General features: G+C 71.9%; 53 protein-coding genes (2 of these 53 running past the window's edge). 18 read left to right on the plus strand and 35 right to left on the minus strand.

Features of this window, described 5'->3' with window-relative positions:
- The 9 genes in view from iolD to ACWDY5_RS05750 are tightly spaced (at most 20 nt apart) and all read right to left on the minus strand, a layout consistent with a single transcriptional unit that may run on beyond the window.
- Window positions 1-980 carry the 5' portion of a 3D-(3,5/4)-trihydroxycyclohexane-1,2-dione acylhydrolase (decyclizing) gene (gene iolD / locus ACWDY5_RS05710; RefSeq protein WP_449721177.1) on the minus strand. The gene continues 886 nt to the left of window position 1, outside the view, so only the first 980 of its 1,866 coding nucleotides appear in the window; it begins with the start codon at window positions 978-980; its stop codon lies beyond the left edge, outside the window.
- Window positions 981-1,000: 20 nt separating this feature from the next.
- Entirely contained in the window at window positions 1,001-1,891 is an 891-nt protein-coding gene (gene iolB, locus ACWDY5_RS05715) for a 5-deoxy-glucuronate isomerase (protein WP_449721114.1), read from the minus strand.
- Window positions 1,888-2,778 (minus strand): Cgl0159 family (beta/alpha)8-fold protein, encoded by an 891-nt coding sequence (locus tag ACWDY5_RS05720; RefSeq protein ID WP_449721115.1) that lies wholly within the window; start codon window positions 2,776-2,778, stop codon window positions 1,888-1,890. Before ACWDY5_RS05720 ends, iolB begins: the two co-directional genes overlap by 4 nt.
- Window positions 2,775-3,716 (minus strand): 5-dehydro-2-deoxygluconokinase, encoded by a 942-nt coding sequence (gene iolC, locus ACWDY5_RS05725; RefSeq protein WP_449721116.1) that lies wholly within the window; start codon window positions 3,714-3,716, stop codon window positions 2,775-2,777. Before iolC ends, ACWDY5_RS05720 begins: the two co-directional genes overlap by 4 nt.
- Entirely contained in the window at window positions 3,713-4,495 is a 783-nt protein-coding gene (locus tag ACWDY5_RS05730) for an ATP-binding cassette domain-containing protein (RefSeq protein ID WP_449721117.1), read from the minus strand. Before ACWDY5_RS05730 ends, iolC begins: the two co-directional genes overlap by 4 nt.
- Window positions 4,492-5,526, minus strand: coding sequence for an ABC transporter permease (locus tag ACWDY5_RS05735; RefSeq protein WP_449721118.1), 1,035 nt, complete (start codon window positions 5,524-5,526; stop codon window positions 4,492-4,494). The genes ACWDY5_RS05730 and ACWDY5_RS05735 overlap by 4 nt, the downstream gene beginning before the upstream one ends.
- Entirely contained in the window at window positions 5,523-6,512 is a 990-nt protein-coding gene (locus ACWDY5_RS05740) for a sugar ABC transporter substrate-binding protein (RefSeq protein WP_449721119.1), read from the minus strand. Before ACWDY5_RS05740 ends, ACWDY5_RS05735 begins: the two co-directional genes overlap by 4 nt.
- Before the next feature lie 18 nt (window positions 6,513-6,530).
- Complete coding sequence (locus ACWDY5_RS05745) at window positions 6,531-7,412, minus strand: TIM barrel protein (RefSeq protein WP_449721120.1); 882 nt, start codon at window positions 7,410-7,412, stop codon at window positions 6,531-6,533.
- Window positions 7,409-8,419 carry a Gfo/Idh/MocA family protein gene (locus tag ACWDY5_RS05750; protein WP_449721121.1) on the minus strand — a complete coding sequence of 337 codons (1,011 nt, stop codon included), beginning with the start codon at window positions 8,417-8,419 and terminating at the stop codon, window positions 7,409-7,411. Before ACWDY5_RS05750 ends, ACWDY5_RS05745 begins: the two co-directional genes overlap by 4 nt.
- A gap of 120 nt (window positions 8,420-8,539) precedes the next feature.
- On the opposite strand from ACWDY5_RS05750, the gene ACWDY5_RS05755 reads away from it, so the two are divergent.
- On the plus strand, window positions 8,540-9,550 hold the full coding sequence (locus ACWDY5_RS05755) for a LacI family DNA-binding transcriptional regulator (protein ID WP_449721122.1): 1,011 nt from the start codon (window positions 8,540-8,542) through the stop codon (window positions 9,548-9,550).
- Window position 9,551: 1 nt separating this feature from the next.
- Complete coding sequence (locus tag ACWDY5_RS05760; protein WP_449721123.1) at window positions 9,552-11,039, plus strand: CoA-acylating methylmalonate-semialdehyde dehydrogenase; 1,488 nt, start codon at window positions 9,552-9,554, stop codon at window positions 11,037-11,039.
- Window positions 11,040-11,091: 52 nt separating this feature from the next.
- Here ACWDY5_RS05760 and ACWDY5_RS05765 read toward each other — a convergent pair whose 3' ends face one another.
- The 5 genes from ACWDY5_RS05765 to ACWDY5_RS05785 all read right to left on the minus strand — a co-directional run bounded on the left by ACWDY5_RS05765 (window position 11,092) and on the right by ACWDY5_RS05785 (window position 15,215).
- Window positions 11,092-11,598 carry a hypothetical protein gene (locus ACWDY5_RS05765; protein WP_449721124.1) on the minus strand — a complete coding sequence of 169 codons (507 nt, stop codon included), beginning with the start codon at window positions 11,596-11,598 and terminating at the stop codon, window positions 11,092-11,094.
- Window positions 11,595-12,095 carry a SigE family RNA polymerase sigma factor gene (locus tag ACWDY5_RS05770; protein WP_449721125.1) on the minus strand — a complete coding sequence of 167 codons (501 nt, stop codon included), beginning with the start codon at window positions 12,093-12,095 and terminating at the stop codon, window positions 11,595-11,597. Before ACWDY5_RS05770 ends, ACWDY5_RS05765 begins: the two co-directional genes overlap by 4 nt.
- A gap of 78 nt (window positions 12,096-12,173) precedes the next feature.
- Window positions 12,174-13,709, minus strand: coding sequence for a tripartite tricarboxylate transporter permease (locus ACWDY5_RS05775; RefSeq protein WP_449721126.1), 1,536 nt, complete (start codon window positions 13,707-13,709; stop codon window positions 12,174-12,176).
- 1 nt (window position 13,710) lies between these two features.
- Window positions 13,711-14,232 carry a tripartite tricarboxylate transporter TctB family protein gene (locus ACWDY5_RS05780; protein WP_449721127.1) on the minus strand — a complete coding sequence of 174 codons (522 nt, stop codon included), beginning with the start codon at window positions 14,230-14,232 and terminating at the stop codon, window positions 13,711-13,713.
- Window positions 14,229-15,215, minus strand: coding sequence for a Bug family tripartite tricarboxylate transporter substrate binding protein (locus ACWDY5_RS05785; protein ID WP_449721128.1), 987 nt, complete (start codon window positions 15,213-15,215; stop codon window positions 14,229-14,231). Before ACWDY5_RS05785 ends, ACWDY5_RS05780 begins: the two co-directional genes overlap by 4 nt.
- A gap of 132 nt (window positions 15,216-15,347) precedes the next feature.
- On the opposite strand from ACWDY5_RS05785, the gene ACWDY5_RS05790 reads away from it, so the two are divergent.
- Complete coding sequence (locus tag ACWDY5_RS05790) at window positions 15,348-16,955, plus strand: ATP-binding protein (protein ID WP_449721178.1); 1,608 nt, start codon at window positions 15,348-15,350, stop codon at window positions 16,953-16,955.
- Window positions 16,952-17,629 (plus strand): response regulator, encoded by a 678-nt coding sequence (locus tag ACWDY5_RS05795; protein ID WP_283662084.1) that lies wholly within the window; start codon window positions 16,952-16,954, stop codon window positions 17,627-17,629. Before ACWDY5_RS05790 ends, ACWDY5_RS05795 begins: the two co-directional genes overlap by 4 nt.
- Here the strand turns inward: ACWDY5_RS05795 and ACWDY5_RS05800 are convergent.
- From ACWDY5_RS05800 to purF, 3 genes are all read right to left on the minus strand, one after another.
- Complete coding sequence (locus tag ACWDY5_RS05800) at window positions 17,611-18,336, minus strand: hypothetical protein (protein WP_449721129.1); 726 nt, start codon at window positions 18,334-18,336, stop codon at window positions 17,611-17,613. The genes ACWDY5_RS05795 and ACWDY5_RS05800 overlap by 19 nt on opposite strands.
- Before the next feature lie 97 nt (window positions 18,337-18,433).
- Window positions 18,434-19,522: a phosphoribosylformylglycinamidine cyclo-ligase gene (purM, locus tag ACWDY5_RS05805; RefSeq protein WP_449721130.1), complete on the minus strand. Its 1,089-nt coding sequence runs from the start codon at window positions 19,520-19,522 to the stop codon at window positions 18,434-18,436.
- Between the two features lie 40 nt (window positions 19,523-19,562).
- Complete coding sequence (gene purF / locus ACWDY5_RS05810) at window positions 19,563-21,080, minus strand: amidophosphoribosyltransferase (protein WP_449721131.1); 1,518 nt, start codon at window positions 21,078-21,080, stop codon at window positions 19,563-19,565.
- Window positions 21,081-21,248: 168 nt separating this feature from the next.
- Here purF and ACWDY5_RS05815 point away from each other — a divergent pair, with 168 nt between their 5' ends.
- Window positions 21,249-21,848, plus strand: coding sequence for a VanZ family protein (locus tag ACWDY5_RS05815; RefSeq protein ID WP_449721132.1), 600 nt, complete (start codon window positions 21,249-21,251; stop codon window positions 21,846-21,848).
- On the opposite strand, the gene ACWDY5_RS05820 is transcribed toward ACWDY5_RS05815, so the two are convergent.
- The 3 genes from ACWDY5_RS05820 to ACWDY5_RS05830 all read right to left on the minus strand — a co-directional run bounded on the left by ACWDY5_RS05820 (window position 21,815) and on the right by ACWDY5_RS05830 (window position 24,446).
- Window positions 21,815-22,309, minus strand: coding sequence for a hypothetical protein (locus ACWDY5_RS05820; protein ID WP_449721133.1), 495 nt, complete (start codon window positions 22,307-22,309; stop codon window positions 21,815-21,817). The two genes, ACWDY5_RS05815 and ACWDY5_RS05820, sit on opposite strands and share 34 nt — an antisense overlap.
- 71 nt (window positions 22,310-22,380) lie before the next feature.
- Window positions 22,381-23,661 (minus strand): MFS transporter, encoded by a 1,281-nt coding sequence (locus tag ACWDY5_RS05825; RefSeq protein ID WP_449721134.1) that lies wholly within the window; start codon window positions 23,659-23,661, stop codon window positions 22,381-22,383.
- Window positions 23,662-23,705: 44 nt separating this feature from the next.
- Entirely contained in the window at window positions 23,706-24,446 is a 741-nt protein-coding gene (locus ACWDY5_RS05830; protein ID WP_449721135.1) for a maleylpyruvate isomerase N-terminal domain-containing protein, read from the minus strand.
- A 68-nt stretch (window positions 24,447-24,514) separates the two neighbouring features.
- Between ACWDY5_RS05830 and ACWDY5_RS05835 the strand changes: the two genes are divergently transcribed.
- From ACWDY5_RS05835 to ACWDY5_RS05845, 3 genes are read left to right on the plus strand one after another with little or no spacing between them, the layout of a single operon-like run.
- Entirely contained in the window at window positions 24,515-24,826 is a 312-nt protein-coding gene (locus ACWDY5_RS05835) for a hypothetical protein (RefSeq protein ID WP_449721136.1), read from the plus strand.
- Window positions 24,823-25,851, plus strand: a complete 1,029-nt coding sequence (locus ACWDY5_RS05840; RefSeq protein WP_449721137.1) for a hypothetical protein — start codon at window positions 24,823-24,825, stop codon at window positions 25,849-25,851. Before ACWDY5_RS05835 ends, ACWDY5_RS05840 begins: the two co-directional genes overlap by 4 nt.
- Before the next feature lie 13 nt (window positions 25,852-25,864).
- A complete protein-coding gene (locus ACWDY5_RS05845; RefSeq protein WP_449721138.1) occupies window positions 25,865-26,713 on the plus strand; it encodes an alpha/beta hydrolase in 849 nt (282 codons plus the stop codon).
- An 82-nt stretch (window positions 26,714-26,795) separates the two neighbouring features.
- On the opposite strand, the gene ACWDY5_RS05850 is transcribed toward ACWDY5_RS05845, so the two are convergent.
- Complete coding sequence (locus ACWDY5_RS05850) at window positions 26,796-27,176, minus strand: sterol carrier family protein (protein WP_449721139.1); 381 nt, start codon at window positions 27,174-27,176, stop codon at window positions 26,796-26,798.
- Between the two features lie 110 nt (window positions 27,177-27,286).
- On the opposite strand from ACWDY5_RS05850, the gene ACWDY5_RS05855 reads away from it, so the two are divergent.
- Genes ACWDY5_RS05855 through ACWDY5_RS05865 form a run of 3 tightly spaced genes read left to right on the plus strand, consistent with a single transcriptional unit; the run spans window position 27,287 to window position 30,331 of the window.
- The gene (locus tag ACWDY5_RS05855) at window positions 27,287-28,999 is read left to right on the plus strand and encodes an IlvD/Edd family dehydratase (protein ID WP_449721140.1); all 1,713 of its coding nucleotides are present in this window, start codon (window positions 27,287-27,289) and stop codon (window positions 28,997-28,999) included.
- Window positions 29,000-29,012: 13 nt separating this feature from the next.
- On the plus strand, window positions 29,013-29,633 hold the full coding sequence (locus tag ACWDY5_RS05860; protein ID WP_449721141.1) for a bifunctional 4-hydroxy-2-oxoglutarate aldolase/2-dehydro-3-deoxy-phosphogluconate aldolase: 621 nt from the start codon (window positions 29,013-29,015) through the stop codon (window positions 29,631-29,633).
- Entirely contained in the window at window positions 29,630-30,331 is a 702-nt protein-coding gene (locus ACWDY5_RS05865; RefSeq protein ID WP_449721142.1) for a FadR/GntR family transcriptional regulator, read from the plus strand. The genes ACWDY5_RS05860 and ACWDY5_RS05865 overlap by 4 nt, the downstream gene beginning before the upstream one ends.
- Window positions 30,332-30,565: 234 nt before the next feature.
- Here ACWDY5_RS05865 and ACWDY5_RS05870 read toward each other — a convergent pair whose 3' ends face one another.
- Together ACWDY5_RS05870 and ACWDY5_RS05875 are read right to left on the minus strand one after the other, a co-directional pair.
- Window positions 30,566-31,099, minus strand: coding sequence for a hypothetical protein (locus ACWDY5_RS05870; protein ID WP_449721143.1), 534 nt, complete (start codon window positions 31,097-31,099; stop codon window positions 30,566-30,568).
- Between the two features lie 106 nt (window positions 31,100-31,205).
- On the minus strand, window positions 31,206-32,900 hold the full coding sequence (locus ACWDY5_RS05875) for a glycosyl hydrolase family 28-related protein (RefSeq protein WP_449721144.1): 1,695 nt from the start codon (window positions 32,898-32,900) through the stop codon (window positions 31,206-31,208).
- 187 nt (window positions 32,901-33,087) lie between these two features.
- On the opposite strand from ACWDY5_RS05875, the gene ACWDY5_RS05880 reads away from it, so the two are divergent.
- The 4 genes from ACWDY5_RS05880 to ACWDY5_RS05895 all read left to right on the plus strand — a co-directional run bounded on the left by ACWDY5_RS05880 (window position 33,088) and on the right by ACWDY5_RS05895 (window position 41,380).
- The gene (locus ACWDY5_RS05880; protein WP_449721145.1) at window positions 33,088-35,778 is read left to right on the plus strand and encodes a glycoside hydrolase family 2 protein; all 2,691 of its coding nucleotides are present in this window, start codon (window positions 33,088-33,090) and stop codon (window positions 35,776-35,778) included.
- Between the two features lie 86 nt (window positions 35,779-35,864).
- On the plus strand, window positions 35,865-38,411 hold the full coding sequence (locus tag ACWDY5_RS05885) for a glycosyl hydrolase 2 galactose-binding domain-containing protein (RefSeq protein ID WP_449721146.1): 2,547 nt from the start codon (window positions 35,865-35,867) through the stop codon (window positions 38,409-38,411).
- Window positions 38,412-38,459: 48 nt separating this feature from the next.
- Window positions 38,460-40,340: a glycoside hydrolase family 15 protein gene (locus tag ACWDY5_RS05890; RefSeq protein WP_449721147.1), complete on the plus strand. Its 1,881-nt coding sequence runs from the start codon at window positions 38,460-38,462 to the stop codon at window positions 40,338-40,340.
- The gene (locus tag ACWDY5_RS05895) at window positions 40,337-41,380 is read left to right on the plus strand and encodes a glucose 1-dehydrogenase (RefSeq protein WP_449721148.1); all 1,044 of its coding nucleotides are present in this window, start codon (window positions 40,337-40,339) and stop codon (window positions 41,378-41,380) included. Before ACWDY5_RS05890 ends, ACWDY5_RS05895 begins: the two co-directional genes overlap by 4 nt.
- Window positions 41,381-41,383: 3 nt before the next feature.
- On the opposite strand, the gene ACWDY5_RS05900 is transcribed toward ACWDY5_RS05895, so the two are convergent.
- The 4 genes from ACWDY5_RS05900 to ACWDY5_RS05915 form a co-directional block, all read right to left on the minus strand.
- Window positions 41,384-42,118, minus strand: coding sequence for a hypothetical protein (locus tag ACWDY5_RS05900; protein WP_449721149.1), 735 nt, complete (start codon window positions 42,116-42,118; stop codon window positions 41,384-41,386).
- 116 nt (window positions 42,119-42,234) lie between these two features.
- Entirely contained in the window at window positions 42,235-42,939 is a 705-nt protein-coding gene (locus ACWDY5_RS05905; RefSeq protein ID WP_449721150.1) for a S1 family peptidase, read from the minus strand.
- 4 nt (window positions 42,940-42,943) lie between these two features.
- Entirely contained in the window at window positions 42,944-43,627 is a 684-nt protein-coding gene (locus ACWDY5_RS05910; protein ID WP_449721151.1) for a S1 family peptidase, read from the minus strand.
- A 74-nt stretch (window positions 43,628-43,701) separates the two neighbouring features.
- Complete coding sequence (locus ACWDY5_RS05915) at window positions 43,702-46,359, minus strand: AAA family ATPase (RefSeq protein WP_449721152.1); 2,658 nt, start codon at window positions 46,357-46,359, stop codon at window positions 43,702-43,704.
- A gap of 209 nt (window positions 46,360-46,568) precedes the next feature.
- Here ACWDY5_RS05915 and ACWDY5_RS05920 point away from each other — a divergent pair, with 209 nt between their 5' ends.
- Entirely contained in the window at window positions 46,569-47,444 is an 876-nt protein-coding gene (locus ACWDY5_RS05920) for a LysR family transcriptional regulator (RefSeq protein WP_449721153.1), read from the plus strand.
- Here the strand turns inward: ACWDY5_RS05920 and ACWDY5_RS05925 are convergent, their stop codons facing one another.
- From ACWDY5_RS05925 to ACWDY5_RS05955, 7 genes are all read right to left on the minus strand, one after another.
- Window positions 47,445-48,227, minus strand: a complete 783-nt coding sequence (locus ACWDY5_RS05925) for an ESX secretion-associated protein EspG (RefSeq protein ID WP_449721154.1) — start codon at window positions 48,225-48,227, stop codon at window positions 47,445-47,447.
- Entirely contained in the window at window positions 48,224-49,690 is a 1,467-nt protein-coding gene (locus tag ACWDY5_RS05930) for a PPE domain-containing protein (protein WP_449721155.1), read from the minus strand. The genes ACWDY5_RS05925 and ACWDY5_RS05930 overlap by 4 nt, the downstream gene beginning before the upstream one ends.
- 12 nt (window positions 49,691-49,702) lie before the next feature.
- Window positions 49,703-50,269, minus strand: a complete 567-nt coding sequence (locus ACWDY5_RS05935) for a DUF3558 family protein (protein WP_449721156.1) — start codon at window positions 50,267-50,269, stop codon at window positions 49,703-49,705.
- Window positions 50,266-50,655: a hypothetical protein gene (locus ACWDY5_RS05940; protein ID WP_449721157.1), complete on the minus strand. Its 390-nt coding sequence runs from the start codon at window positions 50,653-50,655 to the stop codon at window positions 50,266-50,268. Before ACWDY5_RS05940 ends, ACWDY5_RS05935 begins: the two co-directional genes overlap by 4 nt.
- A gap of 128 nt (window positions 50,656-50,783) precedes the next feature.
- Complete coding sequence (locus tag ACWDY5_RS05945) at window positions 50,784-52,901, minus strand: putative bifunctional diguanylate cyclase/phosphodiesterase (protein ID WP_283662112.1); 2,118 nt, start codon at window positions 52,899-52,901, stop codon at window positions 50,784-50,786.
- 459 nt (window positions 52,902-53,360) lie between these two features.
- Window positions 53,361-54,170 carry an SAM-dependent methyltransferase gene (locus ACWDY5_RS05950; RefSeq protein WP_449721158.1) on the minus strand — a complete coding sequence of 270 codons (810 nt, stop codon included), beginning with the start codon at window positions 54,168-54,170 and terminating at the stop codon, window positions 53,361-53,363.
- Window positions 54,171-54,173: 3 nt separating this feature from the next.
- Window positions 54,174-54,980 carry an SAM-dependent methyltransferase gene (locus ACWDY5_RS05955; protein ID WP_449721159.1) on the minus strand — a complete coding sequence of 269 codons (807 nt, stop codon included), beginning with the start codon at window positions 54,978-54,980 and terminating at the stop codon, window positions 54,174-54,176.
- Window positions 54,981-55,059: 79 nt separating this feature from the next.
- Here ACWDY5_RS05955 and ACWDY5_RS05960 point away from each other — a divergent pair, with 79 nt between their 5' ends.
- Window positions 55,060-55,935 carry a pentapeptide repeat-containing protein gene (locus ACWDY5_RS05960; protein WP_449721160.1) on the plus strand — a complete coding sequence of 292 codons (876 nt, stop codon included), beginning with the start codon at window positions 55,060-55,062 and terminating at the stop codon, window positions 55,933-55,935.
- 78 nt (window positions 55,936-56,013) lie between these two features.
- Window positions 56,014-56,208, plus strand: a complete 195-nt coding sequence (locus tag ACWDY5_RS05965; RefSeq protein WP_252483795.1) for a hypothetical protein — start codon at window positions 56,014-56,016, stop codon at window positions 56,206-56,208.
- 53 nt (window positions 56,209-56,261) lie between these two features.
- On the opposite strand, the gene purL is transcribed toward ACWDY5_RS05965, so the two are convergent.
- On the minus strand, window positions 56,262-56,505 hold the 3' portion of the coding sequence (gene purL, locus ACWDY5_RS05970) for a phosphoribosylformylglycinamidine synthase subunit PurL (RefSeq protein ID WP_449721161.1). The gene runs 2,048 nt beyond the window's last position; the window shows 244 of its 2,292 coding nt (coding positions 2,049-2,292); its start codon lies off the right edge, out of view; its stop codon occupies window positions 56,262-56,264.

Below are 56,505 nucleotides of genomic sequence, written 5' to 3' on the forward strand. Positions count from 1 at the left end.
GCGGTATTCAGGCTGACGATGCGGACCTCGGGCGCGAACACGGTCCAGGAGGCGGTGGTGAAGTCCTGCAGGCGGGTGCCGATGGCCAGCACCACGTCGGCCTGCCCGGCCAGGGTGTTGGCCGAGGTGGAGCCGGTGACGCCGAGCGGGCCGGCGTGCAGCCGGTGCTCGTGCGGCACCAGGGTGCGGCCCGCGGTGGTCTCGGTGACCGGGATGCCGTGCTGCTGGGCGAAGTTGAGCACCTTGCTGCCCGCGCCGGAGTAGCGCACGCCGCCGCCGAGCACGATCAGCGGGCGTTGCGCCGAGCGCAGGGTCTCCGCGGCGGCGGCCAGCTGGCGGGTGTCCGGTCGGGGGCGGGGCACGGTGTGCAGGACCGGCTCGAACAGCGCGGCCGGGAACTCGTAGGACTCGGCCTGGATGTCCTGCGGCAGAGCCAGGGTGACCGGGCCGCAGTCGGCCGGGTCGGTGAGCACCCGGGCCACCTGCGGCAAGGTGGACAGCAGCTGCTCGGGGCGGGTGATCCGGTCGAAGTAGCGGCTGACCGCGCGGAAGGCGTCGTTGACCGTGCCGGTCGGGTCGCCGAAGTGCTCGACCTGCTGGAGCACCGGGTCGGGGGCGCGGCCGGCGAAGGTGTCGCCGGGCAGCAGGAGCAGCGGCAGCCGGTTGGCGTGCGCCACGCCGGCCGCGGTGACCATGTTCAGCGCGCCCGGCCCGACCGAGCTGGTGGCCACCATGACCTGGCGGCGGTGGGCAGCCTTGGCGTAGCCGACCGCGGCCAGCGCCATGCCCTGCTCGTTCTGCCCGCGCCAGACCGCCAGCTCGTCCCGGTGCTCCTCAAGGGCGTTGCCCAGGCCGAGCACGTTGCCGTGGCCGAAGATGGCGAACACGCCGGGGAACAGCGGGGCCTGCTCGCCGGAGAGCAGCTCGGTCCGCTGGGCGATCAGCCAGCGCACCAGGGCCTGGGCGGTGGTCAGCTTCACGGTGGGCACGACGGTGCTCCTCAGCGGTCGGTGCGGCCTGCGGCGGTGGTCACCGGGCAGCGCGGGTCGGTCTGCTGATCGGCCCAGGAGTCCCGGATCCAGGTGTGCGCCGGGTCGTCGCAGAAGGCCATCGAACGCTCCTCGGCCGGTCCGGCCAGCACGTTCAAGTAGTACATGGGATAGCCGGGCGCGGCCACGCACGGGCCGTGATAGCCGCGCGGGACCAGGAAGACGTCGCCATCCCGGACGGTCACGTCCTCCTCGATCTCGCCGTCGGCGGTGTAGGTGCGGTGGAAGCCGAAGCCCTCGCGGGAGGGGGTGACCTGGTCGCGGGCGGCGATCCGGAAGTAGTAGATCTCCTCGTTGACCACCTCGCAGTCGGTGGCCTCGTCGTGCTTGTGCGGCGGGTAGGAGGACCAGTTGCCGTCCGGGGTGATCAGCTCGCAGGCGTTGAGCTTGTCCGCGTGGTCCCAGACCCCCGGCACGCCGAAGTTGTTGACCTGCCTGGTCGCGTTGCCCGCGCCCCTGGTCTCGGCTGGCACGTCCTCGGCCGGGCCGTACTTCGGGGTGAGGCGGCGGGTGCAGCGGGCCATCGGCAACGCGAGCTCCGCGCCGTGCGAAGAGGTCAGCGTGACGGTGGCATCCCTTGGCACGTAGGCGAAGTCGGTGACCCTGGTGAACACCGAGTCGCGGCCGGTGAGCTCGAAGCGCTCGCCGTCCACCTCGACCACGCAGCCGCCGGAGAGCGGCAGCACGAACGCCTCGAACTCGCCGGTCTCCACCACTCTTGGCGTGTTCGGGTGCAGCACCAGCACGCGCAGCCCGGTGTAGGTCCAGCCCGCGTCGGCCGGGGTCAGCCGGACCGCGTCCTCGCCGTCGCTGATCGTGCCCAGTGGCCGGTGCAGGTTCACGCCGGGATCTCCTTCAGCAGTTGGGCGGCCTTGCCGACCGCGGTGGCCACGTCGCCGTCCGGCGGGTAGAGCAGGGTGCGGCCGACGACCAAGCCGCGCACCGCGGGATGCCGCAGCGGCGGGCCCCACTTCTCGAGGTCGGCGTCCGGGTTCCCGGAGGGCACGCCGCCGAGCAGCAGGATGGGCAGGGTTGTCGCGTCCAGCACGGCCAGGTCGCGGACGGCGGGCAGCTTGAGCCAGGTGTGCGCGGAGGTGGTGCCCAGCGCGGAGGCCACGGTGACCGCGCGGGCCAGCGACAGCGTGTCCTGGCGCAGCACCAGCTTGTCCTGCTCGTCGCGGGCGTAGGGCAGCGGTTCGACCATGGCCATCAGTCCGTGCCCGGCCAGCTCGGACACCGCCCGCGCACAGGACTCCAGGGTGGGGATGGTGCCGGGATCCTCGTCGACCAAGCGCAGCAGCATCTTGCCGCCGTCCAGCCGATTGTCCACAATGGACTGTGCGTGGTAACCGGTGAAGCGGTCGTCGATCTCCCAGTCCGCGCCGGCCAGGCCGCCGCGGTTCATCGAGCCGATGACCACGCGGTCGTGCAAGCCGTCCAGCAGCAGCAGTTCCTCGATGATGTCCGGGCTGCCCAGCACGCCGTCCACCGCGGGATCGGCCAGCGCGGTGAGCAGCCGGTCCAGCAGCTGCCGCCGGTTGGCCATGGCCATCGGGTCGCCGCCGACGCCGAGCGCGCCCCGGGCCGGGTGATCCGCGGCGAGGAGGAACAGCGTCTCGCCCTGGAAGGGGTCGGCGCGGACCCGGCGCTCGGCGTAGGCCCTGCCGATCGCCTCGGGATCCCTTGCCCTGGTGCGCAACAACTCGGCCCAGCGTGAATCGGTGATCACACTCGCTCCAGCAGTTCGTCGATCTCGGCCGGGGTGGGCATGGCGTCCGCGCAGGCCAGCCGGGCGGCCACCAGCGCACCGGCGGCGTTGGCGTACCCGGCGATGCGCACCGGCGGCCAGCCCGCGAGCAGGCCGTGCGCAAGCGCGCCACCGAAGGCATCGCCCGCGCCCAGACCGCACACGACCTCGACCGGACACGGCGGGACGGTCCAGGAACCTTCTTGGGTGGCAACAAGAACGCCCTCAGCGCCCTTCTTCACCACGGCCAGGGACAGGCCGCGGTCGAGCAGCCGGGCGGCGGCCTCGTCCGGGTCCGCGGTGCCCACCGCGACCTCGACCTCGGTGCGGTTGCCGACCGCGACCGTGACGTGGTCCAGCATCCAGCCGATCTCCCGCCGCGCACTGTCCACATCGGACCAGAACATCGGACGGAAGTCCAGGTCCAGCACGGTGTGCTTGCGCCGCCTCCTGCGTTCCAGCATGGCGCGCTGGGTCGAGCGGGCCGGTTCGGCGCTCACCCCGGTGCCGGTGACCCACAGCAGCGGGACCTGCTCGACCAGCTCCCACGGCACGTCGGACTCGGTGAGGGTGAGGTCGGGCGCGGTGGGCAGCCGGTAGAACAGCAGCGGCGGGTCCGCAGGCGGGTCGAGCGCGCAGAACACCACCGGGGTGAGCAGGTCCGCAGCGGTGCCAACGTGGTCTGGGGACACGCCGAAGCCGGCGAGGGCCTGCCGGACGTAGTCGCCGAAGCCGTCCGGGCCGACCTTGGTGAGCACCGCGCTGCGGCGGCCCAGCCGGGCCGCCGCCACCGCGACGTTGGTCGCCGTGCCGCCGAGGGACTTGGCGAAGGTCTGGACCTCGGCCAGCGGCACACCGGACTGCTCGGGGTACAGGTCGACGCCGACCCGGCCGACGGTGAGGATCTCCAGCGAGGTCACGACCCGGCACCCCGCAGCTCGTGCTCCAGCGCCTCCAGCTCGGCGCCACCGGCCATCTGCCTGGTCAGCTCGGCCAGGCTGATTTCCGGCTTGTCGAAGCTGCCCAGGCTGCGGCCCCGCTTGAGCAGCAGGAACCGGTCGGCCACCGGGTAGGCGTGGTGCGGGTTGTGCGTGATCAGCACGACCCCGAGCCCTCGGTCCCTGGCCTGGGCGACATAACGCAGCACCACTCCGGCCTGCTTCACGCCGAGCGCGGCGGTCGGCTCGTCCAGGATCAGCACCTTGGCGCCGAAGTGCACCGCGCGGGCGATGGCCACGCACTGCCGCTCGCCGCCGGAGAGGGTGCCCACCGGCTGTTCCACATCGCGCAGGTCGATGCCCATGTCCGCCAGCGCTTTCCGGGTGGTCTCCCGGGCGGCGCGGCGGTCCAGGCGGCGCAGCGGGCCCCAGCCGGTGGTGGGCTCGGAGCCGAGGAAGAAGTTGCGCCACACCGACATCAGCGGCACCACGGACAGGTCCTGGAACACGGTGGCGATGCCCCGGTCCAGCGCCTCCCTCGGCGAGGCCAGCCTGGTGGGCACGCCGTCGAGCAGGAACTCGCCCTCGTCGTGCTGGTGCGCGCCGGCCAGGATCTTGATCAGCGTGGACTTGCCCGCGCCGTTGTCGCCCAGCACGCAGGTGACCTCACCCGCGCCGACCACGGTGGAGACGTCCTGCAGCGCGATCACGCTGCCGAACCGCTTGCCGACCCCGCGTACCTCCAGCAGTGGTGTGCTCATTTCCGCACCCTCTCCGCGCGCCGCCGGAACGTGTTGTTGACCAGCACCGCGGCCAGCAGCATCACGCCGAGGAACAGCTGGAACCAGTCGCTGTCCCAGCGGGCGAAGACGATGCCCTGCCGGGCCATGCCGAAGATCAGCGCGCCGATCGCGGCCCCGATGGCCGAGCCGAAGCCGCCGGTGAGCAGGCAGCCGCCGATCACCGCGGCGATGATGAACTGGAACTCCAGGCCGATGCCCTGGTTGGCCTGCACGGTGGTGAAGCGCAGGATGTTGATCGTGCCCACCAGCCAGGCGGCGAACGCGGTGGTCATGAACAGCAGGATCTTGGTGCGCATGACCGGCACGCCGACCGCGCGGGCACTCGGCGCGGCCCCGCCCACGGCGAAGATCCAGTTGCCGAAGCGGGTGCGCATGAGCAGCCAGCTGGCCACCGCGGCCGCGCCGATCCACCACACGATGGAGATCTGGAACGAGGTGCCGCCGACGTCCACAGTGGAGGCGAAGACGAACCCGGCCGACTCGTAGCCGTCCGCGGCGCGCATGCCGGAGACCTGCACGCTGCCGGTGACCAGGCGGGTGACACCGAGGTTGAGCCCTTGCAGGGCAAGGAAAGTGCCCAGGGTGACGATGAAGCTGGGCAGGCCGGTGCGCATCACCAGCCATCCGTTGAGCGCGCCCACCGCCAGCGCGAACACCAGCGAGGCCAGCACGGCCAGCCAGGTGTTCCACCCCAGCTTGGTGGCCAGGATCGCGGTGACCAGCGCGGTGGAGGCGGTCAGCACGCCCGCGGAGAGGTCGAACTCGCCGCCGATCATGAGCAGCGCGACCGCGACCGCCATGATGCCCAGGGTGGCTGAGTCGTCCAGCCAGGTGGCCACCCCGAGCGGGGTGAGGAACTGGTCGGTGAGCACGGAGAAGAACAGCAGCACCACCACGGCGCCGAGCACCGAGCCCAGCTCGGGCCTGGCCACCAACCGGTCCGCGAGGCCTTTGCGGCCAACGCGTTCGTCCAGCGTCGCGGTCGTCACCTGGTCCCCCTCTCCGCGTACTTGCCGACAGTGTCCACAGTGGACTTGTCCACCAGGTTGGGCCCGGTGAGCACGGGCCTGCCGCCGCCCACCACGTTCGCGTTGTCCCGGTACAGCTTGAGGAAGGACACCGGCAGGTAGCCCTGCAGGTACTGCTGCTGGTCCACCGCGAAGAGCACCTGACCCGCCTTGATCGCGGCCACCACGTCCGCGTTGAGGTCGAAGGTGGCCACCTGCGCCTTGCTGCCCGACTCGCTGATCGCGCTCACCGTGTTCCCCGCGACCTGCGAGTTCAGCGTGAGCACCGCGTCGATGGCCGGGTCGGACTGGAGCGCGCCCTTGATCCGGGCCTGCGCGTCGGTGGGGTTGCTGATGTCCACCTGGAGGTTCGACGCCTCGCCGAAGCCCTGTTTCGCGCCCTCGCAGCGCTGGTTGAGGCCGATGTTGCCGGCCTCATGAATCACGCAGAGCAGCTTGCGCTTGCCCTCGGTCTTCAGGCGTTTGCCCGCCGCCTCACCGGCGACCGCCTCGTTCTGGCCGATGTGCGTGATGGCCCCGAACTCGGCACTGCGCGCCTCGCCGGAGTTGACGGTGATCACCGGGATGCCCGCGCGCACCGCCCTGGACACCGACTCGCGCAGCGCGTCCGGGTTGGCCATGGACACCACCAGGCCGCCGACCCGCTGGGCCACCGCGTTGTCCACCAGCTTGGCCTGTCCGGCCGGGTCGCCGTCGGAGTTGTACTCCACGGTGACGCCAAGTTCCTTGCCCGCGGCCTCGGCGCCGTTCTTCACCACGTTCCAGAACGAGTCGCCGGGGGTGCCGTGCGAGATGACCGCGATCCGCAGCGGGCCGGCGGACACGTCGCCGACCGGGCCGCCGGTCGGATCGGGCCCGCTGGCCTTCGGTCCGGTGCAGGCCGACAGCAGCAGCGCACTGGCCGCCACCACCAGCCCGGCCCGGGTCAACCTGGTGCTTCGGGACATCATCGTCCTTCCGAAGGATCAGTTGAACAGGGGGCGAAGGTGGTCAAGACTGCGCGCGGTGTCCTGCTTCGGCCGCGCGGCCGCGTCGGCGTCGCCCTCGGCCAACGCGGTGTCCTGCTCCAGGACGTACCAGCCCTGGTAGCCCGCATCGCGCAGGAAGCGCACGATGCCAACGATGTCCACGTCGCCGTCTCCTAGCGGCACGTACAGCCCCTGGCCGACCGCGGTGGCGTACGGCAGTTCGCCGTCCCTGACCCGCGCCGCGATGTCGGCCCGGACGTCCTTGAGGTGCAGGTGGCCGATTCGCCCCGCGTGCTCGCGGGCCAGCTCGACCGGATCGGCGCCACCGATCAGCAGGTGCCCGGTGTCCAGGCACAGCTCCAGGTCGGAGTCGGCCAGGAACCGCGCCACCTCGGGCCCGCGCTCCACGTGCGTGCCCACGTGCGGGTGCAGCACGGTGCGCAGGCCGTGCCGGGCGGCGATGTCCCTGATCCGGCCGGAAACCCTGATCAGGGTGGCCCATTCGGCGTCGGTGAGCGCGGGGCGCTCGTCGTAGCCGTCCAGGCCGGTGGCCGCGGCCAGCACCAGCACCTCGGCCCCGGTGGCGGCCAGCAGCGCGGCCGTCCGCTCCGCTTCGTCCACTGTGGACTGTTCGACGGTTTCGTCGTGCAGCACCACGGCGAGGAAGCCGCCGATCATGCTCAGCCCGTGGCCGCCGAGCAGCTCGCGCAGCTTGGCCGGGTCGGTGGGCAGGTACTCCGGCGGCCCGAGCTCGGTGGCGGTCAGGCCCAGCTCGGCCATCTCGCCGAGCACGGTGTCCGCCTCGATCAGGTGACCCCAGCCGGGGACCTCGCAGACGCCCCAGGAGATCGGCGCGCCGGCCAGCTTCGGCGCGCTCACGCGGTCACCGCCGCGGACTCCAGGCGCACCGGCTGACCGGAGCGGCGGGACTGCTCGCAGGCCAGCGCGAGCTCAAGGCTGACCAGGCTCTCCCTGGCCGGCGAAGGGTTTCCCGCGTTGCCCGCGACCACCTCGGTGAACACCGCCATCTCGTTGAGGTAGGCGCGGTGGAAGCGCTCGGTGAAGCCAGGGTAGGCGTCCGCGGCGGCCCGGGGGCCGTCCGGTTCCAGCGAGGTCAGCGGGGTGCGCGGGTCGAGGCCGACGGCCAGCGAGTCCTTGCTGCCGAGCACCTCGATCCGGTGGTCGTAGCCGAGCGCGTCCTGGCGGCCACCGGCCAGCACGGCGTGCGCGCCACTGGCGAAGCGCAGCGTGACCACGGCGTTGTCCACGTCGTCGGCCTGCGCGAACGCCTCGTGCACCAGCACCGAGCCGGAGGCGTAGACCTCCACCACCGGCTCGCCGAGCAGCCACGGCACCGCGTCCAGGTCGTGGATGAGCAGGTCGCGGAAGATGCCACCGGAGGCGGGCAGGTAGCCGAAGTCCGGCGGCTGCGCGTCGTGGCCGATGGCCCTGGCCAGGTACACGGTGCCCAGCTCACCGGAGCGGATGCGGCGGTGCAACTCGACCACGGCCGGGTCGAACCGGCGCTGGAAGCCGACCAGCACCTCCACCCCCGCTGCCTCCACCTCGGCGACCAGCGCGCGCATGGTGTCCAGGTCGCCCGCGATCGGCTTCTCACACAGGGTGGGCACCCCGGCGGCGACCGCGCGGCGCAGCATCTCCGGGTGGGTGTCGGTGGGGGTGGCCAGCAGCACCCCGTCGGCCGCGGCCAGCAGCTCGTCCAGGGTGTCCACCGCCCTGGCCCGCTCGCCCAGCGCGGCGGCCGAGGCCGCGGCCCGGCCGGGCACCGGGTCGAACAGCACGACCTGGTCGAGGGAGGGCAAGGTGGCGAGGTTCGTGGCGTGCATGGTGCCGATCCGCCCGACTCCCGCTACTCCGATCCGCATCCGGGGATCTCCGTCCTGGTCAACGCTACTGTGCGTTAGAGCGCTCTATTGGTTGGAGCGCGCTAATGCTGTAGCGTCCGCCTCGCGGTGTCAAGGGTCACAGCCAGTTGGAGGAGCACGATGGGCCGTCCGACCATGGAGGACGTGGCGGCGCGGGCCGGGGTCTCCCGCGCGCTGGTCTCGCTGGTGATGCGCGGTTCGCCCAAGGTCTCCGCGCAGCGGCGGGCCGCGGTGCTCAAGGCCGCCGAGGAGCTGGGCTACTCGCCGCACGCGATGGCCCGCTCGTTGGCCAGCCGCACCTCCACCGTGCTCGGCGTGATGGTCTCCGACCTGCACAACCCGTTCTTCGCCGAGGTGGTGGACGGGGTGGACGCGGCCGCCCGGACCGAGGGCTTCGACCTGATCATCAACACCGGCGGCCGCAGCCCCGCCCGCGAGCGCGGCGCGCTGACCAGCCTGCTCTCCTTCCGGCCTGCCGGACTGGTACTGCTCGGACCCGTGGTGAGCGCGAGCGCGATCGGCGCGGCGGCCGAGCAGGTGCCGGTGACCCTGGTGTCCCGGTCCGCCCGACTGTCCACTGTGGACACGGTGAACGACGACGGCGAGGTGGGTTCGCTGCTCGCGGTCGACCACCTGGTCTCGTTGGGGCACAGCCGGATCGTGCACCTCGACGGTGGCGGCGGCTCGCAGTCCGCGCTGCGCAGACGAGGTTATGAGCTGGCCATGCGGCGGCACGGGCTGACCGCCGAGGTGGTGCCCAGCGAGTACACCGACGCGGCCGGGGCCAAGTCGGTGCGCGAGTTCCTCAGCTCCCGCAACGGAAGACCGCTGCCCACCGCGATCGTGGCGGCCAACGACTACAACGCGATCGGCGCGATCTCCGCGCTGGAGGAGGCCGGGCTGCGGGTGCCGCAGGACGTCTCGGTGGTCGGTTACGACAACAGCGCGCTCGCCTCGCTCCGGCACGTCTCCCTGACCACCGTCGACCAGCCCCGGATCGAGATGGGGCGGCTGGCCGCCGAGGCCCTGCTGGAGCGGGTCCGGCACGGCCGCACCAGCCCGGTCCGCCACCTGCTGCACCCGTCCCTGGTGATCCGCTCGACCACCGCCGCTCCCCCAGGAGGTTCCTGACATGTCCCAGCTCGTCCCGCACTGGATCGACGGCGCCCGCGCTGAGGGCGTCTCCGGCCGCCGAGGCGAGGTGTTCGACCCGGCCACCGGCCTCCTCACGCGCGAGGTGGTGCTCGCCGATCAGTCCGATGTGGACACGGTGGTGGCCTCGGCGGTCAAGGCGGCCGCGCAGTGGGGCGAGTCCTCGCTGGCGCAGCGGTCCAGGGTGCTGTTCGGCTTCCGCGAGCTGGTGCACCGGCACCGGGACGAGCTGGCCGCGATCATCACCGCCGAGCACGGCAAGGTGCTCTCCGACGCCGCCGGTGAGGTGCAGCGCGGACTGGAGGTGGCCGAGTTCGCCTGCGGCATCCCGCAGCTGCTCAAGGGCGAGCACTCCGAGCAGGTCAGCCGGGGGGTGGACGCCTACTCGACCCGGCACCCGCTGGGCGTGGTCGCGGGCATCACGCCGTTCAACTTCCCGGTGATGGTGCCGATGTGGATGTTCCCGATGGCGGTGGCCTGTGGCAACGCCTTCGTGCTCAAGCCGTCCGAGCGGGACCCGTCCGCGGCGGTGCGGCTGGCCGAGCTGTTCGCCGAGGCCGGGCTGCCCGACGGCGTGCTGAACGTGCTGCAGGGCGACGCGACCGCGGTGAACGCCCTGCTGGACCACAAAGACGTGGCGGCGGTGTCCTTCGTCGGCTCCACGCCGATCGCCAGGCACGTGTACTCGCGCGGCACGGCCAGCGGCAAGCGGGTGCAGGCACTGGGCGGGGCGAAGAACCACATGGTGGTGCTGCCGGACGCCGACCTGGACGTGGCCGCGGACGCCGCGATCAACGCCGGGTTCGGCTCGGCCGGTGAGCGGTGCATGGCGATCTCGGTGGTGGTCGCGGTCGGCGAAGTGGGCGACCGGCTGGTGCCCGCGATCGCCGAGCGGATGGCCGGACTGGTGACCGGACCTGGCACGGACCCGAGGTCGCAGATGGGGCCGTTGGTCACCGGGGTGCACCGGGACCGCGTCCGGTCCTATGTGGACAGTGGTGTCGAGCAGGGCGCGGAGCTGGTGGTGGACGGGCGCGGGTTCGCACCGGCGGGTCACGAGGGCGGTTTCTGGCTGGCGCCAACGCTGTTCGACCAGGTCGGCACGGATATGTCGATCTACACCGACGAGATCTTCGGGCCGGTGCTGTGCGTGGTGCGGGTGCCCACCTTCGAGGCGGCGGTGGAACTGGTCAACGCCAACCCCTACGGCAACGGCACCGCGGTGTTCACCGCGGACGGCCTGGCCGCGCGGGAGTACCAGCGGCGGGTGCAGGTCGGCATGGTCGGCATCAACGTGCCCATCCCGGTGCCGATGGCGTACTACAGCTTCGGTGGCTGGAAGGACTCGCTCTTCGGCGACACGCACGTGCACGGGGCGGACGGGGTGAAGTTCTACACCCGGCTCAAGGCGGTCACCGCCCGCTGGCCGCGGGAGTCCGGCATTGATCTGGGGTTCCCGACCGGCTGAGGCTCGGGTCGGCCTGTTTCCCCTTGCGCGCCAGGGGAAACAGGTCAGTGCCTCACTTGCCGGGCTTGAGCTTCTTGCAGTATTCGAGCTTGTCGGAGTACGAGAGCAGCTTCGGTTCCTTCGGCCCCGACGGCGGCAGGATGTCCGCGCCGGGCGTCAGTGGCCCCGGCTTGCCCGGCCACACCGCGGGGCACTCCTCAGGCCAGCAGTTGGCCGGAAGCATCGTCTGCCCGCCCGGCTGCACCACCGGCTCGCTACCGTCCGCGGTTCGCAGGCACACCACCGGACCCTCGTGGCTGGCCTTCTCGACCACCTGGCCCGCGGGCCGCACGCTGTCCCCGCTGAAGCCGCCCGCGATCGCGGTGGTGCCGAGGCCCACCACCATCACCCCCGCGATCGCGCCGGTGACCATCAGCGTCCGGCTGCGGCGCAGACTCCGCTTGGCCGTGGACAGCACGGCCTGTGTGTCGATCTTCATCGAAGGCTCCTCTCCCAATGCCCTGGCCAGCAGGTCGCGGGCCTCGGCGTGGTCCAGATCGGACAGTTCGTGGTGGCTCATCGCCCTTCCTCCAGCACGAGATAGCCGGATAACGACTTTCGGAGTGCGGCCAGCCCTTTGGCCGACTGACTCTTCACGGTCCCCTCGGTGCACCCGAGGAGACGAGCCACCTCCTGGACCGGGAGGTCCTCCCAGAACCGCAGCACCACCACCGCGCGCTGGCGTTTCGGCAGGGCGGCCAGCGCCCTGCGCACGTCAACCGCGACTTCGGCGCCCGTCTGCGGAGTGGGCAGGTCCGGCAGTTCCGCGGTGGACTTCTCCCGCCGCCAGAACCGGCGGGACTCGTCGATCGCGGTGCGCACCAGCACCTGCCGCGCGTACGGCTCCACCGCACCCTGCCGCTCGACCCGGCGCCACACCTTGTACAGCTTGATCAAGGCGGTCTGCACCAGGTCCTCGGCGCGGTGCCAGTCGCCGCACAACAGGAACGCGGTGCGGCGCAGTCCGGCGCCTCGGGTGCGGACGAACTCGACGAACTCGGCGTTGTGATCCGCCAAGGTGACCTCCTCCCGGTCCACTCTCCAGTACGAGGTGGACCGGGAGGAAGGTTGCCCGATCGGCGAAAAGCTGGGGGACTAGACGCCGATCGACTCGCGATCAGACTGTTCCCGCTGGTCGTGGGAGGAGCGACGGCGCCTGCGCAGCAGCGCGCCCACCAGCGGAGCGAACAGGATCGCGGCCACCACCAGGTAGACGGTGATGGAGAAGGGGGTGTTGACCAGCCCGGTGACGTCGCCGTCGCTGAGCTGGAGGGCCCGGCGCATCTGCAGTTCGGCGGCCGGGCCGAGGATGACGCCGAGCACCGCGGGCAGCACCGGCAGGCCGTAGCGGCGCATGGCGAAGCCGAGCAGGCCGATGATGAACAGCACCACGAGGTCCAGCACGTCGCCGCTGACCGCGTAGGCGCCGACGCTGGCGAAGAACAGGATGCCCGCGTACAGGTACGGCCGCGGGATCCGGAGCAGCTTGGCCCAGACCGGGGCCAGCGGCAGGTTCAGGATCAGCAGCAGCACGCTGCCCACGAACAGGCTCGCGATCAGCGCCCAGACCAGCGTGGACTCCCGCTGGAACAGCAGCGGACCGGGCTGGATGCCGTACTGCTGGAAGGCGGCCAGCATCACCGCCGCGGTGGCCGTGGTGGGCAGGCCGAGGGTGAGCATCGAGGTCAGCGTGCCCGCGGCGGAGGCGCTCGCGGTGGACTCCGGACCGGCCACACCCTCGATCGCGCCCTTGCCCCACTCCGACTTGTGCTTGGACAGCCGCTTCTCCGCCGCGTAGGACAGGAAGGTGGGGATCTCCGCGCCACCGGCCGGGATCGCGCCGAACGGGAAGCCGATCAGCGGCCCGCGCAGCCACGGCTTCCAGGACCGGCGCAGGTCCGCCTTGCCCAGCCAGGGCCGGCCGACCGGGATCGGCTGGGCAGGCTTGCTGCGCAGGTGCGCGGCCACCCACAGCGACTCGCCGATGGCGAACAGGCCGACCGCGACCACCACCACCTCGATGCCGTCGTTGAGGTGCAGCAGCCCGAAGGTGAGCCGCTGCTGGCCGGTCATCTGGTCCAGCCCGACCAGGCCGATGGACAGCCCGATCAACAGCGAGGCGAAGCCGCGGATGCGGGACTTGCCCAGGATCGAGGTGACCGCGATGAAGGCCAGCACCATCACCGCGAAGTAGTCCGGCGCGCCGATGTCCACCGCCAGGCTGGCCACGAGCGGCGCGAGCAGCACCAGCAGCACGGTGCCCGCGATGCCGCCGACGAAGTGGCCGATCGCCGCGGCGGCCAGCGCCTGCGAGCCACGACCGTTGCGCGCCATCGGGTTTCCCTCGATCGCGGTCACCACGGCCGCGGTCTCCCCCGGCGTGTTGAGCAGGATCGAGGTGGTGGAGCCGCCGTACATGCCGCCGTAGTAGATGCCGGCGAACATGATGAACGCGCCGATCGGGTCCAGGCCGTAGGTGATCGGCAGCAGCAACGCCACCGCCATCGCCGGGCCGATGCCGGGCAGCACGCCGATGGCGGTGCCCAGCAGCACGCCGATCACCGCGTACAGCAGGTTCATCGGGGTCAGCGCGGTGCCGAAGCCCTCGATCAGATGTGCCAGCGCGTCCATGTCAGAGCACCCCAGTCAGCGGTCCGCCCGGCAGCGAGACGCCGAGCAGGGTGTTGAACACCAGGTAGGTCAGGATGGACAGACCGGCCGCGACCAGCGGGTCGCGCACGAAGTTCCGGCTGCCGAGCGCGTAGGCCGCGCCCCAGAACAGCACCATCCCGGACAGCGGGAAGCCGACCAGGTTGATCAGCACCACGTTGGCCAGGAAGGCCGCCGCCAGCTGCGCCACCACCCGCCAGTCCGCGGGCGCGTCCAGGTCGACGTCCTCGCCGGCCTCGGCCTCGCCCCGCCCGCCCCGCAGCACGTCCCTGGCCAGCAGCGCGGCCACCAGGATCAGGCCGCCGCCGACCAGGTAGGGCACCAGCTGCGGGCCGACCGGGCCGCGCTGGGTGAAGTTGGCCGGGATGCGGATCGCGTCGGCCACCACCAGCACGCCGAGGGCGAGCAGCAGCAGGCAGATGCCGAGCTCGGAACGCTCCTTCAGCCAGGCCAGCGCCGGGCGGGCCTTCGTCTGCTCACTCATGCCAGTCCCAGCTCCTTCAGCACGTCGGCCACCCGCTTGCTCTCCGCGGCCAGGAACTCGCCGAACTTCTCGCCCGGCTGGAAGGCGTCCGTCCAGCCGTTGCGCCGGACCGCCTCCTGCCACTGCGGCGAGTCGTGCAGCTTCTGGAACAGCTCCACCAGCCGCTGACGCTCCACATCGGACAGTCCGGGCGGGGCCACGATGCCGCGCCAGTTGGTGAAGTTCACCGGCACCCCGGCCTCGGTCAGGGTCGGCGCGTCGATGTCCTTGACCCGGTTCGCGCTGGTCACCGCGAGCACCCGCAGCTCACCGGCCTTGATCTGGTCCACGTACTCGCTGATGCCGGACACACCGAAGTGGATCTTGCCGCCGAGCACCGAGGCGAGCAGCTCGCCGCCGCCGTCGTAGGGGATGTAGCTGACCCGCTTGGGTTCCAGGCCGATCGCCTTGGCCATCAGCATCGGGGCCAGGTGGTCGGGGCCGCCGGGGTTGGAGCCGCCACCGACGGTGACCGCGCCGGGGTTGGCCTTCCAGGCGGTGACCAGGTCGGCCAGGGTGCGGTACGGCGAGTCCTTGCCGACCACCACGATGTCCGGTTCCTCGGTGAGCTTGGCGATCGGCGTGGTCTCGGCCAGCGAGCTGGGCGCCTTGTTGGTGAACACGCTGCCCACCACGCCGAGGCCCATGGACATCACCAGCCGCTGGTTGCCCGCCTCGGCCACGGTCCGGCCGAGGCCGACCGTGCCACCGGCGCCGGGCAGGTTGAACACCTCGACGTTGCGGGTCAGCTCGACCTCGTCCATCGCCTTGGCCGCGGTGCGCGCGGTCACGTCGTAGCCGCCGCCCGGCGCGTTCGGCACCAGGATGCGCAGCCCGCGCATCGGGCCGGTGGTCTCACCGCTGGCGCCGGAGGTGAGCAATGGCGGCACGACCAGCGTCGCGGCCACCGCGGCCAGCACCGCCAGCCAGTTCCGGATCCGCATCGATCCTCGCCTCCTCGTCTCGCCGTGAGCTAAGCCATAGTGACCACTTACGCTGAAAACCGTGTTCTTGCGTCCGCAGCGTTCGTTGTGGTCGTTGTGTTCACGCGATGGGGGCACGAGGAGGTGCTGGGCGTGGGTGTGCGCGGGTCGCTGGCGCGGCAGCTCTTCGTGCTGCAGTTCCTCATCGTGCTGGCGCTGCTGGGCGCGGTGACCGCGGTGACGCTGAGCCAGTCCACCGCGAACTTCCGCGAGGACCAGGGCCGCCGGATGCTGCTGCTGGCCGAGCAGGTGGCCGCCACCGGCGGGGTCCGGGACGCGCTGGCCGACCCGGCGAACTACTACCGGCTGGCCATCCACGCCGAGACCGCGCGCAGCCTGAACGGGAACACCTCGATCACCATTGCCACTCCTGACCTGCGGATTCACACCGCCACCGACCCGAGGCTGGTGGGCAGGGAGCTGGCTATCGGGCTGCCGGCGGTGGCAGAGGGCCGGAGCTGGGACGGTGTGCTCGGCGACGAGGTGGTGGGCCAGGTGCCGGTGCTGTCGGAGAAGTCGGGGAAGCAGGGCCGGGTGCTCGGCGTGGTCAGCGCGGGACAGGCGGAGCCAGGCCTGTGGGAGTCGCTGGTCAGCTCGCCGGGCAACCTGCTGATCCACCTCGCGCTGGGCACCGGCATCGGGGTGCTGGGCTCGCTGCTGGCCGCCTGGTGGGTGAAGCGGCAGACGCTGGGTCTGGAGCCGAGGGAGATCACCGGGCTGGTGGAGCACCGGGAGGCGATGCTGCACGGCATCCGGGAGGGTGTGGTCGGACTGGACCAGCAGCACCGGATCACCCTGATGAACACCTCGGCCCGCGAACTGCTCGCGCTGGACGATCCGGTGGGCGCGCAGGTGGATGACCTGGACGTGAACGAGCGGCTGCGGGACGTGCTGACCGGGCGGGCCAGCGGGGAGAACCAGGTGGTGCTGCGCAGCGGGCGGGTGCTGGTGATGAACCGGATGCCGATCGTGATGCGCGGCCAGCCGATCGGCGCCGTGGTGACCCTGCGGGACCGGACCGAACTCGTTGCGCTGCAACAGGAACTGGATGTCAACCGGCACACCACGGACACCCTGCGGGCGCAGGCGCACGAGTTCCGCAACGAGCTGCACACCATCGCCGGGCTGATCGAGCTGGGCGAGTACGACGAGGTGGTCCGCTACGTCACCAGGGCGAACCGGGCGCACGAGGAGTGGAGCTCGGCGGTGACCGCGCGGATCGCCGACCCGGCGCTGGCCGCACTGCTGATCGCCAAGGCCAGCCTGGCCGCGGAGCGCGCGGTCGGCATCCGGCTCTCCGATGAGTCCACTGTGGACAGGGTGGATGACGCGCTGTCCCAGGACCTGGTGACGGTGGTGGGCAACCTGGTGGACAACGCGCTGGACGCGCTGCCCGCCGGAGCGGGGCAGTGGATCGAGGTGCACATCGTCGGCTCGACGGAAGAGGTGCTGGTGCGGGTGCGGGACTCCGGGCCGGGCATCGCGCCCGAGCTGGCCGAGGAGGTCTTCGAGCACGGGTTCACCACCAAGGTGGCCACCCAGGGCGGGCAGCGCGGCATCGGGCTGGCGCTGACCAGGCAGGTGTGCGTGCGCCGAGGCGGTTCGGTCTCGGTGCGCAACGAGGGCGGCGCGGTGTTCACCGCCCGGCTGGGCCGGGTGCCCGCCGCGGTCGGCGCCCGGCCGCCGGAGGTGGCCGAATGATCAGGGTGCTGGTGGTCGACGACGACTTCATGGTGGCCAAGGTGCACAGCGGCTACGTCGCGCGCACCCCCGGCTTCGAGGTGGTCGGGGTGGCGCACACCGCGGCCGAGGCCATCCGCTCTGTCCGCGAGCTGCGGCCGGACCTGGTGCTGCTGGACATCTACCTGCCCGACGCCGACGGCGTGCACGTGCTGCGCGAGCTGCGCGCGGGGGCCGCGGGCGAGGCGGCCGGGGACACCGACGTGATCGTGGTGACCGCGGCCAGGGATGTGGAGACGGTGCGCGCGGCGGTGCGCGGCGGGGTGCTGCACTACCTGATCAAGCCGTTCGAGTACGCGGCCCTGCGCGACCAGCTGGCGCACTTCGCCGAGGTCCGGCAGCGGCTGACCGGCTCGGTGGACCAGGCCGTGGTGGACCAGGTCTTCGGCGCCAGGCCGACCGCGGCCCCGACCATGCCCAAGGGCCTGACCCCGCAGACCGCGAAGCTGGTGGAAGAGGTGCTGCGGGCGGCCGACGGCGATGTCTCGGCCACCGAGTGCGCGACCGGGACCAACCTGTCCAGGGTCAGCGCCCGGCGCTACCTGGAGCACTTCGTCAGCGCGGGAAGGGCCGAGGTGCGGCTGCGCTACGGCAGCACCGGCCGCCCGGAACGGCGCTACCGCTGGGTCAACTGACCGAGCATGGCCAGTTTTGTGGTCAGCTCGGCGATCTCCGCGCCGGAGAGGATCGGCCAGGCCGGGCTGTCCGTGACCACCGCGCTGACCTGCCCGCCGGTCTTGTCGATCACCAGCACCTCGCGTTCGGCCACGGCCGCGTCGGCCTTCTTCGGCCAGGAGAACCTGGTGAACTCCGGCGGCCGCAGCGTCTCCGCCCGGCAGCCGTCGGCGGTGTCACAGCTGATCGGGTGCCCGGTCGGCGGCCGCACCACGATCACCAGCGAGCCGCTGCGGCCCTGCGAGTCGGTGATCTTGACCCCCATCCGGATGATGTCGCCGACCACCTGGAACGTCCCGGGCTTCCCCTGGCTGTCGGAGACCACGGTGTAGTCCTTGGGCAGCCATTGCAGCTTGGCCAGCAGACCGGTGTAGAACTCGGCGTCGCGGACGGTCATCGGCGGGAACAGCGGGGCCGGGCTGGTGGACACCGAGGACGGTGGCGTGGTGATCCCGGCGGGTTCGGCCTCCGGCCCCGGCAGCAGCGCGACCGTGCCGGTGCCGAGCAGCGCGAGCACCGCGGTCAGCACCAGCGCGACCCCGAGACGTCGCCTGCGCACCACCCTGCGCCCGTCCCGGACGACATCCGCGCAGCTCACGGTCGGCGGCGGCGCCTCGGCGGCCAGCACCGACCGCAACTCACTCGCGCGTAGCTCACCGCTGGGCAACCCCGACCTCCTTCCGCACTCACCGCTACTACGGCACAGCGGTGCGGAAGGTTGTCAGCGTTACCTGGTCGAGTGACCAAGGCTGCTGCGAACTCCCCTAAAAGCGGGGGTGGTCTCCCCGCAGGATTGCGCGGTCCTCGGGCTTCTCGCCGGGTTCGGTGCTCTTGCGGACCTCGCCGAGCACCCAGGCCGGCACGTGCCGGGCGGTGAGCACGGCCAGTGCGCGGTCGACCTCCTCGGGCGCGACCACGGCGACCATGCCGACGCCCATGTTGAAGGTCTTCTCCATCTCCGGCTTCTCCACCCGGCCGCGCTGGGCGATCAGCGCGAACACCGGCGCCGGGGTCCAGGAGCCGCGGTCCAGCTCGGCGATCAGGCCCTTGGGGATGACCCGGCCCAGGTTGCCGGCCAGGCCGCCGCCGGTGACGTGCGCGAAGGTGCGCACATCGGCCTCGGCGGCCAGCGCGAGGCAGTCCTTGGCGTAGATCCGGGTGGGCTCCAGCATCTCCTCGCCGAGGGTGCGGCCGAACTCCTCGACGTGGCCCTCCAGCGGCATCCGGCCGATCTCCAGCAGCACGTGCCTGGCCAGCGAGTAGCCGTTGGAGTGCAGGCCGGAGGAGCCCATGCCGATCAGCACGTCGCCCGGCCGGACCCGGTCGGGGCCGAGCAGCTTGTCCGCCTCGACCACGCCGACGCCGGTGGCGGACATGTCGTAGTGGCCGGGGTCCATCAGGCCGGGGTGCTCGGCGGTCTCCCCGCCCAGCAGCGCGCAGCCGGCCTGCGCGCAGCCCTCGGCGATACCCTTGACCAGCGCGGCGATCCGCTCCGGCACCACCTTGCCGACCGCGATGTAGTCCTGCAGGAACAGCGGCTCCGCGCCGCAGACCACCAGGTCGTCCACCACCATGGCGACCAGGTCGATGCCCACGGTGTCGTGCTTGTCCATGGCCTGGGCCACCGCGAGCTTGGTGCCGACGCCGTCGGTGGAGGAGGCCAGCACCGGCTCCTGCCACCGGTCCAGCTTGAGCTTGAACAGCCCGGCGAACCCGCCGATGCCGCCGAGCACCTCGGGCCGGGTGGCCTTCGCCGCCCACGGCTTGAGCTGCTCCACAGCTTCGTCACCTGCGGCGATGTCCACTCCAGCGGCCGCGTAAGTGGCCTTCCCGCTTTCGGCGTGCGCGGTCACGGTCTGTCCAGCTCCATCCGATGAAAGGTCTCTAGCGAAGTCAGGGACGACGCAAGGCGTCTTCGGCACCGTACCCGCTGGGCAGCACCGGCTCCGCCGGACCGGCCACACCCTTCTCGATGTTCTCCAGCAGGTGCTTGCCGATCATGAGGTCGTCCGGCAGCGCGATCGGGTACTCGCCGTCGAAGCAGGCGGAGCAGAGCCGGGTCTTGGGCTGCTCGGTGGCCGCGACCAGCGACTCCAGCGAGACGTAGCCGAGGGAGTCGGCGCCGATGGAGCGGCGCACGCCGTCCAGGTCCAGGCCGTTGGCGATCAGCTCGGCGCGGGAGGCGAAGTCGATGCCGTAGAAGCAGGGCCAGCGCACCGGCGGCGAGGCGATCCGCACGTGCACCTCGACCGCGCCGGCCTCGCGCAGCATCCGGACCAGCGCGCGCTGGGTGTTGCCGCGCACGATCGAGTCGTCCACCACGACCAGCCGCTTGCCGCGGATGACATCGCGCAGCGGGTTCAGCTTGAGCCGGATGCCCAGCTGGCGGATGGTCTGCGAAGGCTGGATGAAGGTGCGGCCGACGTAGGCGTTCTTGACCAGGCCAGAGCCGTAGGGGATGCCGCTGGCCTGCGCGTAGCCGATGGCGGCCGGGGTGCCGGACTCCGGCACCGGGATGACCAGATCGGCCTCCACCGGGTGCTCGGCGGCCAGCTTGCGGCCGATCTCCACCCTGGCCGCGTGCACGCCGCGGCCGGCGATGGAGGTGTCCGGGCGGGCCAGGTAGACGTACTCGAACACGCAGCCCTTGGGCTCCGGGTTGGCGAAGCGGGAGGACCGCAGGCCGTTCTCGTCGATGGCGATCAGCTCGCCCGGCTCGACCTCGCGCACGAAGGAGGCGCCGGTGATGTCCAGCGCCGAGGTCTCGCTGGCGATCACCCAGCCGCGCTCCAGCCTGCCGAGCACCAGCGGGTGCACGCCCTGCGGGTCACGGGCCGCGTAGAGGGTGGACTCGTCCGAGAAGACCAGGCAGAACGCGCCGCGCAGGGTCGGCAGCAGCTCCATCGCGGCCTGCTCGAAGCCGGTGTCCGCGGCGGCCGCGGCGAGCAGCCCGCAGACCAGGTCGGAGTCGGTGGTGGCGCCGGCGGTGGCCACCCCGGCCTCCTTGGCCCGGCTCATCAGTTCGGCGGTGTTGACCAGGTTGCCGTTGTGGCCGAGGGCCAGCGGGCTGCCGGCGGCCGTGTTGCGGAAGGTCGGCTGGGCGTTCTCCCAGGTGGTGGAGCCGGTGGTGGAGTAGCGGCAGTGCCCGACCGCGACGTGGCCGCGCAGCGAGGACAGCACCTGCTCGTCGAAGACCTGGCTGACCAGCCCAAGGTCCTTGAACACCACCACCTGGTGGCCGTCACCGACGGAGATGCCCGCCGCTTCCTGGCCCCGGTGCTGGAGGGCGTACAAGCCGTAGAAGGTGAGCTTGGCCACCTCCTCGCCGGGAGCCCAGACACCGAAGACACCGCACTCTTCACGAGGGGTGTCGTCGTGGCTGCGATCGGTCTGGCTGGGGTCGATGACCACCGAGAACTCCCTCGGGACGGGATCAGACTCGTCCCTAGTGTAAGTGCCTCGGAGTAGTGCTCCTGACCCTTCTGGCCGGTGACGAGGCTCTCGTTCGGGCCAACTCCGGCCCCCCTCCGCGCGTCTGCTGAACGAAAGCAGAACCGAAACGACACGGAGGTGGTGCCCGTGCTGGCGGCGCTCAGCGGCAGGCTGGACCGGGATCTGAACCTGGCCGAGCGGTTGTTCTCCCGGCCGGAGGTGCTGGCCTACGCGGTCGGCGCGGGGCTGGTGCTCGGCCTGATCGGGCTGGTGCTGGGCCGGTTGTTCGGCTGGCGGGCGCTGTTCACCGGGCTCTCCTTCGGCTCGCTCGGCGGGGTGCTCGCGGTGACCCTGGTGCGCCTCGGCAGGCAGGGCAGCACCGCGGACTCGCTGGGACAGGCCTGGGCGCAGTGCATCCAGAACGAGTTCTCGCTGGCCGGGTCCTGGCAGCGGCTGAACTTCGTGCTGCTGATGCCGTTCGCCTTCTTCGGCGCGCTCGCGGTGCGCCGGTTCCTGCCGGTGGCGCTGCTCAGCGTGGCGCTGGCGGTGGGCATCGAGCTGTACCAGGGGATGACCGGACTGGGCGCCTGCGAGACCCAGGACATGATCAACAACGGGCTGGGCGGCGTGCTGGCCGCGGCGCTGGGCTGGGTGCTGTCGGGTCGGCGGGGTGGCGGCAGGCTCCGGAACGCCACCCCGCCGGGCTCAGCGGGTCAGCAGGCGACCTTGATGTCCACCGTGCGCTGATGGTCGATCTGCCGGGACCACTTTCCGGCCAGGCCCATCATCTCGACCTTGTAGTAAAGCTCGACTTTGTAGACGCCCGCGGCGCACTTGAATGGTTTACCGGTCGCCTCGACCACGGCGGTTACCGACTCCATGGTGGACAGGTCGGCATTCGACTTGGCGGCATCCGGCGCGGTCAGGCTGTAACGGGCCTCGGCGGTGCGGCATTTCGACGGCGGTTTGCCCCAGAACCACCCGCCGTAGCTCCACTCGCAGCTGCCCTTGACCACCACCTTGATCTCGCCCTGGGCGGCCGGGCTCAGGCAGATCTTGTGCTTGTACCCGGCGTCCTGGTTGCGGTCGGAGAACTCTTCGCTGCAGGCCTCCGCGGCGGCCGGGGCCGCGTGCGAAACGCTGCCGAAAAGCAGCAGGGCGAGCGCGGAAACGAGGACAAGGAGAACCGGGCGGCGATAACCGATCATGCTCTTAATACTCGCCTATTCTGCCCTGAACAGGCGATAACCGAAACGGGGGTGCCGAATCGGGTGAATGGTTACCGTCTGACGGTTTCCGGCAGTCCGAGCAGGCAGAGCAGGCTGATCAGCCCGGCCACCGACATGTAGGTGGCGACCAGCCAGGAGCCGCCGCCTGCCGCGGTGACCAGGGTGTTGGCGATCAGCGGGGACAGGCCGCCGCCGAGCACCGCGCCGATCTGGTAGCCGAAGCCGACGCCGGTGTAGCGCAGTTCCGGGCCGAACAGCTCGGCGAAGTAGGCCAGCATCGGCCCGAAGATGGCCGCGGAGCCGCCGAAGGCGAGCATGATGCCCAGCACCGCGAGCGCCGGGCTGGCCGAGTCGACCAGCGCGAACAGCGGGAAGCCCCACAGCGTGCAGAAGATCGCGCCCGCGATCAGCACCGGCTTGCGGCCGATCCGGTCGGTGAGGTGGCAGAAGTAGATGATGCCGACCGCCTGCACCACGCTGCCCGCCATCGTGCCGTAGAGCAGCGTGGACCGGTCCAGGCCGACCACCTGACTGCCGTAGGAGAGCAGGAAGGCGACCACGATGAAGATGAACGCGTTGAAGCCCAGGTTGACGCCCGCGGTGAGCAGCACCAGCCGCTTGTGCTCGCGCAGCACGGTGACCAGCGGCGCGCGCTCGGTGCGCTTGGCCTTGGCGACCCGCTCGAACTCCGGCGTCTCGGCGATGTTGCGCCGGGCGTACAGGCCGACCAGCACCACCGTGATCCCGGCCAGGAACGGGATCCGCCAGCCCCAGTCGTAGAGCTCGGCGTCGGGCAGCAGCAGGACCAGCGCGAACGCGCCGTTGGCCAGGAAGGAGCCCAGCGGCGAGCCGATGGTGACCAGGCTGCCGTACAGGCCGCGCCTGCCCTCCGGCGCGTGCTCGACCGCGAGCAGGGTGGCGCCCGCGGCCTCGCCGCCGACGGAGAGCCCGTGCACCATCCGCAGCGCCAGCAACAGCAGCGGCGCGGCCAGCCCGACCGCGGCGTAGGTGGGCAGCAGGCCCATCAGCGCGGTGGACACGCCCATCAGGGACAGGCTGATCACCAGCATCCGGCGGCGGCCGACCCGGTCGCCGAAGTGGCCGAAGATGATCGAGCCGATCGGCCGCAGCAGGAAGCCGACCGCGAAGGTGGAGAAGGCCAGCAGGGTGCCCGTCCACGGCTCGCTCTGCGGGAAGAACAACCGGCCGAAGACCAGCGCGGAAGCGGTGCCGTAGATCAGGAAGTCGTAGAGCTCCAGCGAGCTGCCCACGCCGGAAGCGACGGCCAGCCTGCCGAAGGAAGGCCGTTCCCGCTGCGCTGTGTCCGCCATGCCGAGCACTCTGCCGGAGCGTTCGGGTCGCGAACAAGACGGATTCAGCGCGGCTGCACTCCGGTGAGCAAGATCGGGTCTCCTTCGGCTCCCGGCAGCTCGGTGCGGCCCCACAGGCCGAGGTAGAGCGCGGTGGCCCGGCCGGTGGTGCTGGCCCTGGCGGCAGGCAGGTCGGCGGGGTCGCGGACCACCTCGGGAGCCTCGCCCGGTTGCAGCCAGACCAGCCAGCGCTCCGGGCCGTCGGCGCAGGTGACCAGCACTGCGCCGGTGGCGGCCGGACTGGCCGCGGCGGTGTAGCGGCTGGCCAGCAGGGTGCCCAGCACCTCGTCGATGCCGTCCACGGCCAGCGCGCGGTCGGTGGGCACCAGGGTGCGCAAGGCGGCCTGGGCGTCCCAGCGGCGCAGGTTCAGCTCGTGCGCGACCCTGCGGTGCCAGAACCAGGCCAGGCTGGGCGCCGCCGGACTGAACGTCCACAGTGGACGGTTGGCCGGGCAGGCGGCGAGCAGCCGCTGGCAGTCGGCCAGCTCCCGGTCGAACCAGGCCAGCGGATCGCCGATGGGATCCGGTTCGGGCACCGGGCGGGCCCGTTCGGTGCCGCCGGTGCGCAGCTGACCGCCGACCACCTGGAGGAAGCGGGCGGTGTGCAGCACCAGCTCGCGGAACCGCCAGCCGGGGCAGGAGGGCACCGGCAGCTCGGGGTCGGCGGCCGCGGCGGCCAGCCGGAACGCGGCCGCCTGCTCGGTCGCGACGGCCAGCCACCAGGGGGTGTCCTGCGGTCCTGCCATCTCGTCTCCAGGGGAACCGGGGTCGGGTGTCTGCCGTCACAGACGTGCCGAGGAGTGCTGGAGGTTCCATGACCGAGGACATCCGGGTCGAACCGGACCTGCTGCGCGGGGCCGCGCGCGAGTTCTACGCCGGTGCCGACGCCGCCGCCGACGGCGCGGTCCTGCTGGACTGCCTGCGACTGGATCCCGCCCTGCTCGGCGAGGTGGACGGCGCGGGCGAGTTCGCCGCCGCGCTGGCCCGCTTCGGCGCGGCGCACGGGGAAGATCTGCGCCAGGGCTCGGCCTGGTTCGCCGACGCGGCGCAGGCGCTGACCAGCAACGCCGACGGCTACGCCGAGGGCGAGACCGAGGCGAGGCGGCTGCTCGGCGGTTCCCGGTGACCGATCCGGAGGCGCTCTACCAGCGGATGACCAGCGGCGGACCCGCCCGCCTCACCGAGGCGGCGGACCCGCTGACCGGCGCGGTCAGCGCGGTGGACCGGGCAGGCGAGTCGGTGCGGCACAGCCGCCGGGCGGCGGGATCTTGGTCGGGGGACGCCGGCGCGGCCTTCACCGAGCGGGCTGGGCTGAGCGGCACGGCCGCGGCGGCCGCGGCGGGGCGGATGCGTTCGGCGGTGGCCATCGTGCACGCGGCCGCGCGGGCCCAGCAGACCATGCGCGCCGGGGCGGAGCGGGCGATCGGCATCTGGCGCGGGCGACCGGCCGGGGCCGGCCCCGAGGCGGAGCGGGAGCTGGCCGCGACCGTGGTGCGCGCGCTGGAGACGGTGCGCGCGCCCTACACCGAGGTGCTGCGCTCGCTGGCGGGCGCGCTGGACCGGCTGGCGCCGGGTTTCCGCACGGTGGCCGGGCACACCCAGGAGTGGCAGGCGCTGCCCGCGCACGGCCTCGCGGTGCCGCCGGCAGGCTCGGACCCCCGGCAGGTGGCCGCCTGGTGGGCCGGACTGTCCACTGTGGAGCGAGAACGGCTGCTGCTCACCCACTACGACCAGCTCGGCCGGTTACCGGGGTTGCCCGCGCCGGTGCTGGACGCGGCGAACCGGCGGCGGATCACCGAGGACGGCGTGCGATTCCGGGGCGCGCTGACCGAGGCCGACCGCCGGTTCGCCGCCCGTGCGCGGGAACTCGGCCTGGATCCCGCGGACACCGAGAACCTGCGCAACGCCAACGATCCCGCGCTGTCCCGGCTGCTGGACGAGCGGGCCGAGGCACAGCGGCAACTGCGCAACACCGAGCTGGCCGCGGCCCGGCTCACCGAGGCCGAACGGCTGGCCGCCGAACGCGGCCCTCCGCCACGGCGAGGTGCTGGTCATGGCCTGGGAACCGGACGGCCCGCGCGGCCAGGGCGGACTCGCCAGTGTCATGGTCGAGCCTGGCGAGCAGCTCTCCGTAGCCTTCGGAAACCCTGACCAGGCAACGAATGTGGCCGTCTGCGTACCCGGCACCGGCTCCGGGCTCGGCGGGTTCAGCCTCGCCCAGGCGGCGAACCTGCGGGTGCAGATGGACGCGGCCAGCCCCGGCGGCAACGCGACCATCCAGTGGCTGGGCTACGACGCGCCGGACGCGATCACCAACGCCCAGGTGAGCAGGCCAGACCAGGCGATCGAGGGCGGCGCGCGGCTGGTCGCGGACGTGGACGGCTATCGCGCGGCGGCCGAGCAGCGGCAGCACCTCACCGTGGTCGGGCACAGCTACGGAAGCACGGTGGCCGGGTACGCCGCGCTGCACGGACTGGCCGCGGACGAGCTGGCCTTCGTCGGCTCACCCGGCGTCGGCGCGGGCAGCGCGGCGGAGCTGCCCGGCCGGGTGTGGGCCGGGATGACCGAGCACGACCCGGTGGTGCGGGCCACCGAGGGCAGCTGGTTCACCGCCGACGGCGGCAACCACGGGCCCTACGACGACCGGTTCGGCGCGCGTGGCTTCGGCGCGGCCGAGGACGCCGGCATGCGGGACGCGCACTCGGCCTACTTCGACCAGGGCTCGGAGTCGCTGCGCAACCTGGGCCACATCGCCACCGGCCAGCCGCAGCTGGTGACCGGGGCGGGCGAGCGGCTCGGCGGTGAGCTGGGCGAGGCGGGCGGGGACCTGTGGGACGGCGGCGGGCGGGCCATCGGCCGCGCGCTGGGCGGGGACTGGGACGGGGCACGGGACGCGGCGGCGGACACCGGGCGGGAGCTGCTGAACGACCTGGGCGACGCGGCGGTGACCGGGGCGGGGCGGTTGGTGGAGTCGGGCCGGGACTTGTTCGCTGGGCTGGGGCGGCTGTTCTGAGGCAGCGCGGGACCTGTTCGCGGGACTGGGCGGCTGTTCTGAAGCAGGGCGGCCGTTCCCGGAAATCGGGGCGGCTGCCGGGCTAGACGCGCAGCAGCGGCAGCCAGTCCGCGATCTCCTCGGCGCGGTTGCCGGAGGCGGTCAGGCTGCCCGCGTCCAGCGCGGCGGCCCAGTCGCGGCGGCCCAGCGCGAGCTCCAGCCAGGTCCGGGGGTCGGTCTCCACCACGTTCGGCGGGGTGCCCCTGGTGTGCCTGGGCCCGGCCACGCACTGCACCGCGGCGAACGGCGGCACCCGCAGCTCCACGCTGCGGCCCGGCGCCAGCCCTGCCAAGGTGCGCAGGCTCAGCCTGACCGCGGCCGCCAGGGCGGCGCGATCGGGCTGGTCACCGCCGTCCAGCCAGGGCAGGACCTCGGTCACCGCGGCGCGCAGTTCATGCGGGTCAACGGCTCTGCGTAGAGGCACGCCGAAGGCTAACCCGAACCTCCGACGATCGGATTGTTCCCCTGGACACGCGCCCGCCGGCTGCCGCAGAGTGAACCCGCATTAGTAATACTTTTGCCGATAGGAGGGTCATGGCGCTCCGCAGTCACGCCTGGTTCGGCGGCACCGGCAAGAACGGCTTCATCGCGCGGCACAGCCTGCGCGGGCTCGGCTACGGCGGGCAGCACTTCGACGGCCGCCCGGTGGTCGGCATCTGCAACACCTTCTCCGAGCTGACCCCGTGCAACGCGCACCTGCGGCTGCTCGCCGAGGCGGTCAAGCGCGGCGTGCACCAGGCAGGCGGCTTCCCGCTGGAGTTCCCGGCGATGAGCCTCGGCGAACCGCTGATGCGGCCCAGCACCATGCTCTACCGCAACCTGGCCGCGATGGAGATCGAGGAGCTGATCAGGGCCAACCCGGTGGACGCGGTGGTGCTGCTGACCGGCTGCGACAAGACCACCCCCGCCGCGCTGATGGGCGCGGCCAGCGCCGGGGTGCCGGCGATCGTGCTCACCGGCGGCCCGATGCTCAACGGCAACTACCGGGGGCGCGAGGTCGGCTCCGGCACCGACATCTGGCGGATGACCGAGGAGCTGCGCGCCGGGACGATCACCGAGGCCGAGTTCACCGAGTTCGAGACCTGCCTGAACCGCTCGGTCGGGCACTGCATGACCATGGGCACCGCCTCCACCATGGCCTGTGTCACCGAGGCGCTGGGCATGCAGCTGCCCGGGGCCTCCGGACTGCCCGCGGTGGACGCGCGGCGCGGCACGCTGGCCGAGCAGACCGGGATCAGGGCGGTCGCGCTGGCCACGGACGGCCCGCGACCCGCGGAGATCATGACCAGGAAGGCCTTCGAGAACGCGATCCTGGTCAACGCGGCCATCGGCGGGTCCACCAACGCGGTGTTGCACCTGCTGGCCATCGCCGGCCGCCTCGGCGTGCCACTGGACCTGGAGGACTTCGACCGGATCGGCGCCCGGCTGCCGCTGCTGGTGGACCTGATGCCCTCGGGGCGGTTCCTGATGGAGCAGTTCGCCTACGCGGGCGGGCTGCCCGCGCTGATCAAGCGGATCCGCGCGCACCTGCACGCCGACGTGGTCACGGTGACCGGCCAGGGCCTGGTGGCCAACTGCGCGGGCGCGGTGGTGCACGACGACGAGGTGATCCGGCCGCTGGACAACCCGGTGCAGCCGGCGGACAGCGGGACCGCGGTGCTGCGCGGCAACCTGGCGCCCGGCGGGGCGGTGGTGAAGCAGTCCGCGGCCGAGCCGAGGTTGTTGTCGCACACCGGTCCCGCGCTGGTCTTCGACTCGGTGGAGGACTACCACGCGGTGATCGGCGACCCGGATCTGCCGGTCACCGCGGACACCGTGCTGGTGGTGCGCAACACCGGTCCGGTGGGCTACCCGGGCATGCCGGAGGTGGGCAACCTGGCCCTGCCGCAGAAGCTGCTGGACGCCGGCATCCGTGATCTGGTGCGGATTTCCGACGCCAGGATGAGCGGCACCGCCTTCGGCGCCTGCGTGCTGCACGTGGCCCCGGAGGCCGCGGTGGGCGGGCCGCTGGCGCTGGTCCGTGACGGCGACCTGATCACCGTGGACACCCCGGGCCGCCGCCTGCACCTGCACGTCTCCGACGAGGAGCTGGCGCAGCGGCGAGCCGAGTGGCGGCCACCGGCGAACGGGCCGGACCGGGGCTGGGTGCGACTGTACCGCGAGCACGTGCAGCAGGCCGACCGTGGGGTGGACCTGGACTTCCTGGTCGGCGCGACGGACTCGAGCCCGCCGCGCGCGGCCTTCTGAGAGGAGATTCTTGTTGTACCGATGGGAAACCATGGCCGCGCTGGCCGGGCAGCGGGTGTTCGGCATCGTGCGCGCCGGGGACGCGCCGGCCGCACTGGCCACCGCCGAGGCGATGATCGACGCCGGGCTGCGCACCCTGGAGATCGCGCTCACCACCCCGGGCGGGCTGAGCGTGATCGAGCAGCTGGCGGGCAGGCCGGGGATCACCCTGGGCGCGGGCACCGTGCTGGACGAGGCGAGCGCCCGGCTGGCCATCCTGGCCGGGGCGAGCTTCCTGGTCTCACCCAGCCTGCACCCCGAGGTCATCCGCACCGCGCACCGCTACGGCGCGGCCGCGCTGCCCGGAGTGGCCAGCCCAACCGAGATCGTCACCGCCCTGGAACACGGGGCTGACGCGGTGAAATTGTTCCCCGCCAGGGGTTTTGGCCCGCGCTGGCTGGCCGACGTGCGCGCCGCGCTGCCGCAGGCGCCGGTGCTGCCGACCGGTGGGGTCGCGCTGGAGGAGGTGCCGGACTGGGTGGCCGCGGGCGCGGTGGCCTGCGGCGTCGGCTCGGCGCTGACCGAGGGCGGCCCGGAACAGGCGGCCGCGCGGGTGCGGAACCTGGTGGCCACGCTCGATGGAGACCGCGGGTGACCCAGCGCGGTCTGCACGGTCAGCTGCTGGAGGCGCTCGGCCAGGCCATCACCTCCGGCGCCATCCCCGGCGGGCACGTGCTGCGGATCGAGGAGCTGGCCGCGCGGCACGGGGTGTCCAGGACGGTGGCGCGGGAGGCGGTGCGGGTGCTGGAGGCGATGCGGCTGGTGCACAGCAGGCCCAAGGTCGGCACCACGGTGCGGCCGGGCGCCGAGTGGAACCTGTTCGACCCGCAGGTGGTGCGCTGGCGGCTGGCCGGCACCCGGCGCGGGGCGCAGCTGCGCGAGCTCAGCGAGGTGCGCGCGGCGGTGGAACCCGCGGCGGGCGCGCTGGCCGCCCGGACCGCCACCGAGGAGCAGCGCGCGGAGCTGCTGGAGCTGGCGGCGGAGTTGTCCCGGCTGGCCGGGCGGGGCGAGGTGGACCGGTTCGTGGAGGTGGACGTGGCCTTCCACCGGCTGGTGCTGACCGCCTCCGGGAACGAGATGTTCGCCCACCTCGGTGACTTCACCGCCGAGGCGCTGCGCGGGCGCAACCGGCTGCACCTGATGCCGGAGGTGCCGGACGCGGTGGCCACCAGACGGCACGTGGAGGTGGCGCGGGCGATCGCGGAGGCCAAGCCGGAACGGGCGGAGAAGTTGTTGCGCCAGATCGTGGCGAGCGCGGCGGCGGAGGTCGAGTCGCTGCTGGCGCGGAAGTAGCTTCGTGGCCTTGCGATCTTCCCCGTACCCCAAGGCCACGAAGCCAACTGTGTTCCACAAACACCGCCGGTGGTGGGTTGGAAGGAGATCCGAAAACCACCCACCGACGAGTCAAACCTAGCGCGCACGCACACTCCGTGCACGGATGGCACGCCGACTGCACTCCATTGGGGAAGATGATCACCCAGTAGCGGCCGGGGTGATCACAAATTTGCCAGGTTGTTCTCTAGACAATCACCGGTCAAATCGGTCAGGGACCTGGAATCGGGGACCGGGGCCGCGCTCGAACCGGCCGTCCGCACGGTCGCCGCCGCCGTACTTTGCGAACTCGTGCCCGTGCCGGTGACCGCCGCCCGCGCCGGCGATGCCGACCACGCCGCCACCGACCACCGCGCCGAGCAGGGCGACCGCGACGAGCTGGGCGGACTTGCGCTTGGCGAAGCCGCGCAGGCGCTTGGGGCGGGGCGCGGGTGGCGGGCCGGCGGGAGCGGCGGCGGCGTGCTCGACCGCGGGCTGGCCCGGAGCGGCCGCGGCGGACTGCGACGGGGCTTCGCCGCCAGACTGGGCGGGGGCTTCCGCGCCGTGCTGCGCTTCCGGCTGGGGCGCGGGCTGTGCGGGCGCGGTCGGCTGCGCGGGCTGCGGCGCTTCGTCCGCCGGAGCGGGCTGGGCCGCGGCCTGCGGTGCCGGGGCTACCGGTTGCGTGGGGGCTTCCGGGGTGGCCGGTTCCTCGGGAGAACCGGCCGCCCTCTTCTCGTTCTCCTCGGACATGTGCGCTCCTCATTCGGTGTCAGCCACCCGGCTCTGGGTGGCTGACACCGAGGATGCGCGTGCTGGCTGTGCGCAGGCTGTGAGCAACCTGTCGAAAGCCAATCGGTCAGCGGCCGCGCCATTTCCGCAGCTCACGCTGGGCGCGGTGCAGGTTCGGCGGGTTCACCGCGGGGTTGCCGTAGGACTCGATCCTGGAGTTGAGCGGGCCGGTGAAGTCCGGTTTGTCGATCTGGCCGAAGTCGGTGACCTCGGAGATGCCGACCGTGGCGCTGTACGGGGCCACGTGGTCGATCTTCACGCAGCCTGCCCTGCCGTTGGTGACCGTGACGTTCCAGTGGGTGAACCGGGCCCCGTACAGCGGGCCGGCGTTGGCGCTGCCGCCGTGGTTGCCGTCGTTGAACACGCTGACCTCGGTGCGCACGTTGGCGAACGGCAAGCCCCGGTGGGTGTCGAAGGTGCCCGCCTCCATCACGCCCTTGGACCAGACGTTGCCGCAGGACAGGCCCTCGACGTTGATGCCGTGGTGGCCGGAGCCGGGGGTGGGCGGCTCGGTGAACTTGCCGATGCGGAAGTTCTCCACCAGGTTGTCGTGCGCCTGTTCCCGGCAGGCGTAGGAGTGGTGCTGGCCCCGCCCGGCCACGCTGGTCCTGGACAGGGTGACGCCCTTGGTCGCGACCAGCAGGAAGCCGTTGTCGCTGTCCACCACGGCCACGTCGTCGGCCCAGCAGTCCCATGCGCACTGGAAGGCCAGGCCGTTGTAGCCCTTGTCCAGCAGGTGCTTGGGCCGGACCGTCTTGACCATCCGGATGGTCAGGCCCTCCACGCCGGCACCGGTGATCGGCGGGGCGAAGGTGGTCAGCCGGGGCTTCCAGGCCGGCCTGGCGTCCACCGGCAGCGGCTGCTCCAGGGTGACCTGGTTGCCGCGCACCTTGGTGATCCGCACCGGCCACTGGAACGGGCGGTAGGAGAGCAGCTTGTCCTTGTTCGACCACACGTACTCGGCGGTGCCCGGTCCGTCGCCGCACATGTGCCGGAGCAGCCCGTACCCGGCGTCGTCGTCGATCTGCACCAGCACCCGCTGGCCCGCGTGCAGCGCCTTGCCGTCGGCCACGGTGAGGGTGAACCCGCCCCGGGCGGCCGGCGCGGTGACCGTGGTCAGGGTGCGGATGCCCTCGCCCTCGTTGCCCAGCCAGCCTTCCAGCGGCCACTTCTTGGCCTTGATCGCCTCGACCAGCGACCGATGCCGGTCCCGGTGGCTGACCCAGACCAGGCCGCCCGCCCAGCTCCAGGCCGAGTTCTCGCTGCCGTAGCGGCTGCGGTTGATGCCGACGATCTCCTCCAGCGACCGGGTGGCGTACAGCGTGGTCCGCCCGCTGCCGTCGCCGCGCAGCACCACGTTGTCGTAGCCGAGCTGGATGATGTGGTCGATCCGGTAGGTGCCCGCGGGCAGCAGCACCGCGCCGCCGCCCCGCCTGCCCACGTCCACGATGGCCGCGTTGATCGCGGCGCTGGCGTCGGCCGAGCCGTCCCGCACCGCGCCGTAGCGCAGCACGTTGGCCCGCACCGGCACGTTCGGCCACCGCTCACCGGTGCGGTACCCGGCGAAGGACACGTCCGGGATCTGCGGGTGGTTGTGCGGGTTGCGGACGTACTCCTGCCACAGCGCGGCCCTCGGCGCCCTTCCCCCGCCGGTCTCCGGCGCTGCCTCGGTCGCGGCCAGCGCCGAACCCGCCCCGCTGGTCAGGGCGCAGGCCGCGGCCGCGGCCCCACCGGCCAGGAACGTTCTGCGTTCGATCGTCATCGATCGTCTCCATCTCCCAAACGCGGGCGGCGGTTTGGTTGACGCGCGCAGCTTTACCCGCCGGAGGGCGGGTCGGCAAGTGCGGATTTTCGTTCGTAAGGACCCTTGCCAAAGCAGGCGTTGACCAGCGAGAGTTGCCCTGGAAAGCCCCATCCAGCCGCCGCCATGTGGTTGCCGGGAGCGCCCAATGACCAGACGTCGTCCCGCGTGGCTGGCGGCAGCCGTCAGCCTCGCCCTCGTCCTGCCCGCCCTACCAGGCCTCGCCGCGCCGGAAGCGGCCGCCGGACCGGCCTACCAGCTCGGCGCCACCCCCTCGGCCCCGAGCCGCGCCGCGCAGACCACCACCATCCCGGACTGGCGGTTGCAGTCCTCGGCGGTGGCCACCGGCAGCGGCGCGGCCATCTCCGCGCCCGGCTTCAACGACAGCTCCTGGTACGCGGTGCCCAAGCGGTCCACCGTGCTGGCCGGTCTGATCGCCAACAACAAGTACGGCGACGTCAACTACGGCAACAACCTGCAGAAGGCCAACCGCAACGACTTCCTGGTGCCCTGGTGGTACCGGCGCGCGTTCACCGCGGACCCGTCCCCCGGCACGCACACCTTCCTCAAGCTCAACGGCGGGGTGATCTCCCGAGGCGAGGTCTGGCTCAACGGCACCAAGATCGCGGGCACGGACACCGTGGTCGGCGCCTACCCGACCTATGAGTTCGACGTGACCTCGTTGCTCCGCAAGGGTGACAACGCGCTGGCCATCCGCGCGAGCGCGGCGGACCAGGACCGCGACCTGATCATCCACTTCATCGACTGGGCGCAGCTGCCGCCCGACCGCAACCAGGGCATCTTCCGCGATGTCCAGCTCACCGCCAACGGCGCGGTCTCCCTGCGCGACCTGCGGGTGGACACCGACCTGCCGCTGCCCAGCCTGAACCACGCCGACGTCACGGTGAAGGTCAACGCGCGCAACAACACCGGCGCGCCGGTGACCACCGAGATCAGCGGTACCGCGGGCAACGTGGGCTTCCGGCAGAGCGTCACGCTGGCGGCCAAGGAGACCAAGACGGTCAGCTTCACCCCCAGCAACACCGTGGGCCTGCGCTTCCTCAACCCACAGGTGTGGTGGCCGTTCCAGATGGGCGGCCAGCCGATGTACGAGGCGGCGCTGTCCGCATCCGTGCACGGCGCGGTCGCCGACACCGCCAAGACCAGCTTCGGCGTGCGCGAGGTCAGCTCCCGGCTGAACAAGGGCGGCCGCGAGTTCTCGGTCAACGGCAAGCCGTTCCTGGTCCGCGGCGGCGGCTGGGCCTCGGACCTGTTCCTGCGCACCGACCTGAAGTACCTGCAGGACCAGGTGAACCTGGTGCGCAGCATGGGCATGAACACCATCCGCCTGGAGGGCAAGCCGGAGAACGACGAGTTCTACGACATGGCCGACCGGGCCGGCATCATGCTGATCACCGGCTGGGAGTGCTGCTCCAAGTGGGAGAAGTACAGCTCCTTCACCGCCGAGGACAACCGGGTCGCGGGCGAGTCGGCCGAGGACGAGGCCAAGCGGATCCGCAACCACCCCAGCCTGCTCGCGTTCATGATCGGCAGCGACGACGCCCCCGGCGCCGGGCTGGAGAAGATCTACCTGGACGCGCTGAACCGGGCCGAGTGGAAGCTGCCGGTGATCTCCTCGGCCAAGGCGATCAGCTCGCCGCAGCTGGGCAGCCCCGGCATGAAGATGGACGGTCCGTACTGGTGGGAGCCGCCGAACTACTGGTACAACGAGCAGCGCGGCGGGGCCTTCGGCTTCGCCTCCGAGATCGGGCCCGGCCCGACCATCCCGGAGCTGGACGAGCTGAAGAAGTTCCTGCCGCAGGGCGACATCAACAAGCTCACCGACTACAACGCGACCCAGTACCACCTGTCCCGCTCGGACACCTTCAACAAGCTCACCTTCTGGGGCACCGCGCTGGACAACCGCTACGGCAAACCGGCGAATGCGGCTGACGTGGTGAAGAAGGCCCAGCTGGCCAACTACGAGACCAACCGCGCCCAGTTCGAGGCGTTCGGCCGCGACTGGTCGGACACCAACAAACCGGCCACCGGCGTCATCTACTGGATGCTGAACAACGCCTGGCCGACCATGTACTGGCACCTCTACGACTACTACCTGGCCACCGCCGGCTCCTACTTCGGCGCCAAGACCGCGCTGCGGCCGCTGCACGTGCAGTACTCCTACGACGACAAGTCCCTGGCCGTGGTCAACACCGGCCTCAACGACGTGCCGGGGCTGTCGGTGCAGGTGACCGTGTTCAACCTGGACGGCACGGTCAAGGCGGAGGAGACCCGGCCGGTGACGGCCAAGGGCAACGCCTCGGTGCGGGCGGGCACCCTGCCGCAGCCGAGCGGCCTGTCCAGCACCTACTTCACCCGGCTGCTGCTCAAGGACGGCAGCGGCAAGGTGCTGGACCGCAACGTGTACTGGCTGTCCACCAAGGCCGACGGGCTGAACTACGGCGCCTCCACCTGGTACCACACGCCGCAGTCCAGCTACGCCGACCTCAAGGGCCTGAACAACCTGGCCGCGGCGAACGTGAAGTCCACCGCGAAGTCCACTGTGGACGGTGAGCACACCAGGACCACGGTCACCCTGGCCAACAACTCCACCGGCAAGCAGGTCGGGTTCTTCCTGCGCGCGAACATCCGCAAGGGCGCGGGCGGGCCCGAGGTGCTGCCGACCGACTGGAGCGACAACTACGTCACGCTCTGGCCCGGCGAGACGCTGACCCTCACCGCGACGTACCGCACCGCCGACCTGGGCGGGGCGACCCCGAGCGTGGAGATCAACGGGCACAACGTGGCCAAGCAGGTGGTCTCCGCGCCGAACCGCTAGCGGACACCCGAACCCCGAGGGTAGTCAGGAATTTACTTCGGAAGGAGCCTTGTCGAAAAGGGGCAACCAACGGCAGAGTGCCGGACATGCGCCTGCCGCCACTGGTTCTCGGGATCGCCCTCGCCCTGTGCGCCTCGCTGACCCCGGCCGTGGCCGACCCACTGCCGGATCCGGGGCTGACCGTGTCCGGACCAGGGACAACCCACGTGCCGGACTGGCGGATGCAGACCTCGGCCAAGGCCGGACTGGACGGGTCGGCGATCTCCAGCCCCCGGCACGGCGACCGCGGCTGGCTGACCGTGCCCGCGCGCTCCACCGTGATGGCGGGGCTGATCGCGAACCGGCGCTACCCGGACCTGAACTACTCCACCAACCTGCGGGACGCGGTCAACCCGGCTGACTTCACGGTGCCCTGGTGGTACCGGCGGGAGTTCCTGGCCTTCCCGCAGCCGGGCAGGCACACCGTGCTGCGGCTCAACGGCGGGGTGATCTCGCGCGGGGAGCTGTGGCTCAACGGGGTGCGGCTGGGCGAGACCGCGGGCGCGTACCCGCGCGGCGAGTTCGACCTGACCCCGCTGCTGCGGCCGGGCCGCAACGCGCTGGCGGTCAAGGCCATGCCCGCGGACCCGTTCCGCGACTTCACGGTGAGCTTCCTGGACTGGAGCCCACCGGCCCCGGACCACAACATGGGTATCTGGCGGGATATCAGTCTGGTGACCTCGGGCGCGGTGTCGGTGGCCGATCCCCGGGTGGTCACCGCGCTGGAACCGGATCTGAACTCGGCCCGGCTGACCGTGAAGACCGCTGTACGCAACCACTCCGGCCAGCCACAACGCACCACGGTGACCGCGTCAGTGGGCGCTGAGCGACTGCGGCAGCAGGTCGAGCTGGCGCCGGGTGAGACCAGGACGGTGGCCTTCCCCGAGCTGCGGATTGACCGGCCCAGGGTGTGGTGGCCGGCGCAGTTCGGCGAGCAGCCGCTGTACCGGCTGACCGTCTCGGCCGGGGACTCCACCGCGAGCAGCGAGTTCGGCATCCGGGACGTGCGCTCCGAGCTGACCCCGCAGGGCCACCGCAAGTTCTTCGTCAACTTCAAGCCGTTCCTGGTGCGCGGCGGGGGCTGGGCCTCGGACCTGTTCCTGCGCGCGCAGCCTAGGCGGCTGGCCGAGGAGCTGCGGCACGTGCGCGACCTCGGGGTCAACACGCTGCGGCTGGAGGGCAAGCAGGAGGACCACGAGCTGCTCGCGCTGGCCGACCGGCTGGGCATCATGCTGCTGCCGGGCTGGGAGTGCTGCACCAAGTGGGAGAAGTACTCGACCTGGACCGAGGAGGACTACCGGATCGCGGGGGCCTCCACCGCGGCCGAGGCGGCCCGGTTGGTCAACCACCCCAGCGTGCTGGGCTTCTTCATCGGCAGTGACAACGCGGCCACCGCCAGGGTCGAGCAGACCTACCTGGACGCGCTGCGCGCCGCCGGCTTCACCGCGCCGATCCTGCCCTCCGCCGCGGCCAAGAGCACGCCCCAGCTGGGCAAGTCCGGGATGAAGATGGACGGGCCGTACTGGTGGATCCCGCCGAACTACTGGTACCAGGACAAGCTCGGCGGCGCGGCCGGGTTCGCCTCCGAGGTCGGGTCGGGGCCGATGATCCCGGAGCTGGCCAGCCTGCGGAAGTTCCTCACCGAGCAGGAGATCGAGGACCTCTGGCGGACGCCGGCAAAACCGCACTACCACCTGGCCAAGAAGGAAGTGTTCGCCACGCTGAGCCTGTTCGCGGACGCGCTGGCCAAGCGGTACGGCCAGCCGAAGGACCTGGCCGACTTCCTGCGCAAGGCCCAGCTGGCCAACTACGAGGGCAACCGGGCCCAGTTCGAGGCCTACGGCCGGGACTTCGCCGATCCGGCCAACCCGGCCACCGGCGTCATCTACTGGATGATCAACAACGCCTGGCCCACGCTGTACTGGCACCTGTGGGACCACAACCTGGACGCCGCCGGGTCCTACTTCGGCGCGAAGAAGGCGCTGCGGCCGCTGCACGCGCAGTACTCCTACGACGACCGCTCGGTGGTGCTGGCCAACACCGGACTCGCCGACGCCCCCGGCCTGACCGTGCGGGCCACCGCGTTCGGGCTGGACGGCCGGGTGCTGACCGACCGGTCGGTGGCGGCGACCGCGGCGGCCAACACCTCGGCCAGGGTGCTGACCCTGCCGGAGGTCGGCGTCCAGGGCACCTACCTGGTGCGACTGCTGGTGGAACGCGAGGGCGCGGAGCTCGACCGCAACGTCTACTGGCTCTCCGGCGCCGCGGACGTGTTGGACTTCACCAAGTCCACCTGGTGGCACACCCCGGTCACCGGTTCGGCCGACCTGACCGGGCTCCAGGACCTGCCGGAGAGCCGGGTCAGCCACACCGCGCGCCGGGTGCCCGGCGGGGTCGAGGTGCGGCTGCGCAACGACTCCGGCACCGTTGCCCTGGCGGTCAAAGCCCAGCTCGACGGCGTGCGCACCCCGGTCCGGTGGTCGGACAACTACGTGACGCTGTGGCCGGGCGAGTCGATGACGCTGCGCGCGGAGTACGACGGGGCCGCCGGCCTGCCGGGCGTTCGGTTGGCTGGGTTCAATCTGGGCCGCTGAACGTGTCCGAGCGGGCAATCGCGCGGATGGACGCCTAACCTCGGTTGAGTGGCCGATCACGAGCTAGCCGTCACCGGTGGACCCGGTCCGATCGAGGACTACGCCCTGCTGTCCGATCTGCGCACCGCGGCGCTGGTGAGCAAGACCGGGTCGGTGGACTGGTTGTGCCTGCCCCGGTTCGACTCACCGTCCTGTTTCGCCAGGCTGCTCGGCGACGAGCAGTCCGGGCACTGGCAGATCTCGCCCACCGGGCCGGTCGAACACGTGCACCGGCAGTACCGGGACACCTCGCTGGTGCTGGAGACCGAGTTCCACACCGCCGACGGCGTGGTGCGGCTGATCGACTCGATGCCGCCGCACGAGAAGAACATGGAGGACGAGCCCGCGCTGGTCCGGGTGCTGGAGGGCGTCTCGGGCGAGGTGGAGGTCCGGCTGCGCTGGGTGATCCGGTTCGCCTACGGGGACTCGGTGCCCTGGGTGCGCCGGACCGAGGCGCACGGCACGGAGTGCATCATCGCGGTGGCCGGGCCGCACACCGTGGTGCTGCGCGGCGACCGGCTGCCCTACCGGGTGGCGGGCGAGCGCGCGCACGAGGCGGTGTTCACCATCGCCGCCGGGCAGCGGCTGGCCTGGATCATGCAGTGGTCCGCCTCCTACGAGTCCGTGGCCGAACCGCTGGACCCGGTGCAGGAGACCCAGGACAGCGAGGACTTCTGGCGGGACTGGGCGGCCAACATCCGCTACGACGGCCCGCACGCCGAGGCGGTGCGCCGCTCGCTGGCCACGCTCAAGGCGCTGACCTTCGCGCCCACCGGCGGCATGGTGGCCGCGCCGACCACCTCGCTGCCGGAGACCCTGGGCGGGGAGCGGAACTGGGACTACCGCTACTGCTGGCTGCGCGATGCCACCTTCACCTTGCTGGCGCTGGACAACTTCGGCTGCTCCGGCGAGGCGGTGGCCTGGCGGAACTGGCTGCTGCGCGCGGTGGCGGGCGACCCGGCGGACGTGCAGATCATGTACGGCATCGACGGCGAGCGGCACCTCATCGAGTGGGAGGCCGACTGGCTGCCCGGCTACCAGGGCGCGAAGCCGGTGCGCATCGGCAACGCCGCGTTCCGGCAGCTCCAGCTGGACGTCTACGGCGAGGTCATGGACGCGCTGCACCTCTCCCGCGAGCGCGGGCTGGGTGAGAGCGCGGAGTCCTGGGCCTTGCAGCGCGGCATGATGCGGCACCTGGAAACCCTGTGGCAGCAACCAGATTCCGGACTGTGGGAAGTGCGCGGGCCGGACCGGCACTTCACCCATTCCCGGGTGATGGTGTGGGTGGCCTTCGACCGGGCGGTGCGCGCGGTGGAGCAGCACGACCTGCCGGGACCGGTGGCCCGCTGGCGGGAGCTGCGCGACCAGGTGCACGCCGAGGTGCTGGACAAGGGCTGGAACGCCGAGCTGAACTCCTTCACCCAGTTCTACGGCGGCACCGAGCTGGACGCGGCCACCCTGCTGATCCCCGCGGTGGGCTTCCTGCCCGGCGACGACGAGCGGGTGCGCGGCACGGTGCGCGCGATCGAGCGGGAGCTGAAGAACGGCGACCTGGTCGACCGGTACAGCACCGACGCCGGGAAGTCCGATGTGGACGGTCTGCACGGGCGCGAGGGCTCGTTCCTGGCCTGCTCGTTCTGGTTCGTGGACGCGCTGGCGCTGTCCGGGCGGCGCAACGAGGCGGCCTCCATGTTCGACCGGCTGGTCGCGCTGACCAACGACGTCGGCCTGCTGGCCGAGGAGTACGACGCCGCGCACGGCCGGTTCACCGGCAACTTCCCGCAGGCGTTCAGCCACCTCGCGCTGGTCAACAGCGCCGCGGTGCTCTACGGCGGCCGGACCCGCGAGGCCCGCGACCGCACCGACGGCTGTGCCGGGATGCGCGGATGAAGGCCGCGGTCGGCGTGCCGGGCAAGCCCGAGCTCATCGCCCTGCGCGAACTGCCGGATCCCGTTGCCGGGCCGGGAGAACTGCTGGTCGCCGGGCTGGCCGTGGGGGTCTGCGGCACCGACCGGGAAGTGGTCAACCAGGGCTACGGCGCACTGCCGCCGGACCGCGAGGAGATGGTGCTCTTCCACGAGTCGCTGGGCCGGGTGCTGACCGCGCCGGAGGGAAGTGGCTTCACCCCGGGGGACCTGGTGGCCGGCATCGTCCGGCGGCCCGACCCGGAACCGTGCGGGGCCTGCGCGGACGGGCAGTGGGACTTCTGCCGCAACGGCAAGTACACCGAGCGCGGCATCCAGGCCCTGGACGGCTACGGCGCGCAGCTGTGGACGGTGGAGACCGGGTTCGCGGTCCGGCTCGACCCTGCCCTGGGCGAGCTGGGCGTGCTCACCGAGCCGACCTCGGTGGTGGCCAAGGTGTGGGACCAGATCGAGCGGATCGGGCAGCGCGGCTACTTCCGGCCGCGCACCGTGCTGGTCACCGGGGCCGGGCCGATCGGGCTGCTGGCCGCGCTGCTCGGCGTGCAGCGCGGGCTGGACGTGCACGTGGTGGACCGCACCCGGACCGGACCCAAGCCGGAGCTGGTGTTCGGCCTGGGCGCCTGGTTCCACGGCGACCTGGCCGAGATCAGCTTCGAGCCGGACATCGTGATCGAGTGCACCGGCGCGCCCGAGCTGGTATTCGAGGTGCTGCGCCGCACCTCGCGCAACTCCATCACCGTGCTCACCGGCCTCTCCGGTGACGAGGACGAGCTGCCGCTGCCCGGTGGCGAGATCAACAACGGCATGGTGCTGCGCAACGGGGTCGTGGTGGGCAGCGTGAACGGCAACCTGCGGCACTACCGGCGGGCCGCGGCCGCGCTGGCCGACACCGACCGGAGCTGGCTGGGCGGCCTGATCACCCGGCGGGTGCCGCTGGCGGACTGGACCGCCGCACTGACCCCGGAGAAGGACGACGTGAAGGTCGTGATCGACCTCCAGGACTGACCGCTACTGGAGCGACAGCCTCCTCGGCTCGCCGCAGTTCTCGGCGGACACCCGGAGGCAGCCCTGCACCTCCACCGGCTCGCCCGGCTGCCACGGGGCCCGCTGGACGAACCTGGTCACCCCGGCGGCACAGCCTGCCTCCGGGGACTTCACCCGGCCCTGGGCGGCCGAGCCGAACTGGATCCACAGATCGCCGGGAACCGTGCAGGCCAGCCCCCAGAAGGAGCCGTGCGCGAACAGCTTCGGCGTGCCGGAGGCGTAGGAGATGGCGACGTTGACCCGGCCGTAGACCCTGGTCTTCGGCTGCTGCTTGGAGTCGGCGTGGTCCACGGTCACCGGGACCTGGTTGGTCAGCCAGAAGTGGTCCGCGATGAACACCTGGGTGGTGGCGCAGTGCTCGGTGCCGGCCGCCGCGTTGTCCTTGACGCAGAAGCTGACCCGCAGCGGCGCGTCCGCCACCCAGGTCACCGTCTCGTCGACCGGACTCACTTCGCCGCAGGCCAGGTAGTCCGTGCCGGACCAGGCGCCGGCATCCGCCGAGGAGAAGCGGACCTTGGTGACCACCGGGTCGGCCGGGTCGCAGTTGGCGTGCAGCTCGCCCTGCACGTGCGCCTTGCCGTTGCGGAGGTCAGCCCTGGTCAGCCTGGCGGTGCCGCGGAAGACCGCGGTGGCGGTCTGGGTGGAGACGTCCGCGGTCAGCTCGGGCAGCGCTTCTCGCGCGCCGGCGGTTCCGGTCAAGGTGGTGGAGAGAACCAGCAGGGCCAAGCCAACCGCAAGCCTTGACGCGCGCATATGTCCGATTTTACCGGATCCGGGTGGCGCCGGGTGCCTGGTCCCGGCGCCACCCGGCTCTTTCAGCCTCCGGTCTGCTGGGCGATCCAGTCCCGATAGGCGGTCACCGCGGTGTACACCGAGGGCGCGGTGGCACAGGTGGTGCTCGTGCTGCCCGCCCGGCTCGCCGCGCCGACGAGCTGCCAGACCCCGCCGATCGAGCGCAGTTGTGGGCCGCCGGAGTCGCCGTAGCAGGCGCCGGAGTTGCCGTTCGGGTTGCCAGTGCACAACTCCGAACCGTCGATGCCGAGGCAGCGCCTTGCCTCGACCACGCTGGTGTCCAGCTGCTGCAACACCTTCGGCGTGCCGCCGCAGCCCGGCCTGGCGCAGGTCTGGCCCCAGCCGAGCAGCCGGGTGGCGCTGCCCACCGGCGCCTCGGCGATGCCGATCGGCCGCTGGCTGACCGGCCGGTCGAGCTGCACCACCGCGATGTCGTAGTACGCGGTGGGCCCCCACCTCGGGTGCGCGACGATCTTGCGCACCCCGGTGAGGGTGCCGCCGCTGCCCGCGTCCCGGCTGCCGATCCGCACCTTGACCTGGCTGGGCCGCTCGTCCTTGACGCAGTGCGCCGCGGTGACCAGCCAGTCCGGTTTGACCAGCGAGGCGCCGCAGAAGTGCGCGCCGTAGCTGGTCTGCAGCGAGGCCATGAACGGGTAGTCCTGGTCCGCCGGGACGCCGCCGACCAGCAGCGGGGTCAGCAGGGCTGCGCTGAGCAGGTGGGTCAGCATCACCTCACACCCCGGAGACCTGGCGGATCCAGTCCCGGACCGCGGGCACGCTGCTGTACTGCTGGGTGCTGCGGCCGTCCGCGGTGGAGGCCACGCCGACCTGGAGGCCGTTGAACATCTGCGGGCCGCCGGAGTCGCCGGACCAGGCGTTGCCGGTGATCCTGCTGGTGCACAGGGCCTGGCCGCCGTAGTAGTCCCGGCAGATCGAGGTCTGGCGGACGTCGGCGACCTTGAGCTGGGTGGCCGGCGGCGCGCTCTGGCTGGTCATGCCCCAGCCGTAGATCTGGTTGGTGCTGCCGGTGGCCGGGTTGGCGTCGGCCAGCTTGCTGTACTCGCTGGTCTGCACCGGGCTGGCCAGCCGCAGCAGGGACTGGTCGGCGCGGGTGTGCGAGGTGTAGCTGGCCACCGTGGCCAGCGTGCCCTGGGCGCGGTAGACGTTGCCGACCCGCACGGTCAGGCCGCTGCCCACGCAGTGCTTCGCGGTGAGCACCCAGGTCGGCGCGATGATGGTGCCGGAGCAGGTGAAGGAGCCGTTGCGGTACACCGCGGCCGCCCACGGCGCCGAGGTGACGAACTTCCCGCCGATGATGAACGGGTCGGCGCCGGCCGGGGCGGCGGCGGCCGTCGGGGCGGTGACCACGGCGGCGGCCAGGGCAAGGGTGATCGGGAGCAGGCGGAGCAGGCGCATGGGCACTCCTTGGCGTTGCAGGGAACCCTGACGCTAGGAAGGTGTTGCCTGGGCACGAAACGGGGAAATCCCGGTCACCGCCCCCGCTCGGCTGCGGGGTCCGGAAGGCGGAGCGAGAGTTCGGTCCGGGAGCGGACTTCGAGCTTGCGGTAGATCCTGGTCAGCGCGCCCTCCACGGTCTTGCCGCTGACGTTGAGCCGGGCCGCGACCTCCCGGTTGGTGGCGCCACCGGCGACCAGACGGGCGATCCGGTGCTCCAGTCCGGTCAGCGCGCCGAAGGCCTCCTGCTCGCTGTCCTCGCCCAGCACCGCCACCGCCCTGGCCGCCCACGGGTGCGCGGCCGCGGCCAGGAAGGTGCGGTGCGCCAGCCGCAACGTCTCCCGCGCGGCGGCCCGGCGACGGCGGCGGCGAGCCGCGATGCCCAGCCACAGCAGGCTGCGACCCTGCTGCACCGGCTGGCCCAGCGCGGCCTGTTCCGCACAGGCGGACTCCAGCGCGCGCACCGCCTGCTCGGTCTGCTGGGCCAGCAGCAGCCGGATGCCGTCGGCCCGCGCCAGCGTGGCCAGCACCCCCCGGCGGCCCAGCCGCTGCGCCGCCTCGGCCGCGGCCGCGAGCACCTCGGTGGCCTCGGCCTGCGCGCCGGTCACCGCCAGCGCCTCGGCCAGGTCCGCCCGCAGCCCGAACACCGCGGGGTCGGCCACCGCCATCTCGGTTTCCAGCAAAGCCGCCCGCCGCAACGGTGCCAGCGCCGCGGCCGGGTCACCGGCGGCCAGCAGGGCCAGGCCGTGCGCGTGCAGGTTGCGCAGCGCGAACGCCTTGTCCCCGTCGGCTTCCGCGGTGCCCAGCCCGGCCACGGCCAGCTGCACCGCCCGCGCCGGATCGCCGCCGACCGCCTCGGCCAGCGCGGCGGCGTAGCGGGCCGGGCCGAGGTCGGTGCCGGTGGACTCGGCCTGGCGCAAGGCTTCCGCGGCTCGCTGCCGGGCCCGCGCGCAGTGCCCGGCGGCCAGCAGCACCTCGGTGGCGCTCCAGGTCATCGCGACCAGTTCGCCGTGCTCACCGCGTTCCTCGGCTTGCTCGAACAGGTGCCGCAGCTCGGCCTCGGCCTCGGTGAGCCGGTCGGCGAAGAGCAGCAGCCTGGCCGCGGTCCAGCCCACCCCGCCGTGCAGCGCGACCGGCTCGGCCACCGGAACCGCCGCCGCGGCGAGGGTGTCCTCGGCGGCCGGATCACCAAGCGCCACCTGGCAGAGCGCCAGCGAGCAGCGCGCGTAGACCTCCGTGTGCGCGTCCCCTGCGGCGGTGGCCAGGCGCACCGCCCGGTCCAGTCCGGCGGCGGCCGCGGTGAAGTCGCCGCCGATGGCCGCGTGCACCGCGTGCCGCAGCCGCACCGGGGCCTCCAGCGCGGGCTCGCCCCTGGACTCGGCCAGCGCGCGGCGGAAGATCCGCTCGGTGGCCGGGCGGGTGTGCCTGGCCGCGTCCACCAGCGCCAGGCAGGCGGTGACCCGCTGTTTCCGGCTGCTGTGCGGGCAGGTCAGCACCGCGGTGGCCAGCGCGCGGGCCAGTTCGTGCGCGCCGGCGGTCACCGCGTCGGTGGCCGCGGTCAGCCTGCGGGCCACCGCGGCCTTCGGGTGCTTGACCGGCGTGCGGTCCGCGGCCAGCGCGCCCAGCTCGGCCGCGGCCGTGGGCAGTCCCCGCTGCCGGGCCGAGTTGGCGGCCGCGGCCAGCGTGCGGGCCAGGTCCTCATCCGGCGCGGGCCGGGCGGCCGCCAGGTGCCTGGCTTGCTCGACCGGGTCCGCGCTGACCGCGGCGAGCTGATCGTGCGCCTGCCGCCGCAGCGTCGGATCCGCTTCCGCCACAACGAGATCGGCCAGCAGCGGCAGCCGGAAGGCGAGCACCCCGTCCTCGCCCTCGGCCAGCACCCCGGCGCGCAGCGCGCTGTCCACTGTCGACTCCGGCTCGGGCGGCCCGCAGGCGTGCAGCAGGCTCACGGTGGCCCGCCCGGCCAGCGCGATGCGCACCAGCACCGTCCGGTCGAGACGCTCGATCCGTTGGCGCAGCAGGGTTTTCGCCACCTCGGTCAGCTCGCCGCCGGAGCGGTCCAGCTCGGCCAGCAGCCGGGGGTGCCCGCCGGTTGCCCGGCACAGTGCGGCCGGATCTCCTTGTCCCCGAAGCAGATCCGCCGTCTCGGCCTCGGTCAGCGGCGGCAGCGCCAGCACCTCGGCCGGGTTGAGCCAGGTGGCCGCGGGAGCCGTGCCCGGCTGCACCAGTTCGGCCGCGGCGAACCTGGCCACCTCCCCTGCCCTGCGGGCGGCGAAGGCGAGCAGGTCGACGCTGTCCGGATCGACCCACTGCACGTCGTCGAGCAGCAGCAGCACCGGCCCGTCCGTGGCCAGAACCCGCAGCAGGGCGAGGAATCCCAGCCGCAGCGCGAGCCGGTCCGGGTGGCCGGGGTGGTCCCGGCGCACCGCCTGGCGCAGCGCGGCCCGCTGCGGTTCGGCCAGCAGCCGCCACGGCTGCGGCGGCAGCTCGTCGAGCAGGTCGGCCAGGGTGGTGAACGGCACCGCGGCATCCGCCGGGCCGGGCGCGGCGCGCAGGATCCGACCGGACTGGGCCATCCGGGTGGCCAGCTCGGCCAGCACGGTGGTCCGGCCAAAGCCCGAGGGGCCGTGCAACAGCACCGGCCCGGCGGCCAGCGCGGCCACCGCCCGGTGCAGGATCTCCGCTCTCCCCGGCACGACCAGCTCCTTCGGCACACATCAGTCCACAATGGACGGTCGCTGGCCGATCGAGCGATCGACCGGACGGGTTGCCCACGCAAGAATCGTTGCGTCCATTGGGTATTCGCGACTCCGCCAAGTGAGGGAAGAACCTGGTAACGATCGCCGAACGGGCTAGTCACAACCGATCGGAGCCGCTCTAATGGCGCGGAGTTATGGACGTGCATATGCGGGACCTTCGATACTTCGTCGCGGTGGCCGAGGAACTGAGCTTCAGCGCCGCCGCCGAACGGCTGCACGTGTCCCAGCCAGCGCTGAGCAAGCAGATCCGGCTGCTGGAACGCAGTCTGCGGTCGGCCTTGCTGCGCAGGGACCGGCGGACCGTGGCGCTCACCGCGGCCGGGGCCGCCCTGCTACCCAGGGCCCAGCGACTACTCGCCGACTGGGGCGCCGCGCTCGGCGAGGTCGGCCGCGCCGCGGCAGGTGAGCGGATGGTGTTGCAGGTCGGCGTGCACAGCAACCTGGCGCCCGGCCTGTTCGAGCGGATCTCCGCGCGCTTCGCCGACCTGCTGCCCGGCTGGCGGATCGGCGTGCACCGCAGCGACTGGGACGACTCCTCGGCCGGACTGCGCGAGAGCCAGGTGGACCTGGCGCTGGTCTGGTTACCCGTGGCCGACCAGGACCGCTACGCCTACCGGGTGCTGCTGGCCGAACCGCGCTGGGTGGCCCTGCCCGCCGACCACCCACTGGCCGCCGAGGCCGAGGTGGCCTTCACCGACCTGCTCACCGAACCGTTCGTGGCCCTGCCCGAGTCGGCCGGACCGCAGCGGGACTTCTGGCTGGCCAGCGACGCCCGCCGGGACCGGCCAGCCGCGGTCTCCAGCGTGGCGAACAACTTGGAGGAGGTCTTCGCCGCGGTCGCCGCCGGCCACGGCGTGGCCCTGGTGGCCAGCAGCACCAGCGAGTCCAACACCAGGGCGGACGTGGTGTTCCGCCCGGTGCCCGGCATCCGGCCGGGCAGGCTGGCCGCACTGTGGCGGCTGGGCGAGCAGCGCGGCGCGGTGAACGCCTTCGTCCGCGCCTGCCGCGAGGCCACCGAGTAGCTAGCCGGTGCGGACGGTCGAGATCAGCTCCTGCACCCGGTGCGCGATCCGCAGGTTGTCCGCCGCGCTGATGGACAGCCTGCCCCGCTCGCTGACCAGCAGGTACCGCCCGTCCTCGCTGTCGAACCAGGAGATCACGGAGGGGTCCCGCTCCATGTGGTTGGTGTAGCGCTCGGCCACGCTGACCGAGAACTGCCCGCCCTGGTGCCGGTGCCTGCTCAGGTAGTCCAGCGTGTAGGCCTCGTTGCGGTTCATGCCCGCGGCGACCAGCTGGTCCACGCTGTCCCCGAACGGGTCCAGCTTCTCCGGCCCGGTGGCCCGCTGCAGCCCGGCCAGCGGAGCGGACACCGGAGCCTGCCGCCCGGCCTGTCCCGGCGGCAGCACGCTCACGATCGCCTCGGCCAGCCCGGTGTCCCGCACCTCCCGCAGGTGCAGGCACCCGTCCTCGGTCTGCGCGGCCAGCGCCGCGCTCTCCCCGCGGGCCACCGCCACGGCGTGCAGCGGCTCCTCGGTGTACTGGATCAGCTCCACCGCCACGGTGTGCCGGGCCAGCAGCCCGAGCTGGTCCTCCAGCAACGGATCCAGCTCCCAGCGCGGCCCGCGCTCCCTGGCCAGCCGCCGCTGCCGCAGCCCCTCCAGCACCTGGTGCCGGAGCATGCCGCGCTCCTCCATGGTCACGCCGTGGCTGCGCAGCCGGAGCGGGTACGGCATCCGCTCCAGCCCCAGCTCCTGCCAGGCGAAGTCCAGCTCGACCGGGGTGAGCGTGGTGAGCACGCCGGTCATTCGCCGATCACCGGTGGGGCCACTCGCTTCCCGTCACCCCACACGTCCTCGGTCTCCTGCAGGTAGTCGGCCCGCTTGTGCTCCTTGTCCTCTTCCTTGCGCCCACCGGCCCCAGCCCCCATCGGCCCACCAGCAGCGCCGGCCGGCCCACCCCGGCCTCCAGCGGCGGCCCCCGCGACGGCCGACCCGGCCCCCGCGGCCGCAGGCACCTGCGCGCCGGCCATCCCACCAGCGGCGACACTGCCCCGCCCGGCACCCGTCCCGCTGCCAGGCGTGCCCCCGGAACTCCCGGTCAACGCGCCGAGAATGCCCCCCGGCGCGATCCCACCCGGCGGCTTCCCACCACCGGTCCCGCCACCGGTGGGCAGGTTCGGCGGCGGCACCGGCGTCCGGCTCGCGATCTTGGTCGGATCCCCCGGCTTCGGCGGCTGCGGCGGCTGCGGCGGCAACCGCTCCGGCAGCTTCCGGGGCGGCGGCAGCTTGTCCCGGCCCGGCGGCGGCACCGGCGGCAGCGGAGGCAACGGCGGCTTGGGCGGCACCGGCGGCTTGGACTTCGGCGGCGGCGGCAACGGCGGCGGCAACGGCCGCACCGGCACCGGAATCGGCGTGACCACCGGCGGCTTCGGCGGCTGAACCGGCGGCGGCACCGGCGGCTGGATCACCCGCGGCGGATCCGGCGGGTGCGGCGGCGGGTAGGGCGGCGGGTACGGCGGCGGCCCCGGCTTCGGCGGCCAGGGCTCCCCGGGCAGCCCGCCGATCGGCGGCGGCGGCGAGAACACCGGCGTGGTCGCGTCCACGTGCCGGGCACTCGCCTCGTTGTTCTGCATCACCCGGATCGCGTTCTGATGCGCGTTGTCCGCTTCCTGGCGCTTGGCCGGAATGTCCTGCACAGCCGACTTGACCAGCCCGACCAGCCCACCGGACTTGAACGCGTCCCGCATCATCTGGTTCTCGTCGAACTTGACCGGCTCCGGCATCCGGTTCTTGCTGTCCTCGGCGATCAACCCGAGGTCATTGGTCCGGTTCCCCATGTACTGACTGGTCTGGGCCGCATCGCCACCCCACTTGGCCAGCTTGAGCGTGGCCTCCCGAGCGGCGTCCCCGCCGAGCCCGGTCCACCCGTGCGCGGTTTCCTTGATCTTCCGGTCCATCTCCTCGGAAGACTTGGCCATCTCGTTGCCGAGCTCAGTCCACGCCACGGCGACCGCGTAGACCTGACCAGGGTCGTTGTTGTTGGTGATCTGGTCGTAGAGCGCCTGGTGCTCGATCCCAGCCCAGTTCCCGGTCTGGGTGAGAGCCCGGTCGGTGCCCATCTGCAGGCCCTCGCGCAGCTCACGTTCCTGCGCGGCGACGGCGTCCCGGTCGTACTCGGTCCCCATCACCATCCGGCCGAAGGTGTTCTGCTCCTCCGGGTTCACCTGCGACTCGACCCGGCGGTACTCCGGGTTCTGCGGCTGGGTCATGGCGTCCCCCTGCTACTTCTTCGGCATTCTCGGCAGCACGAAACCGACAGCCTTCTCCGCGAGCGTGCACGGGGGCTGCTCCGTACCCGCGAAACGCAGGCTCACCTGCACGTACACCGTCTCGCGCTTGTTGACCTCGATGTTCACCGTGCAGAGCGTGCCGCTCTTGGCCGGGTAGTAGTTGACTCGCCTGCCATCCGCGACGACCTTGCGGATCCCAGCCTCATCGGTGCCCGGCGGAGTCTTCAGCTGATCGATGCCGCTGATCGGGTCGATCGTGACCGAGCCACTCACCGGTGTCGGTGTGTCAGCCACGCTGTACTCGCATTCCCGCTGCTTGCCCAGGTTGTCCGGGCGTCCGGCAGGCAGGCCGAGCGTCGCGGCCTCGGTGTTCGTCATCAGGGTGCAGGTGTCCACCTGTGCCAGAGAGGCACCGGGGCCATCGCCCGCCGCAGCGCTCGAAGTGGCCGCAGCGCTGGTGGCCTGGGTTGGTGTGCCTGCCACCGAGCCGCCGGAACAACCGCCGAGAGCGAGGGCGGCCAGCACTGCGCCACCAACAGCAATCTTGCTCTGAGTCACTTCTGATTCCTGAGGTTGGAGGCACTGCCGGAGTCCGCGCCCTTGGTGGCCTTGATGGCCTCGTCGAGGACGACCTGCGCCTTCTGCAGTTCCTGGATGTACAGGCCGATCTGTTCACCGAAGGAGCCCGGGGCACCACTGGCCCGCTTGCTCATCTTCTCCGCCATCTGCTGGCCCACCCAGTGATTGCCCAATGGCAATGCCTGCTCGAGCCTGGTCGCCTCACGCTGCCACTTCAGGGCCCGAGCCTCCTGCTCCGTGAGCACCTTCTTGAGTTGCTCGCCGGCTGCGGGGTCCAACTTCACCTTGCCCGCGCGGACGTCCTCGCGGAGCTGGTTCATGCCCTCGACTGACTTGTTCAGGCTGGTCAGGGCGGACATCGCCATTGCGGGTCCTGGTGGGGCGCTGTTCGGGTCGGTCACTGTGTTCCCCCTCCGTCACGCAGTGCGCGTCCACGGTCACCGTACCAACGACGCATGGCACGCACGGGTGGTTCCGCGCAGGCGGGGAGTGTCTAGAGCAGGCCGTCGATGCTGGCCGGTGGGCCGGGCTTGGCGAAGAGCCAGCCTTGGCCGGAGTCGCAGCCGATGGCGCGCAGGCGTTCGGCCTGGGTGGTGGTTTCCACGCCTTCGGCGGTGACGGTGAGGCCGAGGGCGTGGGCCAGGGAGACCAGGGTGGCCACGATCTGCTGGTCGACCTCGTCGCCCGCGGCGGCGGCGCGCAGGCCCTCGACGAACGAGCCCGCGATCTTGAGCTCGTGCACGGGCAGGTGGCGGAGGTAGGCCAGGTTGGAGTAGCCGGTGCCGAAGTCGTCGATGGCGATGCGGACGCCCATGTCGGACAGGGCGCACAGGGCGTCGAGGGGCTCGGCCGCGTTGCCCATGATCGCGCTTTCGGTGAGCTCCAGCTGGAGCTTGCCCGCCGGCAGGCCGGTCTCGGCCAGGATGCGGGCCACGTCGCCGACCAGGCCTGCGTCGCGGAGCTGGCGGACGGCCAGGTTCACGCTGACGAACGGGGCGGCGGCGCCGAACTCGTCGATCCAGCTGCGGGCCTGGCGGCAGGCCTGTTCCAGCACCCAGCGGCCCAGCGAGACGATCAGGCCGGTCTCCTCGGCCAGTTCGATGAACCGGTCGGGGCCGAGCCTGCCGAACTCCGGGTGCTGCCAGCGGACCAGCGCCTCCACCCCGACCACGGCGGTGTCGGTGAGCCGGACCAGCGGCTGGTAGTCCACGTAGAACTCGCCGCGCTCCAGCGCCGCGGGCATGGTCGCGGACAGGGTGAAGCGGGCCACCTCGCGGGCGTTGCGCTCCTCGTCGAAGAGCGCCCAGCGGCTCTTGCCGTCGGCCTTGGCCCAGTACAGCGTGATGTCGGCGTCCCGCATCAGGTCGGCGGGGCAGGCGGTGCTGGTCGGCCGCTCCACGATGCCGATGCTGGCCGAGATGGACAGCTCGTGCCCGGCCACCTTGATCGGCTCGACCAGCGCGTCCAGCACCTGTTCGGCAACCGCGATGACCTCGTCGGTGCCCGCGGTGCCGTCCAGCAGGATGACGAACTCGTCCCCGCCCATCCTGGCCACCAGCCTGCCCGGCCCGGACACGCAGTCGTCCAGCCGCCTGGCCACCGCGACCAGCAGCTGGTCGCCGATGTCGTGGCCGAGGCTGTCGTTGATCACCTTGAACCCGTCCAGGTCCAGGTAGCACAGCCCGACCCTGGCCTGCGGCTCCTTGCGGGCGAAGGCGGTGGCCAGCTCGTCCAGGAACAGCGCGCGGTTGGACAGGCCGGTCAGCGGATCGTGCAGGGCCTGGTGCCGGAGGCGGGTCTGCAGCAGGTGGCGGTCGGTGACGTCCTCGATCATCGCCACCACGTACCGCGGCGCGCCCTGCTCGTCCCTGATCAGCGAGACGGTGATGTGCGTCCAGATCTCCTGGCCGTCCCTGCGGGTCAGCCGGGAGTCCAGCCGGACGTGGTCGCGGGCGCCGGAGGCCACCGAGGCGCACATCTCGCGCAGGTCCAGCCGGTCCTGCGGGTAGAGCACGTCGTGCCCCTTGCGCTGGCACAGCTCTTCCAGGCTGTAGTCGAGCATGTGCTGCAGCGAGGCGTTGGCGTCCAGGATCCGGCCGTTGGTGTCCAGGATGCCGATGCCGATCGCGGCCTCGGTGAACACCGCGCGGAAGCGGGCCTCGCTGGCCCGGCGGGCGTGCTCGGCGGCGTCCCTGGCGTCCAGCACCGCCTGGCGGATCGCCTCCTGCTCGTCCAGGGTGCGTTCGCGCAGCGCCTGGGCGTACCCGGCGGCCAGCGCACCCTGCAGCGCGGCGATCCTGGCCTGCAGCCGCTCCTCCGGCTCCACCCGCAGCTCGGCGAGGAACTCATCACCCAGCAGTGCGACCGTGCGGCTCAGCGTCTCGATTCCGGTGAAATGCGCCTGGACCAGCTGGAAACCGATCTCCCTTGCCGGGGTGGCCCGGAACGGGTCCGCGAACAGCGCCTTGACCAGCCGCTCGGTGTGCGCGAGCAGCAGCTGTTCGGTCTCGGCGAGGCCGAGAGAGACATAGCTGGTCCCGGCGATGGCTCGGACCCAGCTGCGGGCGAATCGCGCGCAGGCCTGGTGGGTTCGGTCGGCGCCGTCGGTCACCAGCAGCCTTCCAGGGCGGAAAGAATCGCTGTTCGTCGCACTCATACCCATCGCCCGACCGCGGCACACAAACCAGACCGTCCGGGTCGCCCGCTGTCCTCCTGGGCCCAGTTTGCCGTGGTCAACGCCGCGGAGACGAGCCCTGCATCAACAATCCCGAAGCTGGGCGGCAATTCCATGACGTGGCGCACACTCGCGAAGATCAGCGAAGTGGGAGCGGGTCGGCACATCGTCCTGATCCTCTCACTCGTCACCTGCGGGATCTTCGCTGATGGGGTAATAACTCTACGATAACGCGACTGGTGGCGACTCTCCGCCATCGCCGCAGGAAAAAACGGGTCAAGTTCCCCTGACATGTATCGGTTCGCCGCTCCGAAGGGTAGCGGTGTCCGAGGGCGGCAGAAAGACCGAAAAACCGGGAATGGTTGCCAGCTGAGTCGTTTGCGCTGGCCACATGGTCTAGACCTTCTGGCCGACCGCGGCGAACCCGGCGAAAACTGCCGGGTCCCCCTCCGGCAGCGCGATGGGCTCCGGCCGCCACAGCGGCAGCCGCACCAGGCCCGGCTCCACCAGCGCGCAGTCCCCGAACAGGCCCGCGACCTGCTCAACCGTGCGCATGGTCAGCGCGCTGCCGGCCCGCCGGTAGAGCTTCTGGTGGAACTCGGCCTGCTCACCCGCGCCCTCCTGACAGGCGTGCGAGAGGACCAGGAAGCTGCCCGGCGCGACCGCGTCCAGGTAGCGGCGGACCAGCCCGGCCGGGTCGTCAGCATCGGGCACGAAGTGCAGCACCGCGACCATCAGCACCGCCACCGGCTGGGACAAATCCAGCAGTCCGCGAACCTCGGTGGCGTCCAGCACCCGTTCGGGTTGCCGCAAGTCGGCCTGCACGATCTCGGAGAAATCGTTACCCGCGAGCATGATTCGGCTGTGCGCTACGGCAACCGGGTCAATATCGACATAGACCACCCGGCACTCCGGCTCCAGTTCCTGGGCCACCTCGTGCACATTGCCGACCGTCGGTATTCCGGACCCGATGTCCAGGAACTGGCGTATCCCGGCTTGTACGCAGAACTTCACCGCGCGGCGCAGGAACGCCCGGTTCGCCTGCATGATCATCGGCAGCTCCGGCCAGTCCTCGATGGCCACCCTGGCCAGCTCCCGGTCCACCGCGAAGTTGTGCGAGCCGCCCAGGTAGTAGTCGTAGACCCGGGCCGCGCTCGGCTTGCTGAGGTCGATCCCCTGCGGCACCCAGCCGTGTTCCTGGCGCACGGCTCAGGCCTTGTAGCCGACGCCGGTGAAGCCGCTGAGCTGCTCGGGCGGGCCGAAGAACTCGTCCGCCGGCTCCGGCCGCCACTGGGTCATCTGCACCAGCCCCGGCGGCAGCAGCTCGCAGTCGCCGAAGTAGGTGAGCACCCGCTCGTGCGAGCGCATCCAGATCTGGGTGCCGGTGCGCTGGTAGAGGTCCTCGTGCTCGGCGGCCTGCTTCGGCGCGCCCTCGCTGCTGCCGTGCGAGAGCACCAGGTAGCTGCCCGAGGGCACCGCGTCCAGGTAGCGGCGGACCAGCCCGGCCGGGTCGTCGGCATCGGGCACGAAGTGCAGCACCGCGACGAACAGCACCGCGGTCGGCTGGCTCAGGTCGAGCAGGCCGGTCAGCTCCGGGCTCTCCAGCACGTCCCCGGGTTTGCGCAGGTCGGCCTGGATCACCGCGGTGCGCTCGTTGCCGGCCAGCATGGCCCTGCTGTGCGCCACCGCGATCGGGTCCACGTCCACGTAGACGATCCGGCACTCCGGGTCCGCGGCCTGGGCGATCTCGTGCACGTTGCCCACGGTGGGGATGCCGGAGCCGATGTCCAGGAACTGGCGGATGCCCTGGTCGACGCAGAATCGGACGGCGCGGCGCAGGAAGGCCCGGTTCGCGCGCAGTGCGGCAGGCAGCAGTGGCCACTGCTCGATCGCCTGCCGCGCCTGGGCCCGGTCCACCGCGAAGTTGTGTGAGCCGCCGAGGTAGAAGTCGTAGACCCGGGCCGTGCTCGGCACGGTCAGGTCCAGCTCGCCCGGCGCCCAGTTCGGGCGTTCCACAGCCCGCGAGCATACGACCAGACGAAACGGACAGCGGTTCACCGTTGAACGACCACTCGAATGGCGGCACGATCTTGGCGTGGACAACGGATGGTGGCTGCTGGGACCGGGGATCGGCGGGGTCGTGGTGGCCGCGGGGGTGCTCGGCCTTGGCATGGCCCGGCGCAGGCAGGGCATGGCGCTCACCGGCACGGTGCTGCTCGCGATCAGCACGTTGCTGCTGGTCGGCGGCGCTCTGCTGGTGGCGGACCCGAAGGCGGGGCTGGTCGAGGCGATCAAGACCGGCGGGCTGGGCGCGGGCTCGGTGGTCGCGCTGTACGCGCTCTGGCTCAACGACCGGCGCCGCCAGGTGGAGGAGAAGCGGCAGCGGCTGGAGACCAACCGGGCCGAGCACGACCGGGAGCGAGTCAGCGACGAGCGCTTCGCCAAGGCGGTGGAGCTGCTCGGGCACGAGGCGGACCAGGTGCGGGTGGGCGCGCTGCACGCGCTGGCCGGTATCGCCAGGAGCCGCCCGGAGTACACCCAGACCGTGCTGGACGTGCTGTGCGCCTACCTGCGCCGCCCGTTCAAGATCGACACCGAGGACCGGTACACCACCGAGGGCGAGGTGCGGCGCAGCGCCCAGCAGCTGATCAGAGACCTGCTGCCCAAGCCGGACACGGACGCGCCGCACTACAACCTGGACCTGATGGGCGCCACGCTGAGCCGCCTGGACCTCAGTCGCCGGATGGTCGGCGGCCTGCGGATCCAGGACGCCACCCTGCACCGGGTCACCCACCTGGACGGGGCCGAGTTCCACGGCAACGTCTACTTCACCAGGGCCAGGTTCCGGGGGCCGCTGAACTGGACCGGCGCCACCTTCCACCGTCGCTGCGGCCTCGGCAGCGTGACCTGGGACGTGCGTCCCGACCCGGCCCGCGCGACTTTCCACAGCCCGGAGCAGCCCTGTTCGTAGCCAGGGCGCGTTTTCACTACAGTCGGGTCACAACAGTGCGTGTCGGGTGGACCACATAGTGAAAGAAGGAACGCGGCCATGCTCGAAGTGTTCGGGATCGTAGCCATGATCCAGGGCTTCGGCGGGCTCATCGCCAGGCAGGTCGGTGGCGAGGGCTGGCTGTTGATGCACATGGTCCCCGAGCACCTGCAACTGCTCACCGGCGTCACCCTCGGCCTGATCGGCCTGGTCCTGCTGCTCACCGCGACCAGCCGCAGGCGGGCCACCGGCTGAGACGCCTCGGGGGCGGCGCCCATCGGACACCGCCCCCGTGCACAGCGGAAAACTCAGTCGAACAGCGCGTGCAGCGTGCCCTCCCAGGCGGTGCGCAGCTCGTCGAGGCCGACGGTGAACTGGCCCTGGACCTCAACCGCCCCGGACTCCACGTCCACCACACCAACCCTGGTGACCGGCAGCTCGCGCGCCTTGCACATCTCGGTGAAGCGCAGCTCCTCGCTGCGCGGCACCGCGACCAGCGCCCGGCCCGCGGACTCGGAGAACAGGTAGGTGAACGGGTCGGCGCCCTCGGGC

It is taken from the genome of Crossiella sp. NPDC003009, from assembly GCF_053591555.1.

Excerpts from the sequence above, each read along its gene's own strand:
- ACWDY5_RS05730 (WP_449721117.1), bottom strand. The coding sequence starts at position 4,495 with ATGAGCACACCACTGCTGGAGGTACGCGGGGTCGGCAAGCGGTTCGGC.
- ACWDY5_RS05740 (WP_449721119.1), bottom strand. The coding sequence starts at position 6,512 with ATGTCCCGAAGCACCAGGTTGACCCGGGCCGGGCTGGTGGTGGCGGCC.
- ACWDY5_RS05750 (WP_449721121.1), bottom strand. The coding sequence starts at position 8,419 with ATGCGGATCGGAGTAGCGGGAGTCGGGCGGATCGGCACCATGCACGCC.
- ACWDY5_RS05755 (WP_449721122.1), top strand. The coding sequence starts at position 8,540 with ATGGGCCGTCCGACCATGGAGGACGTGGCGGCGCGGGCCGGGGTCTCC.
- ACWDY5_RS05760 (WP_449721123.1), top strand. The coding sequence starts at position 9,552 with ATGTCCCAGCTCGTCCCGCACTGGATCGACGGCGCCCGCGCTGAGGGC.
- ACWDY5_RS05765 (WP_449721124.1), bottom strand. The coding sequence starts at position 11,598 with ATGAGCCACCACGAACTGTCCGATCTGGACCACGCCGAGGCCCGCGAC.
- ACWDY5_RS05775 (WP_449721126.1), bottom strand. The coding sequence starts at position 13,709 with ATGGACGCGCTGGCACATCTGATCGAGGGCTTCGGCACCGCGCTGACC.
- ACWDY5_RS05780 (WP_449721127.1), bottom strand. The coding sequence starts at position 14,232 with ATGAGTGAGCAGACGAAGGCCCGCCCGGCGCTGGCCTGGCTGAAGGAG.
- ACWDY5_RS05785 (WP_449721128.1), bottom strand. The coding sequence starts at position 15,215 with ATGCGGATCCGGAACTGGCTGGCGGTGCTGGCCGCGGTGGCCGCGACG.
- ACWDY5_RS05795 (WP_283662084.1), top strand. The coding sequence starts at position 16,952 with ATGATCAGGGTGCTGGTGGTCGACGACGACTTCATGGTGGCCAAGGTG.
- ACWDY5_RS05820 (WP_449721133.1), bottom strand. The coding sequence starts at position 22,309 with ATGATCGGTTATCGCCGCCCGGTTCTCCTTGTCCTCGTTTCCGCGCTC.
- ACWDY5_RS05825 (WP_449721134.1), bottom strand. The coding sequence starts at position 23,661 with ATGGCGGACACAGCGCAGCGGGAACGGCCTTCCTTCGGCAGGCTGGCC.
- ACWDY5_RS05830 (WP_449721135.1), bottom strand. The coding sequence starts at position 24,446 with ATGGCAGGACCGCAGGACACCCCCTGGTGGCTGGCCGTCGCGACCGAG.
- ACWDY5_RS05835 (WP_449721136.1), top strand. The coding sequence starts at position 24,515 with ATGACCGAGGACATCCGGGTCGAACCGGACCTGCTGCGCGGGGCCGCG.
- ACWDY5_RS05855 (WP_449721140.1), top strand. The coding sequence starts at position 27,287 with ATGGCGCTCCGCAGTCACGCCTGGTTCGGCGGCACCGGCAAGAACGGC.
- ACWDY5_RS05870 (WP_449721143.1), bottom strand. The coding sequence starts at position 31,099 with ATGTCCGAGGAGAACGAGAAGAGGGCGGCCGGTTCTCCCGAGGAACCG.
- ACWDY5_RS05875 (WP_449721144.1), bottom strand. The coding sequence starts at position 32,900 with ATGACGATCGAACGCAGAACGTTCCTGGCCGGTGGGGCCGCGGCCGCG.
- ACWDY5_RS05880 (WP_449721145.1), top strand. The coding sequence starts at position 33,088 with ATGACCAGACGTCGTCCCGCGTGGCTGGCGGCAGCCGTCAGCCTCGCC.
- ACWDY5_RS05885 (WP_449721146.1), top strand. The coding sequence starts at position 35,865 with ATGCGCCTGCCGCCACTGGTTCTCGGGATCGCCCTCGCCCTGTGCGCC.
- ACWDY5_RS05895 (WP_449721148.1), top strand. The coding sequence starts at position 40,337 with ATGAAGGCCGCGGTCGGCGTGCCGGGCAAGCCCGAGCTCATCGCCCTG.
- ACWDY5_RS05905 (WP_449721150.1), bottom strand. The coding sequence starts at position 42,939 with ATGCTGACCCACCTGCTCAGCGCAGCCCTGCTGACCCCGCTGCTGGTC.
- ACWDY5_RS05910 (WP_449721151.1), bottom strand. The coding sequence starts at position 43,627 with ATGCGCCTGCTCCGCCTGCTCCCGATCACCCTTGCCCTGGCCGCCGCC.
- ACWDY5_RS05920 (WP_449721153.1), top strand. The coding sequence starts at position 46,569 with ATGCGGGACCTTCGATACTTCGTCGCGGTGGCCGAGGAACTGAGCTTC.
- ACWDY5_RS05925 (WP_449721154.1), bottom strand. The coding sequence starts at position 48,227 with ATGACCGGCGTGCTCACCACGCTCACCCCGGTCGAGCTGGACTTCGCC.
- ACWDY5_RS05930 (WP_449721155.1), bottom strand. The coding sequence starts at position 49,690 with ATGACCCAGCCGCAGAACCCGGAGTACCGCCGGGTCGAGTCGCAGGTG.
- ACWDY5_RS05940 (WP_449721157.1), bottom strand. The coding sequence starts at position 50,655 with ATGGCGATGTCCGCCCTGACCAGCCTGAACAAGTCAGTCGAGGGCATG.
- ACWDY5_RS05965 (WP_252483795.1), top strand. The coding sequence starts at position 56,014 with ATGCTCGAAGTGTTCGGGATCGTAGCCATGATCCAGGGCTTCGGCGGG.